We start from the raw sequence: 54,762 nt of genomic DNA, 5'->3' as shown, positions 1-54,762 counted from the left end.
TGAGAGTAGGGAACTGCCAGGCATCAATTAAGAAGAACCCCGTACCGTAAGGTGCGGGGTTTTTTGCTTTGCACGTTCTGAAAAGTCGGGTGGTGGCCCAGCCTTACCCGCCCTACATGCTTTTCCTCCTTGAAACTTTCTCACCTTTCGTTTGCAGACTCGACATTAACCCTGTTTCTGGGTATCGTTAGCTGTCTGGATGTCTAAACGTTTATACGTATGCTTTGAGGATTTAAGGTTATGCCGATTCGGGTGCAGGACGAGCTACCAGCCGTCAATTTCTTGCGTGAAGAGAATGTCTTCGTAATGACAACTTCGCGTGCTTCTGGTCAGGAAATTCGCCCGCTGAAGGTGCTGATCCTTAATCTGATGCCAAAGAAGATCGAAACGGAGAACCAGTTCCTGCGCTTGCTCTCCAACTCTCCGCTTCAGGTTGATATCCAGCTGCTGCGCATTGACGCGCGTGAGTCACGCAACACGCCTGCTGAGCATCTGAATAACTTCTACTGTAATTTTGAAGATATTCGCAATGAGAATTTCGATGGACTGATCGTCACCGGCGCACCGCTGGGTCTGGTGGAATTTAATGACGTTGCCTACTGGCCACAGATCAGGCAGGTGCTGGAGTGGGCAAAAGATCACGTCACGTCCACCTTGTTTGTCTGTTGGGCGGTACAGGCCGCGCTGAATATCCTCTATGGCATTCCCAAGCAAACCCGCAGCGACAAACTTTCTGGCGTATACGAACACCACATTCTTCACCCGCATGCGCTGCTGACGCGTGGTTTCGATGACACTTTCCTGGCCCCGCATTCTCGCTACGCCGATTTTCCGGCACAGCTGATCCGCGATTACACCGACCTGGAAATCCTGGCCGAAACGGAAGACGGCGATGCCTACCTGTTCGCCAGTAAAGACAAACGCATCGCGTTCGTTACCGGCCATCCTGAGTACGATCCGCATACCCTCGCCTCAGAGTATTTTCGTGACGTTGAAGCGGGTCTGAATCCGGATGTCCCGTATAACTATTTCCCGAAAAATGATCCGCAAAACACGCCTCGGGCAACCTGGCGTAGCCACGGAAATTTGCTGTTTACCAACTGGCTCAACTATTACGTCTACCAGATTACGCCGTACGATCTGCGCCACATGAATCCGACGCTGGAGTAATCGTCTGCATTAAACGATCCTAAAGCGTTTCAGCTATTCAGATCAGGCACCTTCGGGTGCCTTTTTTATTTCCGAAATCCAACTCAACATCGAAGAAAACTTTAATTCCATATTAATCATGCAGTTGCGATTAGATATAAATTAAAATGGAAATTGTTTTTGATTTTGGAAAAATTATAGATAGTCTTAATTCTGCTGAGCGAAAACTACACAACGATCTTTCGCTCGCGTCGGGGGCGTGATTTTGGATCTTTGATGAGGAGCAGAACGATGACTCAACAGGCAACAACGGTCGATGAACTGACCTTTACCCAGCCGAATGGTGAACAAGAACAGCAAGTTTTGACGGCAGAAGCGGTAGAGTTTCTGACTGAACTGGTGACTCGCTTTACGCCACAGCGTAATAAACTGCTGGCGGCGCGCATTCATCAACAGCAGGAGATCGATAACGGCAAGTTGCCAGGGTTTATTTCGGAAACCGCTTCCATTCGTCATGGTGAATGGAAAATTCGCGGAATCCCTGAAGATTTACAGGATCGTCGCGTAGAGATCACCGGTCCGGTAGAGCGCAAAATGGTGATCAACGCCATGAATGCCAACGTCAAAGTATTTATGGCGGACTTCGAAGATTCCCTCGCGCCGGACTGGCAGAAAGTTATCGACGGGCAGATCAACCTGCGCGACGCCGTCAACGGCACCATCAGCTATACCAACGAAGCCGGTAAAATTTACCAGCTCAAACCGAATCCGGCGGTGCTGATCTGCCGCGTACGCGGTCTGCATTTGCCAGAAAAACACGTCACCTGGCGCGGAGAAGCGATTCCGGGCAGCCTGTTCGACTTTGCGCTGTACTTCTTTCACAACTATAAAAACCTGCTGGCGAAAGGCAGCGGCCCCTATTTCTATCTGCCGAAAACCCAGTCCTGGCAGGAAGCGGCGTGGTGGAGTGAAGTCTTCAGCTACGCAGAAGACCGCTTTGGCCTGCCGCGCGGCACCATTAAGGCCACGCTGCTGATTGAAACCCTGCCTGCCGTATTCCAGATGCATGAGATCCTCCATGCGCTGCGTGACCATATTGTGGGCCTGAACTGCGGCCGTTGGGATTACATCTTCAGCTACATCAAAACCCTGAAAAACCATGCCGACCGGGTATTGCCGGATCGTCAGGTTGTCACCATGGATAAACCGTTCCTCAGCGCCTACTCGCGCCTGCTGATTAAGACCTGCCACAAACGCGGCGCCTTTGCGATGGGCGGTATGGCGGCGTTTATCCCGAGCAAAGATGCAGAGCGTAACAATCAGGTGCTCAACAAGGTGAAAGCCGATAAAGAGCTGGAAGCCCGTAATGGCCACGACGGGACGTGGATTGCCCATCCTGGTCTGGCCGATACGGCGATGGAAGTCTTTAACCGCGTACTCGGCGACAACAAAAACCAGCTGTTTGTCACCCGTGAAGACGATGCGCCAATCGCAGAAGAACAGTTGCTGGCGCCGTGTGCGGGCGAACGCACGGAAGAGGGGATGCGCGCCAACATTCGCGTCGCCGTGCAGTACATCGAGGCATGGATCTCAGGCAACGGCTGCGTGCCTATCTACGGCCTGATGGAAGATGCCGCCACGGCGGAAATTTCACGTACCTCCATCTGGCAGTGGATCCATCATCAAAAAACGCTCAGCAACGGCAAACCGGTAACCAAAGCCCTGTTCCGTCAGATGCTGGCCGAAGAGATGCGGGTCATCCAGGACGAACTGGGCGAGCACCGCTTCAGCAGCGGGCGTTTTGACGATGCCGCACGCCTGATGGAGCAAATCACCACCTCTGATGACTTAATCGACTTCCTGACCCTGCCGGGCTACCGCTTCCTGGCGTAATTCACCACATAACAATATGGAGCATCTGCACATGAAAACCCGTACCCAACAGATCGAAGAGTTACAAAAAGAGTGGACCCAACCGCGCTGGGAAGGCATTCGCCGTCCGTACAGCGCAGAGGAAGTGGTGAAGTTACGCGGCTCGGTTAACCCGGAATGTACGCTGGCGCAGAACGGCGCGGCGAAAATGTGGGATCTGCTGCATGGGGGGTCTAAAAAAGGCTATATCAACAGCCTCGGCGCGCTGACCGGCGGTCAGGCATTGCAGCAGGCGAAGGCCGGCATTGAGGCTATCTATCTTTCCGGCTGGCAGGTCGCGGCGGATGCTAACCTTGCCTCCAGCATGTATCCGGATCAATCTCTTTATCCGGCGAACTCGGTGCCGTCAGTGGTGGATCGGATCAACAATACCTTCCGCCGTGCGGATCAGATCCAGTGGGCCGCGGGTATCGAACCCCACGATCCGCGTTTTATCGACTATTTCCTGCCGATCGTCGCCGATGCGGAAGCCGGTTTCGGCGGCGTGCTGAACGCCTTTGAGCTGATGAAATCCATGATTGAGGCCGGTGCAGCGGCCGTTCACTTTGAAGATCAACTGGCGTCGGTGAAGAAGTGCGGGCATATGGGCGGGAAAGTGCTGGTGCCAACCCAGGAAGCGATCCAGAAGCTGGTTGCCGCGCGTCTGGCTGCTGACGTGCTCGGCGTGCCGACGCTGGTGATTGCCCGTACCGATGCGGACGCGGCGGACCTGATCACCTCTGACTGCGACCCGTATGACAGCGAATTCATTACCGGCGAACGTACCAGCGAAGGGTTCTATCGCACACATGCCGGTATTGAACAGGCGATCAGCCGCGGCCTGGCGTATGCCCCTTACGCCGACCTGGTCTGGTGTGAAACCTCCACGCCGGATCTGGCGCTGGCGAAGCGCTTTGCCGATGCGATTCATGCGAAGTATCCGGGCAAGCTGCTGGCCTATAACTGTTCGCCGTCCTTCAACTGGCAAAAGAATCTGGACGATACGACCATCGCCAGCTTCCAGCAGCAATTGTCAGATATGGGCTACAAGTACCAGTTCATCACCCTGGCGGGTATCCACAGCATGTGGTTCAACATGTTCGACCTGGCGCACGCCTACGCGCAGGGCGAAGGCATGAAACACTATGTTGAGAAGGTGCAGCAGCCAGAATTTGCGGCGGGCAAAGAAGGATATACCTTCGTTTCGCACCAGCAGGAAGTGGGAACCGGCTACTTCGATAATGTGACCACGATTATTCAGGGCGGGGCCTCCTCCGTCACGGCATTAACGGGCTCGACGGAAGAAGCACAGTTCTAATCTTTTCCCCCTCTCCCCCCTCGGGGAGAGGGTTGGGGTGAGGGGGAATATATGTCGCGTGGTCTGGAATTACTGATTGCCCAAACTATTTTGCAGGGCTTCGATGCCCAGTATGGCCGCTTTCTGGAAGTCACCTCCGGCGCGCAACAGCGTTTTGAGCACGCCGACTGGCATGCGGTTCAGCAGGCCATGAAGCAGCGTATCCATCTTTATGATCACCACGTAGGTCTGGTGGTGGAGCAACTGCGCTGTATCACCGACGGTAAAAGCCCGGATGCGGAATTTTTACTGCGCGTGAAAGAGCATTACACCCATCTGTTACCCGACTACCCGCGCTTCGAGATTGCGGAGAGCTTTTTCAACTCCGTCTATTGCCGGTTATTTGACCACCGCTCATTATCTCCTGAGCGGTTATTTATCTTCAGCTCCCAGCCGGAGCGCCGCTTCCGTACCATTCCGCGTCCGCTGGCGAAAGATTTCTTTCCCGATCGCGGCTGGGAAAAGCTCCTGCACCGCGTCTTAACGGATTTGCCGCTGCGCCTGCCGTGGGAGAATAAACCCCGGGATATCGGCTATATCCACGCATATCTCAGTGAAACCTTCGGCGAGGCGGTGCTCAGCCGCAGCCATTTGCAGGTTGCCAACGAGCTTTTCTACCGGAATAAGGCCGCCTGGCTGGTGGGCAAACTGGTTACGCCGACAGCCATCGTGCCGTTTCTGCTACCCATTCACCGTACCGACGACGGCGAACTGTTTGTCGATACCTGCCTGACCACCAGCGCTGAGGCCAGTATCGTATTTGGCTTCGCCCGCTCCTATTTCATGGTCTATGCCCCACTGCCTGCCGCCCTGGTGGAGTGGCTGCGCGAGATCCTGCCGGGCAAAACCACCGCCGAGTTGTATATGGCGATTGGCTGTCAGAAGCATGCCAAAACGGAAAGTTATCGGGAATACCTGCGTTATGTCACCACGGCTGATGAGCAGTTTATCGAAGCGCCGGGGATCCGCGGCATGGTGATGCTGGTTTTCACACTGCCGGGCTTCGACCGCGTGTTTAAGGTGATTAAGGATAAATTTGCCCCGCAGAAAGAGATGACCGCCGCTCACGTCCGCGCCTGCTATCAGCTGGTTAAAGAGCACGATCGCGTCGGGCGAATGGCGGATACCCAGGAGTTTGAAAACTTTGTGCTGGATAAGCAGCAGATCGATCCGTCGCTGATGTCGCTGCTAATGCAGGAAGCGCCGACGAAAATTACCGATCTTGGCGATAAGATTGCGATTAGCCATCTCTATATCGAACGCCGGATGGTGCCGCTAAATATCTGGCTGGAGCAGTCCGAAGGTCAGGCTTTACGAGACGCCATTGAAGAGTACGGCAATGCGATTCGCCAGCTCGCCGCCGCCAATATTTTCCCCGGCGACATGCTGTTTAAAAACTTCGGCGTCACCCGTCACGGGCGGGTGGTGTTCTACGATTACGATGAAATTTGCTACATGACCGAGGTGAACTTCCGCGATATCCCGCCGCCGCGCTACCCGGAAGATGAACTGTCCAGCGAGCCGTGGTACAGCGTATCGCCGGGCGATGTGTTTCCGGAGGAGTTTCGCCACTGGCTTTGTGCCGACCCGCGCATCGGGCCGCTATTCGAAGAGATGCATGCCGATCTGTTCCGCGCCAGCTACTGGCGCGGGCTGCAAACGCGGATCAAAAATGGGCACGTGGAAGATGTCTATGCTTACCGCCGCAAGCAGCGGTTTTGCATCCGCTTTTCTCCCTCTCCCTGTGGGAGAGGGCCGGGGTGAGGGCATCAGGCGGCAATGCACGTTTAACGAATCCCACCATACGCCAGCGTCACCTCTTTCGCGGCCTTAATCACCATCGCGCCCAGCTCGGTGACGCGGTCGTCGGTCATGCGTGAAATCGGCCCGGAGATGGAGATGGCGGCAAACGGCTCGCGGTGCTCGTCAAAAATGCAGGACGCGAGGCAGCGCAGCCCGAGGGCATGTTCTTCGTCATCAAACGAATAGCCGCGCTTGCGGGTCAGAGCCAGATCTTCTTTCAGATGCACGGGCGACACCAGCGTGGCGTGGGTATAGGCGTGCAGTCCTTTACGGTGCAGCAGCCCCGTCACCTGCTCTTCGCTCAGCTGCGAGAGAAACGCTTTCCCTGCGCCAGAGGCGTGCATCGGCAGCTTGCCGCCAATCGGCGCGGACATACGCATCAGCTGCGTACACTGCACCTGGTCGATAATAATCGCCTGGTGGTCGCTCTGATCCAGCACGGCCAGGTTTACCGTCTCGCCGGACTCCTCCATCAGCTTGCGCAGAATCGGGTGGACAATTGCCAGCAGGTTGCGGCTTTGCAGGAAGCTGCTGCCGACAATAAACGCATGCGCCCCCACCGCCCAGTGTCCCAGCTCGCCCACCTGACGCACGAAGCCCAGCTGCTGCATGGTGGTCAGCAGACGGTGCGTGGTGGAGTTCGGCAGGCCAGCCTGCTGCGCCAGCTCCGTCAGGGCCACGCTACCATGCGATTCGGCTATCCATTCCAGCAGCTTCAGGCCGCGCGTCAGGGATTGAACCTGTCCGCCTGGTTGTGCAGCGGTGGTTGCAGCAGGTTTTCTGCCGCGTTTAGCGGGAACGGTCGTAACCATAACGAACTCCTTTTTCTGTATCGTGGAAATCATTTTCGTTTTATTTGGTGGTTTTGCAACCGCTTTCCTGACTGATCGGAGGAGTGATAGTGAACATGTCTCATGTTACCGCTGTGTGACTTTTCGACCCTGCGAGATTATGCCAGTATGGAACGCAGCCTTTTGGCCATGTTGAGCGTTGTCGGGAGCAAGTGTGAGCAGCAAAGTAGAGCAACTGCGTGCGCAGTTAAATGAACGAATTCTGGTGCTGGACGGCGGCATGGGCACCATGATCCAGGGCTATCGTCTGAGTGAAGACGATTTCCGAGGCGAGCGCTTTGCCGACTGGCCTTGTGACCTGAAAGGGAACAATGACCTGCTGGTGTTAAGCAAACCGTCTGTTATCAGGGATATCCACAACGCTTACTTCGAAGCGGGTGCGGATATTGTTGAAACCAACACCTTCAACTCGACAACCATCGCCATGGCGGATTACCAGATGGAATCCCTGTCGGCGGAGATCAACTTTGAAGCGGCGAAGCTGGCGCGCGCCTGCGCCGACGAATGGACGGCCCGTACGCCGGACAAGCCGCGCTACGTAGCCGGGGTGCTGGGCCCAACCAACCGCACCGCGTCGATTTCTCCGGACGTCAACGACCCGGCGTTTCGGAACATCACCTTTGACCAGCTGGTTACCGCCTACCGCGAGTCGACCAAAGCGCTGGTGGAAGGCGGTTCCGATCTGATCCTGATTGAAACCGTATTCGACACCCTCAACGCTAAAGCCGCGATTTACGCGGTGAAAGAGGAGTTCGAGGCGCTGGGCGTCGACCTGCCGATCATGATTTCCGGCACCATCACCGACGCCTCGGGGCGCACGCTTTCCGGCCAGACAACCGAAGCGTTTTATAACTCCCTGCGCCACGCCGAAGCGCTCTCCTTCGGCCTGAACTGCGCGCTGGGGCCGGACGAGCTGCGCCAGTACGTGCAGGAGCTTTCGCGCATCGCAGAGTGCTACGTCACCGCCCACCCGAACGCCGGTCTGCCGAACGCGTTTGGTGAGTACGATCTCGATGCCGACACCATGGCGGCGCAAATCCGCGAATGGGCCGAATCTGGCTTCCTCAACGTCGTCGGCGGCTGCTGCGGCACCACGCCGGAGCATATCGCCGCCATGAGCCGCGCCGTCGCCGGGCTTGCACCGCGCAAGCTACCCGAGCTTCCGGTAGCCTGTCGTCTGTCCGGCCTGGAGCCGTTGACCATCGGCGACGACAGCCTGTTTGTGAACGTGGGTGAACGTACTAACGTTACCGGTTCTGCGAAGTTCAAGCGCCTGATCAAAGAAGAGAAGTACAGCGAAGCGCTGGACGTTGCCCGCCAGCAGGTAGAAAGCGGCGCGCAGATCATCGATATCAACATGGACGAGGGGATGCTTGATGCCGAAGCGGCGATGGTGCGTTTCCTCAACCTGATTGCCGGTGAGCCGGATATCGCCCGCGTGCCGATCATGATTGACTCTTCCAAATGGGAAGTCATCGAAAAAGGGCTGAAGTGCATTCAGGGCAAAGGCATCGTTAACTCCATCTCGATGAAAGAGGGCGTCGATACCTTTATCCACCACGCGAAGCTGGTCCGTCGCTACGGAGCCGCCGTGGTGGTGATGGCCTTCGATGAAGTGGGCCAGGCCGATACCCGCGAGCGCAAGATTGAGATTTGCCGCCGCGCGTACAAAATTTTGACCGAAGAGGTGGGCTTCCCGCCGGAAGACATCATCTTCGACCCGAACATCTTCGCCGTCGCGACCGGCATCGAAGAGCACAACAACTACGCCCAGGACTTTATCGGCGCGTGTGAAGACATTAAACGCGAGCTACCGCATGCGCTGATCTCCGGCGGCGTGTCAAACGTGTCGTTCTCGTTCCGCGGCAACGACCCGGTGCGTGAGGCGATCCACGCCGTATTCCTCTACTACGCCATCCGCAACGGGATGGACATGGGGATCGTCAACGCCGGCCAGCTGGCAATTTACGACGATCTGCCAGCCGAGCTGCGCGACGCCGTAGAAGACGTGATCCTCAATCGTCGTGACGACGCCACCGAACGCATGCTGGATCTGGCGGAAAAATACCGCGGCAGTAAATCTGACGAATCAGCCAACGTTCAACAGGCCGAATGGCGCTCCTGGGATGTGAATAAGCGTCTGGAATACTCGCTGGTAAAAGGCATTACCGAGTTTATCGAGCAGGATACCGAGGAAGCGCGTCAGCAGGCCGCCCGTCCGATTGAAGTGATCGAAGGGCCGCTGATGGACGGTATGAACGTGGTCGGCGATCTGTTCGGCGAGGGCAAAATGTTCCTGCCGCAGGTGGTGAAATCCGCCCGCGTCATGAAGCAGGCGGTGGCGTATCTGGAACCCTTTATCGAAGCCAGCAAAGAGAAGGGCTCCAGTAACGGTAAAATGGTCATCGCCACCGTGAAGGGCGACGTACACGACATCGGCAAAAACATCGTTGGCGTGGTGTTGCAGTGTAATAACTACGAAATTATCGATCTTGGCGTAATGGTCCCGGCGGATAAAATCCTCAGGACCGCGCGCGAAGTGAATGCGGATCTGATTGGTCTTTCCGGGCTGATTACGCCTTCGCTTGACGAAATGGTCAACGTGGCAAAAGAGATGGAGCGCCAGGGCTTTACCATTCCGCTGCTGATTGGCGGGGCAACCACCTCGAAAGCCCACACGGCGGTGAAAATCGAGCAGAACTACAGTGGGCCGACGGTGTATGTCCAAAACGCCTCGCGCACCGTGGGCGTGGTCTCCGCGCTGCTGTCCGACACCCAGCGCGATGACTTTGTCGCCCGCACCCGCAAAGAGTATGAAACCGTCCGCATTCAGCATGGACGTAAGAAACCGCGCACGCCGCCGGTTTCGCTTCAGGCGGCGCGCGATAACGATCTGGCGTTCGACTGGTCCAGCTATACGCCGCCGGTCGCACACCGTCTGGGCGTGCAGGACGTGACGGCCAGCATCGAAACGCTGCGTAACTACATCGACTGGACGCCGTTCTTCATGACCTGGTCGCTGGCGGGCAAATATCCGCGCATTCTTGAAGATGAGGTGGTGGGCGAAGAGGCGAAGCGCCTGTTTAAAGATGCTAACGACATGCTCGACAGGCTGAGCGCAGAGAAAGCCCTCAACCCGCGCGGCGTGGTGGGGCTGTTCCCGGCGAACCGCGTGGGCGACGATGTGGAAATCTACCGCGATGAAACCCGCACCCACGTGCTGGCCGTGAGCCACCACCTGCGCCAGCAAACCGAGAAAGTGGGCTTTGCCAACTACTGCCTGGCGGATTTCGTCGCACCGAAACTCTCCGGTAAAGCCGACTATATCGGCGCCTTTGCCGTAACCGGTGGTCTGGAAGAAGACGCGCTGGCGGATGCGTACGACGCGCAGCACGATGATTACAACAAAATCATGGTGAAAGCGATCGCCGACCGTCTGGCGGAAGCCTTCGCTGAATATCTGCATGAACGCGTACGTAAGGTGCACTGGGGCTACGCGGCGAATGAGAATCTCAGCAACGAGGAGCTAATCCGCGAAAATTACCGGGGCATTCGTCCGGCGCCGGGGTATCCGGCCTGCCCGGAACACACCGAGAAGGGCACTATCTGGAAGTTGCTGGACGTCGAAGCGCATACCGGCATGAAGCTCACCGAGTCGTTCGCCATGTGGCCGGGCGCGTCCGTTTCCGGCTGGTACTTCAGCCATCCGGACAGCAAGTACTTCGCCGTGGCACAGCTTCAGCGCGATCAGATTGAGGATTACGCCCTGCGTAAAGGCATGAGCGTGTCAGAGGTGGAACGCTGGCTGGCGCCGAATTTGGGCTACGACGCAGACTAACGTCACTTTTCCTTACAACAAACAGGGCACCGCTATGGTGCCTTGTCTCTTTCTTACGTTTAAACCCTTATACTGAACCTCAGGAAAACGAATAACGATAAGGAGGAATGCCTACCGTGTTGACGTTGTTACACCTGCTCTCCGCAGTCGCACTGCTGGTATGGGGCACCCATATCGTTCGTACCGGCGTGATGCGTGTGTTTGGCGCACGTTTACGTACCGTTCTCAGCGGCAGCGTTGAGAAGAAGCCGCTCGCCTTCTGCGCGGGTATTGGCGTCACGGCGCTGGTGCAAAGCAGCAACGCCACCACCATGCTCGTCACCTCGTTCGTGGCGCAGGATCTGGTGGCGCTCGCCCCGGCGCTGGTGATTGTCCTTGGCGCCGACGTCGGTACCGCGCTGATGGCGCGTATCCTGACATTCGATCTCTCCTGGCTGTCGCCACTACTGATTTTTATCGGCGTCATTTTTTTCCTCGGCCGTAAGCAAAGCCGTGCCGGGCAGCTTGGCCGCGTCGGTATTGGCCTCGGGCTGATCCTGCTGGCACTGGAGCTGATTGTGCAGGCTGTCACGCCGATCACCCAGGCCAACGGTGTGCAGGTCATCTTCGCCTCGTTAACCGGCGATATTATGCTGGATGCGCTGATCGGCGCGGTATTCGCCATCGTCAGCTACTCCAGCCTGGCAGCGGTCCTGCTGACGGCGACCTTAACCGCCGCAGGGGTAATTTCCTTCCCGGTGGCGCTGTGCCTGGTGATCGGTGCCAACCTCGGCTCTGGCCTGCTGGCGATGCTCAACAACAGCGCCGCCAACGCTGCCGCCCGCCGGGTGGCGCTGGGGAGTTTACTGTTTAAGCTGGTGGGTAGCCTGATCATTCTGCCGTTTGTGCACCCGCTGGCGAACCTGATGGATAATCTCTCTCTGCCGAAAGCGGAGCTGGTGATCTACTTCCACGTCTTCTACAACCTGGTGCGCTGTCTGGCAATGGTGCCGTTTGCCGCGCCGATGGCCCGCTTCTGCGAGCGGCTTATTCGTGATGAACCGGAGCTGGACGCGCGCCTTAAACCGAAGCATCTGGACACCTCGGTGCTGGATACTCCTGCGCTGGCAATCGCCAATGCCGCCCGCGAAACGCTGCGCATGGGCGACGCGATGGAAACCATGCTGGAAGGGCTGCAAAAGGTGATGCACGGCGAGCCGCGCGAAGAAAAAGAGCTGCGCAGGCTGGCGGACGATATCAACGTGCTGTATACCGCCATCAAGCTCTATCTGGCGCGGATCCCCCAGGACGAGCTGGCGGAAGAGGAGTCGCGCCGCTGGGCGGAAATCATCGAGATGTCGCTTAACCTGGAGCAGGCTTCGGATATTGTCGAGCGTATGGGCAGTGAAATCGCAGACAAATCCCTGGCCGCACGCCGGGCGTTTTCTGTTGAAGGGCTGAAAGAGCTGGAAGCGCTGCACGAACAGCTGGTCAGCAACCTGAAGCTGGCGATGTCGGTCTTCTTCTCCAGCGACGTGCCGAGCGCGCGCCGCCTGCGCCGCAATAAGCATCGTTTCCGCATCCTTAATCGCCGCTACTCACACGCCCACGTTGAGCGTCTGCACCAGCAGAACGTGCAGAGTATCGAGACCAGCTCACTCCACCTGGGACTGCTGGGCGATATGAAGCGCCTGAACTCGTTGTTCTGTGCGGTGGCGTACAGCGTGATGGAGCAGCCGGATGAAGACGATGAGCGGGATGAGTATTAATCCCCAGAGGGTTTGATTGTTAACCCAAGGCCCAATGCTTTCATGACCGCCAGCGTGGTTTTGAGCGTTGGGTTCCCCTTATCACTGAATGATCGATACAGTTGTTCTCGTGACAGGCCCGTTTGCTGGGAAATGGTCGACATCCCTTTCGCTCGGGCGATGACGCCCAGCGCTTCAGCAATGTACGCTGAGTCACCCGTCTCTAATGCATCAGCCATAAACACAGCGATTTCCTCGTCATCCACCAGTGCGTTGGCTGGATCGTAGGGTGTTAATTTATGCATGCTCATTCACTCCTGCCATTGGGATACATTGCTCAGCATTTTTGCCATAAGTATGTCTCTGGCCTGGCTGCTTTTGTCACCACCACATAACAGCACGATGATGCAATTGCCCTGGTCCTTAAAATAGACTCTGTAGCCCGGGCCAAAGTGGATCCTCAGTTCACTGATTCCTTCCCCCACGGGTCTAATGTCGCCCGCTAAGCCATTTGCCAGCCTAAAGAGGCGGGAAGCGATAATCGTCTTTGCCCGCCTGTCCTTTAAATTTTGCTCCCAGCGTCGGAAGGATTCTGTCTGAACGATCTCCTTCATATTACTCCCTGTGATTTATAAACTACAAGCAATTGTCTCTGGAGAGTAAAGCTAAAAGGAGTTAGCTCAAGGATAAATAGCCTGACGCTAAATCCTGAAAGCGTCTCGCAAACTAAAAAACCCGTCTCAGTAACCGTCGGCTAATCTTTTTTTCCAGCCCAAACCTAAGGTATATTTCGCCCTTCACAGGAGAAACTATGCTGCCAACTCAATCAACCCGATTAAACAAATACATTAGCGAGAGCGGGATCTGCTCACGTCGCGAGGCTGACCGTTACATTGAACAGGGTAACGTGTTTCTTAACGGCAAACGCGCCACCATTGGCGATCAGGTAGTGCCTGGCGATGTGGTGAAAGTGAATGGTCAGGTCATCGAACCGCGTGATGCCGAAGACCTGGTGTTTATCGCGTTGAACAAGCCGGTTGGGATTGTCAGCACTACGGAAGATGGCGAGCGGGACAACATCGTTGATTTCGTGAACCACAGCAGCCGTATTTTCCCGATTGGCCGTCTGGATAAAGACTCTCAGGGGCTGATTTTCCTTACCAACCACGGTGACCTGGTCAACAAAATTCTGCGTGCCGGTAACGACCACGAGAAAGAGTACATTGTTACGGTGAACAAGCCGGTCACGGACGAGTTCATCCGGGGAATGGGCGCAGGTGTGCCGATTCTGGGCACCGTGACGAAGAAGTGTAAAGTCAGAAAAGAGGCGCCGTTTGCGTTTCGTATCACGCTGGTGCAGGGCCTGAACCGCCAGATCCGCCGCATGTGCGAGTACTTCGGTTATGAAGTGACGAAGCTGGAACGCACGCGCATCATGAACGTCAGCCTGTCCGGGATCCCGCTGGGCGAGTGGCGTGATTTAACGGATGACGAGCTGATCGAGCTGTTCAAACTTATCGAGAACTCCTCGTCCGAAGCGAAGCCGAAAGCTAAAGCCAAACCGAAAACGCAGGCGATTAAGCGTCCGGTGGTGAAGGCACCGCAGGCGGAAGAGAAAGGGCGGGGCAAGCCGGGCAACGGAAAACGCTTTACCCAGCCGGGGCGCAAAAAGAAAGGGCGCTGATTAGCGCCTTCCACGGGTTGATGTGCTGGCGGACCAGGAAAAAGTCGCCTCTGCATCAGGTTTATAAGCCTGCTCTTTTTTCAGCTTGCGGGCTTTTTTCGCCGCAGCATCACGTTGCGCCATCAGTTTATCGATGTACTCTTTTTTAACCTGATTGGTTTCGGCGTTCGTCAGCGTGCGGCCATGCGTGATGCGGGCGCGGTCGAGAAGCGTTTTCAGTTCGCGCTGCTCGGCTTCGGTCATGTCTTTCTGGGTCAAACGTGGTGTAGCCATTGCTGAAGCCTCCTGATGGGGAGGCTTCAGTGTAAAGCAAGCCGGGTCAATTAACCCTGTTTCACCGCATCTTTTTTCGGTTGGTCATCAATCGGCTTACCGGACCAGTATCCTGCTAACAGCGAACCGGACAGGTTGTGCCAGACAGAGAACAGCGCCCCCGGCAGCGCTGCCAGCGGTGAGAAGTAAATTTTACCCAGCGCCGCCGCCAGGCCGGAGTTCTGCATCCCCACTTCGATCGCCAGCGTGCGGCAGGTGGATTCGTCAAAGCCAAACAGCTTTCCGCCCCAGTAACCGCCCAGCAGACCAATAGTGTTATGCAGCACAACCGCGACGATCACCACAAAGCCCACCGAAGCAATGTGCGATGCGGAACCGGCTACCACGGCGCTGATAATGGCCAGAATGCAGACCATCGAAAACGCGGGCAGATACGGCTCAACCGCTTTCACCACCCGCGGGAAGAGATGGTGGATCACCAGCCCCAGCGCAATCGGGATCACCACGATTTGCAGGATGCTGAGCAGCATGCCCATCACGTCCACCTGGATATGCGCGTCGACGTACAGGCGGGTTAACAGAGGCGTGGCAATCACGCCCACCAGCGTGGAAACGGACGAGATGGTGACGGAGAGCGCCACGTCGCCTTTCGCCAGATAGATCATGACGTTAGATGCCGTACCGCTGGCGACGCTCCCCACCAGCACCATCCCGGCGGAAAGGTCGGGCGGCATCTTAAAGGCCATCGCCAGCAGCCATGCCGCGAGCGGCATCACCAGGTAGTGCAGGAAAATCCCTGCGGCAACCGGTGCCGGGCGAGACAGCACGCGTTTGAAATCGTCAATTTTCAGATGCACGCCCATGCCGAACATAATCAGCATCAGCAGCGTGGTGACCCACGGACCAATGCCCGTGAACGTGGCAGGAGTGTAATACGCGAGTACAGAGAGCAGCAGCGCCCATAACGGGAACAGCCGGGTGATAGCGGAGAGCATAGTGAATTCCTTGCAGTATTGTCGTGTTGTTTTGTTATAAAAAAGCCGGGTCTGTGCCCGGCTTATTGATATTGTTTATCGTGCTAACGAATTTTATTCAAACAAATTCTGATGAAGTTTCTGCACGACCTGCTCGGCCTGATCGGCAGGGACCAGGAAGCAGAGGTTGTAGCTGGACGCGCCGTAGCAAATCATGCGGATATTGAACGGGTCGAGCACGCCGAACACCTCTTTGCCCACGCCGCACGCGCGCGACAGCTTATTACCGATGATGGCAACCAGCGCCAGATCTTCTTCCACCTCCACGCGGCACAACTCGGAAAGCTCAATCAGCAGCGACTGCGTCAGCAGGGTGTCGCCGGTAGAGGTGGAGCCGGTGGTGTCGAGCGTCAGCGCGATGCTGACTTCTGACGTGGTGATCAGGTCCACGGAGATATTGTGGCGCGCCAGGATGCCAAACACTTCCGCCAGAAATCCACGGGAGTGCAGCATATTATGGCTGTGCAGGGTAACCAGCGTCTGCTTACGACGCAGGGCCAGCGCGCGGAACAGCGGTGGGTTCTCGGTTTTCTTGCAGACCAGCGTCCCGCCCGCCTTTGGATCTTTACTGGAGCCAACGAAGACCGGAATGTCGCTGCGCACGGCGGGCAGCAGCGTGGCCGGGTGCAGCACTTTCGCGCCGAAAGTCGCCATTTCAGCCGCTTCTTCAAAGGCGATCACGTCAATACGTTTTGCCGCAGAGACCACGCGTGGGTCGGTGGTGTAGATACCCGGCACGTCCGTCCAGATATCCACGCGGGTGGCGTGCAGGGCTTCACCCAGCAGGGCGGCGGTGTAGTCGCTGCCGCCACGGCCCAGCGTGGTTGTGCGCCCTTTGGCTTCGCTGCCGATAAAGCCCTGGGTGATCACTATGCCTTCATCCAGGCGCGGGGCAAGCTGCTGGTTAGTCAGCTCAGCCAGGGCTTCCACGTCCGGCTCGGCGCGGCCAAAGCGGTCGCTGGTGCGCATCACTTTACGCACGTCGAACCACTGCGCCTGAATATTGCGCTCGCGCATGATCTCAACGAACAGCAGTGTGGACATCAGTTCGCCGTGGCTGACCAGTTCATCGGTCAGTGCGCTGGAGGTGGCCAGCGACGCGGCTTCTGCCAGGGTGGTGATATTTTCCAGCAGGCGTTCCACTTCCTCACGAATGACGTTCGGGTTTTGCAGACGCTCGAGAATGTCGAACTGAATTTTGCGCAGTGCATCCAGCTTCACGAAACGCTCGGTCGCTTCCAGTCCTTCAGACAGGGAAACCAGCAGGTTCGTCACGCCGGCTGAGGCGGAAAGCACCACCAGGCGGGTATTCGGATCGGCCAGCACCACATCGGCGCTGCGGTTCATGGCATCGTAGTCTGCCACACTGGTGCCGCCAAACTTGGCGACCACAAAACTCGTCATAACAACCTCGTGTCAGGGAATGAATAGAGCGACCTTGGCACAAGAATGAAGCGAGAACAGGTGCAGGCGCAAAATACGGCCCTATAAATAAAATGCGGGGGAGGTCCTGTCAATGCTGGGATTATGCGGATTTTTCATGGGGGGGTACCCCTCAGAAACAGGACTTATAACAGGCCCATATTTTATGCTCCTTTTTCCCCCTTTTTGACCAACATTTCGCCACGCCGGAAGGGCGCGACAGCAGCTATACTTTTCGGGTCTTTTCACCTGCGTTTGATGCAGACCAGGGCAATGGCATAAAAACCATCACAATTTTTATTTGCAGGCGCTACAATCGACCGCAGTCACAATTCTCAAATCAGAAGAGTATTGCTATGAAAAACATCAACCCAACGCAGACCGCTGCATGGCAGGCACTACAGAAACATTTTGATGAAATGAAAGACGTCACTATCGCGGATCTGTTCGCGAAAGATGCCGATCGTTTCAGCAAGTTTTCCGCCACCTTCGATGACCTGATGCTGGTGGATTTCTCCAAGAACCGTATCACCGAAGAGACGCTGGCGAAGCTGCAAGATCTGGCGAAAGAGACTGAGCTGGCAGATGCCATCAAATCCATGTTCTCCGGTGAGAAAATCAACCGCACCGAAGACCGTGCCGTCCTGCACGTGGCCCTGCGTAACCGTAGCAATACGCCAATTATCGTAGACGGCAAAGATGTGATGCCGGAAGTGAACGCGGTGCTGGAAAAGATGAAAACCTTCTCTGAAGCGATCATCTCAGGTAGCTGGAAAGGCTACACCGGCAAAGCGATCACCGACGTCGTAAACATCGGTATCGGCGGCTCTGACCTCGGCCCGTTCATGGTGACCGAGGCGCTGCGCCCGTACAAAAACCACCTCAACATGCACTTCGTGTCCAACGTCGATGGGACTCACATCGCTGAAGTGCTGAAAAAGGTGAACCCGGAAACCACGCTGTTCCTGGTGGCGTCTAAAACCTTCACCACTCAGGAAACCATGACCAACGCCCACAGCGCGCGCGACTGGTTCCTGAAAACCGCGGGCGACGAAAAGCACGTGGCGAAACACTTTGCGGCGCTGTCCACCAACGGTAAAGCGGTGGGTGAGTTCGGTATTGATACCGCGAACATGTTTGAGTTCTGGGACTGGGTGGGCGGCCGCTACTCACTGTGGTCTGCGATCGGTCTGTCCATCATCCTGTCCGTGGGCTTCGACAACTTCGTTGAACTGCTCTCCGGCGCGCACGCGATGGACAAACACTTCTCCACCACCGCGCCTGAGAAAAACCTGCCGGTACTGCTGGCGCTGATCGGGATCTGGTACAACAACTTCTTCGGCGCTGAAACCGAAGCGATTCTGCCGTACGACCAGTACATGCACCGCTTTGCGGCCTACTTCCAGCAGGGCAACATGGAATCCAACGGCAAGTACGTTGACCGTAACGGCAACGCGGTGGATTACCAGACTGGCCCAATCATCTGGGGCGAGCCGGGCACCAACGGCCAGCACGCGTTCTACCAGCTGATCCACCAGGGCACCAAAATGGTACCGTGCGATTTCATCGCCCCGGCGATTACGCACAACCCACTGTCCGACCACCATCCGAAGCTGCTGTCTAACTTCTTCGCCCAGACCGAAGCGCTGGCGTTCGGTAAATCCCGCGAGGTGGTTGAGCAGGAATACCGTGACCAGGGTAAAGATCCGGCTACGCTGGAGCACGTTGTGCCGTTTAAAGTGTTCGAAGGCAACCGTCCAACTAACTCCATTCTGCTGCGCGAAATCACGCCGTTCAGCCTGGGTGCGCTGATTGCCCTCTACGAGCACAAAATCTTCACTCAGGGCGCTATTCTGAACATCTTTACCTTTGACCAGTGGGGCGTTGAGCTGGGCAAACAGCTGGCAAACCGCATTCTGCCAGAGCTGGGTGACGATAAAGCGATCGACAGCCACGACAGCTCCACCAATGGTCTGATTAACCGTTATAAAGCCTGGCGTGCGTAATAAATATGTCATGAACAATGCCGGCGATATGCCGGCATTTTTTTATCGGATAATTCCTGATGTCTGTTAGTTATCTCAAATTCTGAATCTGAGTTTAATCCGAAAAAGACGGTAACCCCGTTAATTGCTGAGGTTTATTTTAAGAAAATACGGAGTGATATTTTAATGTTCTTATATTATAAATTGTTGATTTATAGTGATTATATATTTCCTTGATTCTTTTTTCCTTCCATTTTTAACCATTAGTCTGAAAACCTCATCCCTATTTACCCCCACGGTAAACCCACTGCTTTAGTTGTGTATACTCGAATCCGCCTGAATTTCTTTTCGGGCAAATCTCCATTCATTCATTGAAGGGAAATTGTTATGAAGAAAGTACTGTATGGCATTTTTGCCATATCTGCGCTTGCGGCGACGTCTGTCTATGCAGCTCCGGTCCAGGTCGGGGAAGCAGCAGGGTCGGCAGCGACGTCTGCGTCTGCGGGGAGTTCTACCGCAGCCAGCACCAGCGCCGTAAGTTCAGCCGTGGGTGTCGCGCTGGCGGCAACCGGTGGCGGTGATGGCTCCAATACCGGAACCACGACCACTACGACGACCAGCACCCAGTAATAACGGGTGTTTTAATCATAACCACACTTCGGTGTGGTTATTTCGCCCCTTCGGAGAAGAGTCGTGAAGCGACCTGCAATCATCCTGATTTGCCTGCTGTTGCAGGCGTGCTCAGCTACCACCAAAGGGCTGGGCCACTCACTGTGGGACAGCATGTTCGGCACGCCGGGCGTGCATCTGACCGATGACGAACTTCAGAACATGCCGTATGCCAGCCAGTACATGCAGCTAAACGATGGTCCGCAACTGTTTGTGGTGCTCGCTTTCGATGAAAACGGGCAGCAGAAATGGGTGACGCAGGATCAGGCCACCATCGTGACGCAGCATTCCCGCATCGTGAAAACGTTGCTCGGCGGCGACAACCTGCTTGAGGTGAACAACCTGGCTGAAGATCCGCTCATCAAGCCGAATCAGATCGTCGATGGCGCAAGCTGGACGCGCACGATGGGCTGGACCGAGCATAAACAGGTGCGCTACGCCACGGCCCGCTCCACCTTCCGCTGGGACGGTACGGACAGTGTCAAAGTGGGCAGCGACGAAACGCAGGTGCGCGTGCTGGATGAAGAAGTGACAACCGATCAGGCCACCTGGCATAACCGCTTCTGGGTGGACGAAGAGGGGCAAATCCGCCAGTCCTTACAGTATCTCGGTGCCGGTTTCTTCCCGGTGAAGGCCACCCTGATCAAGGCGGCGAAATCATGAAAATGTTCATCCACATTGCGCTTCTCGCCAGCCTGACCTCGCCGCTGGCGTGGTCTGCGGGAACGGTACAGGTCTACACCCCGGACAGCGAAAAACCTAAAACCTTAACCAATGCCGGGCATCTGCTCGATCTGGTGGGGCAGCCGAGGCTGGCGAAAAGCTGGTGGACCGGGGCGGTGATCAGCGAGCGTCAGGCGACGATCGTAGCGGAACAAAAACATCAGGCGCTGCTCGCCCGACTGAGCGGGCTGGCACAACAGGAAGATACCGACGATGCCGCGGCCATTACTAGCCTGCGTCAACAGCTTCAGGCGGTTAAGGTGACGGGGCGCCAGAAGGTGAATCTGGATCCGGATGAGGTGCGCGTTGCGGAAAACGGCAATCCGTCGCTGGAAGGGGACTATACCCTGTGGCTTCCGGCTCAACCTTCCACCGTCACCGTGATGGGGCTTCTCAGCAGCCCTGGCAAAAAGCCGTTTACGCCGGGCCGGGACGTGGCGAGCTATCTCGACGAGCAAAGTCTGCTCAGCGGAGCGGATAACAGCTATGCCTGGGTGGTCTATCCGGACGGGCATACGCAGAAAGCGCCGGTGGCTTACTGGAATAAACGCCATATCGAACCTATGCCAGGCAGCATCATTTTTGTCGGTTTTGCCGACCATTTCTGGACGAAAGCGTATGACGGGCTTAATGCCGATATCCTTCGCTCCCTGATACAGCGGATACCGGAATAATGAAAAAAACCTATCTCTACAGCATGCTTGCACTGTGCGTGAGTGCCGCCTGTCATGCAGAAACGTATCCGGCACCCATCGGCCCATCGCAGTCCGATTTTGGCGGCGTGGGCTTACTGCAAACCCCAACCGCGCGTATGGCCCGCGAGGGGGAAATCAGCCTTAACTATCGCGATAACGATCAGTACCGTTACTACTCTGCGTCCGTGCAGCTGTTCCCCTGGCTGGAGACCACGCTGCGCTACACCGACGTGCGTACAAAACAGTACAGCAGCGTGGATGCCTTCTCCGGCGACCAGACTTATAAAGACAAAGCTTTCGACGTGAAGCTGCGCCTGTGGGAAGAGAGCTACTGGATGCCGCAGGTCTCCGTTGGTGCGAAGGATATCGGCGGGACCGGCCTGTTTGACGCGGAATACATCGTGGCCAGCAAAGCCTGGGGACCGTTTGATTTCTCACTCGGTCTGGGATGGGGCTATCTCGGCACCAGCGGCAACGTCAAAAATCCGTTCTGTACCTACAGCGATAAATACTGCTACCGCGATAACAGCTACCAGAAAGCGGGCTCCATCAACGGGGACCAGATGTTCCACGGCCCGGCCTCGCTGTTTGGCGGCGTGGAGTATCAAACACCGTGGCAGCCGTTACGTCTGAAGCTGGAGTACGAAGGAAACGACTACTCGCAGGACTTCTCCGGGAAAATTGAGCAAAAGAGCAAGTTTAACGTCGGCGCCATTTACCGCGTCACCGACTGGGCCGACGTTAACCTCAGCTATGAGCGCGGTAATACCCTGATGTTTGGCTTTACCCTGCGCACTAACTTTAACGACATGCGGCCGCACTACAATGACAACCCGCGGCCAAAATATCAGCCGGAGCCGCAGGATGCGATCATTCAGCACTCCGTGGTAGCGAATCAGCTGACGCTGCTGAAATATAACGCGGGCCTGGCGGATCCAAAGATCCAGACCAAAGGCGATACGCTGTACGTCACCGGCGAGCAGGTAAAATACCGCGACTCCCGCGAAGGGATCGAGCGCGCCAACCGGATCGTCATGAACGATCTGCCGGAGGGGATCCGCACGATCCGCGTGACGGAGAACCGCCTCAACCTGCCGCAGGTCACAACCGAAACCGATGTTGCCAGCCTTAAGCGTCATCTTGAAGGCGAACCGCTGGGACATGAAACCGAGCTGGTACAAAAACGCGTTGAGCCGGTGGTGCCAGAGAGCACCGAGCAGGGCTGGTATATCGATAAATCCCGCTTCGATTTCCATATCGATCCGGTGCTGAACCAGTCCGTGGGTGGGCCGGAAAACTTCTACATGTATCAGCTGGGGGCGATGGCGACGGCGGATCTGTGGGTGACCGACCACCTGTTGACCACCGGTAGTCTGTTCGGCAACATTGCTAACAACTACGACAAATTTAACTACACCAACCCGCCGAACGATTCAAAACTGCCGCGCGTGCGTACCCGCGTTCGCGAATATGTGCAGAACGATATCTACGTGAATAACCTCCAGGCCAACTACTTCCAGTACTTCGGCAATGGCTTCTACGGCCAGGTTTACGGTGGCTATCTGGAAACCATGTTCGGCGGCGCCGGGGCAGAAGTGCTTTATCGTCCTGTCGACAGCAACTGGGCGTTTGGGGTTGATGCCAACTACGTGAAACAGCGTGACTGGCGCAGCGCGCAGGACATGATGAAGTTCACCGACTACAGCGTCAAAACCGGCCACCTGACCGCCTACTGGACGCCGTCGTTCGCGCAGGACGTGCTGGTGAAAGCCAGCGTCGGCCAGTATCTGGCGGGTGATAAGGGCGGTACGCTGGATATCTCCAAACACTTCGACAGCGGCGTGGTGGTGGGCGGCTATGCCACCATCACCAACGTTTCGCCAGACGAGTACGGGGAAGGGGACTTCACCAAAGGGGTGTACGTGTCGATTCCGCTGGATCTGTTCTCATCAGGCCCAACCCGCAGCCGTGCGGCAGTGGGCTGGACGCCGCTGACGCGCGACGGCGGTCAGCAGCTTGGACGTAAATTCCAGCTGTATGATATGACCAGCGATAAGAACATTAACTTCCGCTGATGCTTATTTGCCCGGTGGCGCTGCGCTTACCGGGCCTACGAGAGTGTTTTTGTAGGCCGGGCAAACGCAGTGCCGCCCGGCAAGAATGTTCATCTGGACAAAACATAAACAAAAAATATAGATCCCCGTCACATTTTTGCGTTATACAGGAACCTCGCCCTGGAGAATGAGGTGCTGTATGACATCCCTGACTCGTCCGCGCGTTGAGTTTATCTCAACGATACTCCAGACCGTGCTGAACCTCGGTCTGCTGAGCCTTGGCCTGATCCTGGTCGTTTTTCTGGGTAAAGAGACGGTGCATCTGGCGGATGTGCTGTTCGCCCCTGAGCAAACCAGCAAATACGCGCTGGTGGAAGGCCTGGTGGTCTACTTTCTCTACTTTGAATTTATCGCCCTGATTGTGAAGTACTTTCAGTCCGGCTTTCACTTCCCGCTGCGCTATTTTGTCTACATTGGCATCACCGCCATTGTGCGGCTGATCATCGTCGATCATAAATCCCCGCTCGACGTGCTGATCTACTCGGCGGCGATCCTGCTGCTGGTGATCACCCTCTGGCTGTGCAACTCGAAGCGGCTGAAACGCGAATAAAAAAAATGGCGGCCCGGAGGCCGCCGAATAACAGTCACAAGTTGGTTCAATACAATACGTCTAAAGTTGAGGGTTGCAGTGGCATAACAAATGAAACTTAACCTTTCACACCGCCCGCCGTCAGGCCGTTGACCAGCCAGCGCTGGGCCAGCAGGAACACCACGGTAATCGGGATGGCAGAGAGGACGGCCGCCGCGGCAAAGTCGCCCCACAGGTAGTTTTGCGGGTTGAGGTACTGCTGCATACCGACGGCAAGGGTGTAGCTGTTCACATCGCGCAGTAGCAGTGAGGCGACCGGGACTTCGGTGATGGCCGCGATAAACGACAGGATAAACACCACCGCCAGAATCGGCACCGACAGCGGCAGCAGCACCAGACGGAACGCCTGCCACGGTGTCGCCCCATCCAGCGCCGCCGCTTCTTCCAGCGAACCGTCGATGGTTTCGAAATAGCCTTTGATGGTCCACACGTGCAGGGCGATGCCGCCAAGATAGGCGAAGATCACGCCGCCGTGAGTGTTCAGGCCGATGAACGGCACATACTGCCCAAGACGGTCAAACAGGGCATACAACGCCACCAGCGACAGCACGGCCGGGAACATCTGGAAAATCAGCATCCCTTTCAGCAGCGTCGCTTTGCCCGGGAAACGCATACGGGCGAAGGCGTAAGCGCAGGTGGTGGAGAGCGTCACGATGCCGATCGCAGTGATGGTCGCCACCTTCACCGAGTTCCATAGCCACAGCAGCACCGGGAACGGCGGCGGCGTGACGCGGCCATCCGCATGTTCCACGCTGAAGCCCAGCGCGAGCTTCCAGTGCTCCCAGGAGATTTCGTCCGGGATCAGGCTCCCGGTGGCGAAGTTCCCCGAGCGCAGGGAGATGGCGATAACCATCAGCAGCGGGAACATGATCGCCGCGATGAAAATCAGCAGGCCTAAGTGCGTCGCGAGGAGGCGCAGTTTCTGAGATTTGGGTTGTACCATTGCCATGTTCAGTGCCCTCCTTAGTCAAATTTCATACGTGTGGCTTTCAGGTTCACAATCGCCAGGGCGCCCACCAGCAGGAAGATCAGGGTGGCAATCGCCGCCGCCAGGCCGAAGTCCTGACCGCCGCCGCCCTCGAAGGCGATGCGGTAGGTGTAGCTCACGAGCAGGTCGGTATAGCCTGCCGGCGTGGTGGTGCCGAGACGGTCCGGGCCACCGTTGGTCAACAGCTGAATCAGCACAAAGTTGTTAAAGTTAAAGGCGAAGCTGGCGATCATCAGCGGCGTCAGAGGCTTAATGAGCAGCGGCAGGGTAATTTTGAAGAAGTTCTGGAACGGACCCGCGCCGTCCATCGCCGAGGCTTCGTACAGATCGTCCGGGATAGCCTTCAGCAGCCCCATGCACAGGATCATCATGTACGGATAACCGAGCCAGGTGTTCACGATGATAATCATCGAGCGGGCGGTGGTTGGGTCGCTGAACCAGGCCGGTTTGATACCGAACAGCGCGCTCAGCATCATGTTGATTTCACCGAAGCTCTGGTTAAACAGCCCTTTGAAAATCAGAATCGAGATAAACGACGGCACGGCGTAGGGCAGAATCAGCAGCACGCGGTAAATCGCTTTGCCTTTCAGGGACTCCCACTGCACGAGGCAGGCCAGCACCATGCCCACGGCCACGGTCAGGATCACGGTCAGCACCGAGAATACCACCGTCCAGACGAAGATGGCGAAGAAGGGTTTCTGGATGCCTTCGTCGGTAAATACGCGGGTGAAGTTGTCCCAGCCGATGGTGACGGTATAGCCCGGGCTGAGTTTGTCGTCGCCCCAGCTGCCGTCGGCATTCACCGACTGATAGAAACCGATATCGTTGTTCGGACGGTACTTCACGCCGCTCTGGTTGTTGGTCAGCGTGCCGTCATCCGCCAGAGTATAAAGCGGCTGCGTGCCGGAGAACTGACGCAGCGAGCTCATGGTCACTTTGCTTTCGTCTGGCAGCACGGCGGTGAGCTGGGTCAGCGCCTGACGATTCTGGGTAATGATACGCAGGTTCGCACGTTCACCTTCCGGCAGGGCCGCAGCCTCTTTTAAGGCCAGCTTCTGCTCGCCGCCAAATTTGAACGCGTCGGAAAGATAGGTTTTGCCGCTCTCACCGTCAGTGAGCGCTAACTTCCACTCGTCACCCGTGGGATACAGGCCGAAGTTAAAGGTTTTACCCGCCTGGTAAGAACGATCCAGAAGCACCTGGGTGGCACGCTCCTGCGCGAGCTGGTTGGTGCTGCTGTAGTTGGTAAAGGCAATCGCGATGGTGCAGATCAGCGGAAAGAGGACAAACAGCCCCATCCCGGCAACGCCCGGGTAGACATAGCGCCAGGCGTACGCTTTACGGTTGGCGAAAATATACAGGCCAACCGAGCTTAAAATCAGCGTCATGATGGCAAACAGGTATTCCCCTTGCACGTACATTAAAACAACAAGGTAACCCACCAGCAGACACAGCAGACCTATCACTGACCACTTCAGTGCGTCGCTTTGCCACCAGTGTTTCTTTTTAATGACATCCATGGGGTTCTTCCTCTACAACGGTGGAAACTTATCGTCAGGTGGCGCTGCGCTTACCTGACCTACGGATCGTGCCGTAGTCGTAGGGCGGGTAAGCGCACGCGCCACCCGCCGTTTTTCAGACTTACTTAGTAATACGGCCCTGAGCATCTTTCAGTGCGGCATCGACAGTCTGGCGACCGCTTGCAGCGTTGATGACCGCGGTACGGGTGGCGTACCAAAACGCAGCCATCTGTGGGATGTTCGGCATGATTTCGCCTTTCTGGGCGTTATCCATGGTGGCCGCAATACGCGGATCTTTCGCCAGCTGATCCTGGAAGGATTTCAGCGCAACGGCGCCCAGCGGCTTGTCCTTGTTCACTTCATCCAGACCCTGATCGGTCAGCAGGTAGTTTTCGAGGAACTCTTTCGCCAGCTCTTTGTTCGGGCTGGCGGCGTTGATGCCTGCGCTCAGCACGCCCACGAACGGTTTAGACGGCTTGCCGTTGAAGGTTGGCAGCAGGGTCACGCCGTAGTTGATTTTGCTCTTGTCGATGTTGGTCCAGGCCCACGGACCATTGATGGTCATCGCGGTTTCGCCTTTGTTGAACGCCGCTTCCGCGATGGAGTAGTCGGTATCCGCATTCATGTGTTTGTTCTTAATCAGGTCAACCAGGAAGGTCAGGCCTTTTTTCGCGCCCGCATTGTCCACGCCCACGTCTTTCACGTCATATTTGCCGTTTTCAAACTTGAACGCGTAACCGCCGTCGGCAGCAATCAGCGGCCAGGTGAAGTACGGCTCTTGCAGGTTGAACATCAGGGCGGATTTACCTTTCGCCTTCAGCTCTTTATCCAGAGCAGGGATCTCTTCCCAGGTTTTCGGTGGGTTTGGCACCAGGTCTTTGTTGTAAATCAGTGACAGGGCTTCAACCGCGATTGGGTAAGCGATCAGCTTGCCGTTATAGCGAACGGCGTCCCAGGTGAACGGGAACAGTTTGTCCTGGAAGGCTTTGTCTGGCGTAACTTCTGCCAGCAGGCCAGACTGCGCGTAGCCCCCGAAACGGTCATGCGCCCAGAAGATAATGTCCGGACCATCGCCAGTTGCCGCAACCTGCGGGAACTTCTCTTCCAGTTTGTCCGGGTGTTCTACGGTGACTTTGATACCGGTGTCTTTCTCGAATTTTTTGCCCACTTCGGCCAGACCGTTATAGCCCTTGTCGCCGTTAATCCAGATAACCAGCTTACCTTCTTCAATTTTGGCGAGAGCCGGTGCGGAAATCATCATTGCTGCGAGGGCGGACAATGCGAAAACGCGTGCGCCAGTCTTGATCTTCATATCTGCCATCCTTTATTGGTGATGTGCTCGTGGATACATAAGGTGGTTCAACGTGACTCAGTCTCCTTATTTGACATCCTCTTTCCATCCTCCCAGTCCCTACGCCCCACCCCCTGTTTGTGTGATCCCTGTAACATAAATTTAAGTTATGAGTGCTGGCGCACATAAAAACCCACTGAATTTTGCAGGCCGCTTCACGATTTTCGCCTCAGCCCCTCCGCTGCGGTCGCAGAGCCTGCTCTCTCATCCTCCCGCCTCCTCCCCCATAAAAAAGCCGGGGGGTGGAGGATTCACGAAAGTAATGGAACACGCATAGTGAACTTATCTTGAATGTTTCTGTCGGTGACAGGTTGTAACGAAGGGAGAAGGGCATGGCGAGCGTACAGCTGCGTAATGTAACGAAAGCCTGGGGCGACGTAGTGGTGTCAAAAGACATCAATCTGGACATCCACGAAGGTGAGTTTGTGGTGTTCGTGGGTCCATCAGGCTGTGGTAAATCGACTCTGCTGCGTATGATTGCCGGTCTTGAAACCATCACCAGTGGCGATTTATTTATTGGTGATACCCGAATGAACGACATCCCGCCAGCTGAACGCGGCGTGGGCATGGTGTTCCAGTCTTATGCCCTTTATCCGCATCTTTCCGTTGCCGAGAACATGTCCTTTGGCCTGAAGCTGGCCGGCGCGAAAAAAGAGACCATTAACCAGCGCGTCACCCAGGTGGCGGAAGTGCTCCAGCTGGCACATCTGCTGGAGCGTAAACCGAAGGCGCTCTCCGGTGGTCAGCGTCAGCGTGTGGCCATTGGCCGTACGCTGGTGGCCGAGCCGCGCGTGTTCCTGCTCGATGAACCGCTTTCTAACCTGGATGCCGCCCTGCGCGTCCAGATGCGTATCGAAATCTCCCGTCTGCACAAACGCCTTGGACGCACGATGATTTACGTCACCCACGATCAGGTCGAAGCGATGACGCTGGCCGACAAAATCGTGGTGCTGGACGCCGGTCGCGTGGCGCAGGTGGGCAAACCGCTGGAGCTGTATCACTACCCGGCAGACCGCTTTGTTGCGGGCTTCATTGGCTCGCCAAAGATGAACTTCCTGCCCGTAAAAGTGACCGCGACGGCAATCGAACAGGTACAGGTGGAGCTGCCAAACCGTCAGCAAGTCTGGCTGCCGGTCGACAGCGCCAACGTACAGGTGGGGGCCAATATGTCCCTCGGTATCCGCCCTGAGCATTTACTACCGAGCCACATCGCTGATGTGACGCTGGAAGGTGAAGTTCAGGTCGTCGAACAGCTTGGTCACGAAACACAGATTCATATCCAGATCCCCGCCATCCGTCAGAACCTGGTCTACCGCCAGAATGACGTGGTGTTGGTAGAAGAGGGTGCCACATTCGCTATCGGTTTGCCGCCAGAGCGCTGCCATCTGTTCCGTGAGGATGGCACTGCATGTCGTCGGTTGCACAAAGAGCCAGGCGTTTAAGCATTCCAATTACAAAGAAAAGCAATGATCTCAGGAGATAGAATAATGATTACTCTGCGCAAAGTCCCTCTGGCTGTCGCCATTGCGGCAGGCATCCTGTCTGCCCAGGCGGGCGCCGTAGACTTTAAAGGTTATGCTCGTTCCGGCATTGGCTGGACCGGAAGTGGCGGTGAACAACAATGTTTCCAGGCAACAGGCGCACAAAGTAAATACCGTCTCGGTAACGAATGTGAAACCTACGCCGAACTGAAACTGGGCCAGGAAGTGTGGAAAGAAGGCGACAAGAGCTTCTATTTCGACACCAACGTAGCGTACTCCGTTTCTCAACAGAATGACTGGGAATCCACCAGCCCGGCCTTCCGTGAAGCTAACGTGCAGGGTAAAAACCTGATTGAATGGCTGCCAGGCTCTACCATCTGGGCCGGTAAACGCTTCTATCAGCGTCATGACGTACACATGATCGACTTCTACTACTGGGATATCTCTGGTCCTGGTGCCGGTATTGAAAACATCGATCTGGGCTTTGGTAAACTCTCTCTGGCAGCGACCCGTTCTTCTGAGTCCGGCGGTTCTGCAACCTTCGCCGATCGTGATGCGAACGGCGACCGTATTTATGACAACGTGGTACCAAACGATGTCTTCGACGTCCGTTTAGCCGGTCTGGAAACCAACCCGGGCGGTACGCTGGAGCTGGGCGTTGACTACGGTCATACCAACATTCCTGACGACTACTACCTGCAACCTGGCGCCTCTAAAGATGGCTGGCTGTTCACCGCTGAACACACCCAGAGCATGATGAAAGGCTTCAACAAGTTCGTACTGCAATACGGTACGGATTCCATGACCTCTAACGGTAAAGGTATTCCACAGGGCGGCAGCATCGATAACGACGGCTCTATGTGGCGCGTGCTGGACCACGGTGCAATCACCCTGGCAGACCGTTGGGACCTGATGTACGTCGGTATGTACCAGAACATCGATCGTGACAACAACAACGGTACCGAGTGGTGGACCGTGGGTGTTCGTCCAATGTTCAAATGGACGCCGATCATGAGCACCTTGCTGGAAGTGGGCTACGACAACGTCAAATCTCAGAAAACTGACGACAAAAACAGCCAGTACAAAATCACCCTGGCACAGCAATGGCAGGCAGGCGACAGCATCTGGTCCCGTCCGGCTATCCGCGTCTTCGCAACCTACGCGAAGTGGGATGAGAAATGGGGCTATGCAAACAACGACTCAGGTGCAGGTTACACCTCTGGCGTAGCGTATAGCGACACCTCCGCGAAAACCTTCAGCCGTGGCGACAACGATGAGTGGACCTTCGGCGCCCAGATGGAAATCTGGTGGTAATTCGTCAAGCCTGACGTAATGACCTGAAAAGAGGGGCGCAAGCCCCTCTCTCCTTAGGGTGCTGCGCGCTATTGCCTGGCCACCGCAGTGCTCACGCTATCAGAGGTAATAACAATGAAAATGAAGAAAAGTCTCGTCGCGCTGTGCCTCTCTGCGGGGCTGTTGGCCTGTGCGCCTGCGGTCACCTTTGCAGATGTGAATTTTGTTCCTCAAAATACTAGCGCTGCGCCAGCTATTCCGGCTGCGGCACTACAGCAACTGGTGTGGACGCCAGTTGATCAATCGAAAACACAAACTACCCAGCTTTCAGCGGAGGGCCAGTCACTGAACGTGCCGGGTATCAGCGGTCCGGTCGCGGCTTTCAGCGTGCCGGCGAATATCGGCGAGCTGACCCTGACATTGACCAGTGAAGTCAATAAACAGACCAGCGTCTTCGCGCCGAACGTGCTGATCCTCGATCAGAACATGACGCCATCCGCGTTCTTCCCAAGCGACTATTTCAGCTATCAGGAGCCTGGCGTCATGAGTGCCGATCGGCTGGAAGGCGTTATGCGCCTGACGCCAGCCCTGGGTCAGCAGAAGATTTATGTCCTGGTGTTCACGACTGAAAAAGATCTGCAACAGACAACGAAGCTTGTTGACCCGGCAAAAGCCTATGCGAAAGGCACGGGGAACTCTGTCCCGGATATTCCGGACCCGCTTGCCCGTCATACCACCGATGGTCTGATCAAGCTGAAAGTCTCCACCAACAGCGCCTCCAGCGTACTCGTAGGCCCGCTGTTTGGCTCATCTGGCCCGGGTCCGGTAACGGTGGGTAATACTGCCGCGCCTGTGTACGCCGCGCCAGCCGCAGCACCGGCCGCAGCCCCGGCCCCGGCGAAAAAAGCCGAGCCCGTGCTTAACGATACTGAAACTTACTTTAACAACGCCATCAAGCAGGCGGTTAAAAACGGCGATGTCGATAAAGCGCTGAAACTGCTTGATGAAGCCGAGCGTTTAGGTTCAACCACTGCCCGTTCCACCTTTATCAGCAGTGTAAAAGGCAAGGGGTAACCGTCTCCCCACAGTGCTGATTTTGTTAGTCGTTTAGTGCGCCTTCACGGGCGCACTTTTTTTGGCTAAGTTGCGCCATTGTTGCGATAGTGATCGCTAAATTTGGTTTGTCCGTCCTCATTTTGCCAATCTGCGATACAATGCCTTTACGTTATGTATCGGAGAGTCTGGCATGTCACACCCCGCGCTAACGCAGCTGCGTGCGCTACGCTATTTCGACCAAATACCCGCGCTTGACCCGGAGCAACTGGACTGGCTGCTGCTGGAAGATTCCATGACAAAACGTTTTGAGCAACAGGGTAAAACGGTCACGGTGACGATGATTCAGGAAGGGTTTGTCTCGCCTGCGGAGATTGCCAGCGAGCTGCCGCTGCTGCCGCAAGAAGAACGCTACTGGCTGCGTGAAATTTTACTGTGTGCAGATGGCGAGCCGTGGCTTGCCGGGCGGACGGTGGTTCCTGAGTCTACACTTTCCGGGCCGGAGCTGGCATTGCAACGCCTCGGCAAAACGCCCCTGGGGCGCTATCTGTTCACCTCGTCTGAACTGACCCGTGATTTTATTGAAATTGGTTGCGATGCCGATTTGTGGGGGCGCCGTTCCCGCCTTCGTTTGAGTGGCAAGCCGTTAATACTGACGGAACTTTTTTTGCCTGCATCGCCGTTGTACTAAGAGGGAGAAAAAATGGAGTGGAGTCTGACGCAGAATAAGCTGCTGGCCTATCACCGCCTGATGCGTACTGATAAACCCATTGGCGCGCTGCTGCTGCTGTGGCCGACCTTATGGGCGCTGTGGGTTGCCACGCCGGGCGTGCCGCCGCTGTGGATCCTGGCGGTGTTTGTGGCGGGCGTCTGGCTGATGCGCGCTGCGGGCTGTGTGGTTAACGACTATGCTGACCGGAAATTTGATGGACATGTTAAGCGCACCGCGAATCGTCCTCTGCCGAGCGGTCAGGTGACCGGGAAAGAGGCGCGCATTCTGTTCGTGGTGCTGGTGCTGCTCTCATTCATGCTGGTGTTAACCCTTAACACCATGACCATTCTGCTGTCAGTTGCTGCTCTGGCGCTGGCCTGGGTTTACCCGTTCATGAAGCGATACACCCATCTGCCGCAGGTGGTATTGGGTGCGGCATTTGGCTGGTCGATTCCCATGGCGTTTGCCGCGGTCAGCGAGTCCGTTCCGCTCAGTTGCTGGCTGATGTTCCTGGCGAATATTCTCTGGGCCGTTGCGTACGATACCCAATACGCGATGGTCGATCGCGATGACGATCTCAAGATTGGCATCAAATCGACGGCGATCCTGTTTGGTCGTCACGACAAACTTATCATCGGCATATTGCAGGTGGCGGTGCTGGCGCTGATGGTGGCGATTGGTCGCCTGAACGGCCTGAACTGGGAGTTTTACTGGTCCGTACTGGTGGCGGGGCTGCTGTTTGCGTATCAGCAGAAGCTGATCGCGAAACGCGAGCGTGAAGCCTGCTTTAAAGCGTTTCTGAATAATAACTACGTCGGGCTGGTGCTGTTTCTGGGCCTGGCGATGAGTTACTGGTGATAAAAAAGCCGGGTGGCGGCTTCGCCTTACCCGGCCTACGATTTAGCGGAACATGTAGGCCGGGTAAGCGTTAGCGCCACCCGGCTTTAGCATCACTCGCCCTGCGTCGAACTCTCAATCGTCAAACGCACATCCGCGGTAATCAGCTCTGCCAGCATCTGGTAAACCTTCATCGTCTCTTCCGGCTCGGCATCGCCCGTATCGCTAATGTACCCTTCGTCGCGCAGCGTCAGCACCAGGGAGCTGAATACCGCTTTGTCGAAGAATTCCGGGGCGTTAATGCCATGCAGAACGGAAAGGCGCTGGGCCAGCGTCCGGCTCTCTTTTTCCAGCGTACCGCGGTTGATGGACGGATTTGCACTCAGCAACCAGAAGGTAATGGCGTAGCGCTGCAACGTCTCACGCGCACCGGAAGCCAGAAGCTGCAAGGTACGAGAACGTGACGGATTGATATGCAGTTCGTCATCACTGATGGTAATCAGCCCCTGCCGATGCATCTCTGCCGTCATTTTATCGAGCTCTGCCGCCAGTTCATCCTTACTCCAGCGCAGGAACAGCTCCGCTTTCAGCATTGGGTAGATGGCCTGAATATGGCGCAGCAGCTCCTGACGCGAAATACGGCGGTGCTGGGTAATAATGGCCGCCATCAGCGACGGCAGCATCAGCATGTGCGTGATGTTATTGCGGTAGTAGGTCATCAGCACGGCCTGCTCGCGCGGCAGAATGATGATGTCACCAATCGTATCTTTCTCGACTTCGAATTTGTTCATCTGCAACGCGTGATCGATCAGCTCGCTGGCGGTGGCAGACGGCACGGTCGAATCAACGGAATACGGCACGTTGCGCATGATATCCAGGTAGCAGTCAATCTGCTCGGTCAGCTGTTCGCGGGTCAGTGAACGCTGGCGGGAGGCCAGAAGCGCAGTACAACACAGGTTCATGGCGTTTGCCGCACCAGCATTGTTGATGCGTACCATCAGCTCGGATGCAATGCCGTTGACCGTTGGCGTCAGCCAGGCCGGACGTACCGCTTCGATAGGATCGATAGACTCGCGCCACTCCGGAACATGATGGTTCAGATATGTCATCAGCGGCAGGGGCTCGCCAAAGTTCACGTAGCCCTGGCCGAGGTTGCGCAGTTTACTCAGCCCACGCAGCATCTGCGGCAGACTCTCTTTCTCTTTGGTTGCACCGCGCAGCTCTTTCGCGTAGGTGCCCACTTCCATCACGTGTTCATAACCGATGTAAATAGGCACCAGCGTGATAGGACGCGTACCGCCACGCAGCATGGCCTGAATGGTCATCGACAGCGTGCCGGTCTTCGGATCGAGCAGACGACCGGTACGCGAGCGACCGCCTTCAACAAAGTACTCCACGGAATAACCGCGGCTGAACAGCTCGCCCAGATACTCCCTGAAGACGGTGGAGTAAAGCTTGTTACCCTTAAAGGTACGACGAATAAAGAACGCACCCAGACGGCGGAAAATCGGGCCTGCTGGCCAGAAGTTCAGGTTGATACCGGCAGCAATATGCGGCGGCACCAGCCCCTGGTGATAGAGCACGTAAGAGAGCAACAGGTAGTCCATGTGGCTGCGGTGGCAGGGCACATAGACAATCTCGTGGCCGTCGTGCGCTAACTGACGTACGCGCTCGGCGTTGTGGACGTTAATCCCCTGATAGAGGCGGTTCCACGTGAAGCCAAGGATACGGTCAGAGAGGCGAATCATCTCGTAGGAGAAATTCGCGGCGATCTCTTCCATCAGCGCTATCGCGTTCTGCTGCGCTTTCTCGTGCGAAATTTTCTTGCTGCGCGCTTCGTCTTCTACGGCACGGGCAATCGCTTTGGAAGCCAGCAGCTTGTTGAACAGATCCTGACGTGCCGGGAGACGTGGTCCAACGGCCGCCAGACGCTGACGTGCAAAGTGCATACGCGCAACGCGCGCCAGCTTTTGCGCAATGATTTTGTCAGTGCCGTGTTCATCCGCCATGCGGCGCAGTGAAACGGAAGGTGAGAAGCGGACAAAGCTGTCGCGTCCCAGCCAGGAGACGGCGAAGAACTTCTGAATGCCGTTGAGCATACGCAGCGGCGGGTTCTCTTCCCCTTTTTCGCGCCCCGGACGACGGCCAAACATCACCGACACCGGCACCATCTGCACGTCCAGATCGGGGTTGCTGCGGTGCAGATCGAGGTAATCATGGAACAGCTTAATGGACTCTTCTTTCGGCGTGTAATAGGTGAACACGCGCGGCCCGCCATGGATGAACACGTAGCGCGGCAGCAGCGTACCGTCGACTTCCAGCGGTTCAAGCGGGTCAGGTAAATCGTGCGCCAGACATTGAGCGCGAAGCGTCAGCAGGTCTGCCTTCGAGTTATAAGGCAAAACGTACATAATAGGGCGCGACGTATCGAGCCCTAATTCCAGCGCAGGTTCTGCTGGGATAGACTTACTTTTTACCAGGACGCTTAATGGTAAATTAAGTAATTTGTAGTAAATTCGTGGCCAGCCGGACATAAACGATGTAAAGCCTCTGGTTAATAATGCAATTGCGGCGCAAGGATAACAGAAAGCGCGCAAAATTTCTGTTGTTACCCGTCATACTTCAGGTTGCAGCAAAACGCGCTGCGGCTTTAGTTACAGACGCTATTTATCATAAAAGGTTCTTTTAATGGCCAATAATACCACTGGGTTAACTCGAATCATTAAAGCTGCCGGTTATTCATGGAAAGGTTTCCGCGCGGCATGGGTTAATGAAGCCGCTTTCCGCCAGGAAGCGGTTGCCGCAATCGTTGCCGTTGTCATCGCCTGCTTCCTTGATGTTGATGCTATCACCCGCGTACTGCTCATCGGATCTGTCCTTCTGGTGATGATAGTGGAAATTCTGAATAGCGCTATTGAGGCCGTTGTTGACCGAATCGGGTCGGAATTCCATGAACTGTCTGGCCGGGCGAAAGACATGGGTTCCGCTGCCGTACTGCTGGCGATTATCACTGCGGCGATCACCTGGGTCACGCTGCTTTGGTCGCATTTCCGATGAGCCTCGAGGAATAATTAAGTCCCTGGTTTTTTGTGCAGTTTTTGGTTCCAAAATCGCCTTTGACTGTATATACTCACAGCATAACTGTATATACACCCAGGGGGCGGTATGAAAGCGTTAACGACCAGGCAGCAAGAGGTGTTTGATCTCATTCGGGATCATATCGGCCAGACGGGTATGCCACCCACGCGTGCAGAAATTGCGCAGCGTCTGGGCTTCCGTTCTCCTAATGCTGCCGAAGAGCACCTTAAAGCGCTGGCGCGTAAGGGCGTGATTGAGATTGTTTCCGGCGCCTCACGCGGCATTCGTCTGCTTGTGGAAGAAGAGAGCGGTATTCCGCTGGTGGGCCGCGTTGCCGCAGGTGAACCTCTGCTGGCGCAGCAGCACATCGAAGGGCACTATCAGGTTGACCCAGGCATGTTCAAGCCGAGCGCCGATTTCCTGCTGCGCGTTAGCGGAATGTCCATGAAAGATATCGGTATTCTGGATGGCGATCTGCTGGCGGTACACAAAACGCAGGACGTGCGTAACGGGCAAGTCGTGGTGGCGCGCATTGATGATGAAGTGACGGTTAAGCGCCTGAAAAAACAAGGCAATACCGTGCAGCTTCTGCCTGAAAATAATGAATTCTCCCCGATTGTGGTGGATCTCCGCGAGCAGAGCTTCTCTATTGAAGGGCTGGCGGTCGGCGTTATCCGCAACGGTGAATGGCTGTAATCTCTTCCTGACAGGCTGTAGTTCCTCTACAGCCTGGCCTGTTTTCTGATTCCGGTAATTTCCATGGCATTGCTAACTTCTGCCGATAAGGCGTTGTGGCGTCTTGCGCTACCGATGATTTTTTCCAATATTACCGTTCCTCTGCTGGGGCTGGTGGATACGGCGGTTATCGGGCATCTCGATTCGCCGATTTATCTCGGCGGCGTCGCGATCGGCGCAACGGCGACCAGCTTCCTCTTTATGCTGCTGCTTTTTCTGCGCATGAGTACGACAGGCCTGACGGCCCAGGCGTATGGTGCAAAAGATCCTCTGCGTCTGGCGCGTGCGCTGGTTCAGCCGCTCATTCTGGCATTCGGTGCCGGCGCGTTAATCGTTCTGTTGCGTACGCCGCTGATTGATCTTGCGCTCCATATTGTAGGTGGCAGCGATGCCGTACTGGAACAGGCCCGGCGGTTCCTCGAAATTCGCTGGCTCAGCGCGCCCGCTTCACTGGCAAACCTGGTCCTGCTGGGCTGGCTGCTGGGCGTGCAGTACGCCCGCGCGCCGGTGATCCTGCTGGTGGTGGGCAACCTGCTTAACATTGTGCTCGATCTCTGGCTGGTGATGGGGCTGCACATGAACGTCCGGGGCGCGGCGCTGGCCACGGCGATTGCCGAGTACGGTACGCTGCTGATCGGTTTGGGGATGGTCTGGCGCGTGCTGGCGATGCGCGGTATCACCCTGGATCTGCTGAAATCGGCCTGGCGCGGCAACATTCGTAAGCTGCTGGCGCTTAATCGCGACATCATGCTCCGTTCGCTTCTGCTGCAACTCTGCTTTGGTGCATTAACCGTTTTTGGTGCGCGTCTTGGGCCTGAGATCGTTGCCGTCAACGCAGTGCTTATGACATTACTGACCTTTACCGCTTACGCGCTGGATGGTTTTGCTTACGCCGTGGAGGCGCATTCAGGGCAGGCCTATGGCGCGCGTGAAAGCGGCCAGTTACGCGAAGTCTGGCGTGCTGCCTGTCGTCAGGCGGGCCTGGTGGCGCTGGTCTTTGCTCTGGTATACGCCTGTTTTGGTGGGCATATTGTCGCGTTACTCACCTCGTTGCCCGCGCTACGTGAGCTGGCCGATCGCTACATCCTCTGGCAGGTAGTATTACCGGTGGTGGGCGTGTGGTGCTATTTGCTGGACGGCATGTTTATTGGTGCGACGCGAGGGGCGGAGATGCGCAACAGCATGGCCGTCGCGGCGGCGGGGTTCGGCCTGACGCTGCTAACCCTGCCGTATCTCGGCAATCATGGTCTGTGGCTGGCGCTGGCGGTGTTTCTCTCACTGCGTGGCCTTTCGCTGGCCGTTATCTGGCATCGTCACTGGCGAAACAATACCTGGTTTCCAGCCCCGCACGATATATCGTAACGGTTAAAGATTCCGAATATAAAAACAACTGCCGAATCCTTAACTACAATAATAATCACGTCCAGCAGAAAAGAACGAAGCGGACGATACTCATAGACGCTTAACACGAGGACACGATTATGAATAAAGACGAAATCGGCGGCAACTGGAAGCAATTCAAAGGTAAAGCGAAAGAACAGTGGGGTAAGCTGACAGATGACGATATGACCGTCATTGAAGGTAAGCGCGATCAGCTGGTAGGTAAAATCCAGGAGCGCTACGGTTACGAAAAAGATCAGGCGGAAAATGAAGTCAAAGACTGGGAAACCCGTAACGACTACCGCTGGTAACCGGCACTATCCCCAAGGGCGGCCCTGAGCCGCCTTTTTCTTTGGCTTTAACGCGGCTTTTTCTTCACCAGGATAGAGTGATCGTGCTGACAGGCATCCTGATGGCGGCATGACTCCACCTCCACGCAGGCAGAACATAAGCCGTGGGCTTCAATCACGTTATGGCGCAGCGCAAAGCCCATTCTGGCTGCCAGCGTATGCATAATATCTTCCACACCTTCCGCACACTCTTCCTTCACCACACCACAGCGATCGCAGATAAACATGGCGGACGTGTGAGTTGGCTGGTCAAAAAGATGGCACAGCACATAGCTGTTTGTTGATTCCACTTTATGCACAAACCCTTGCTCCAGCAGAAAATCCAGCGCCCGATAAACGGTCGGCGGTTTTGCCTGCGGCTCGCTTTCACGCAGCAGATCGAGCAGATCGTAGGCGCTGATGGCGCCCTGTTGAAGGCTCATCAGACGCAGTACCTCAAGGCGCTGCGGGGTCAGGCGCACATTGCGTTGCGCGCACAGCTTTTCAGCTTGCGCTAACAGCTCTTTTGTGGACTTGTCCATCGGGCACCTCGGATATGGTAAGGGGTGAAAACATTCACTTTATCATGTTCTGCTAAAAACACCGAGATCCGCCAGGCTGTGCTATACCTGACGCATCGCAAATCAGGAGATCGCAAAATGAAAAGACCTGACTGTATTCGGCACTGGCGGGACGTGGAAGGCGCTGATGACGCAACGTATCCTGACAGTAACGAACGTTTTTCTGTTGGCGCGCCGCTGGCCCGCAGGCTGGGTCTCGGCCGCATTGGTATTCACCATGAACGGCTGCCACCCGGACGCCGTACGTCTTATCCGCATGCGGAAAGCGACGAAGAGGAGTTTGTTTACGTTCTGGAGGGTTACCCTGAGGCCTGGATCAATGGCTATTTATGGAAGCTCGAACCCGGAGACAGCGTGGGATTTCCAGCCGGGACGGGCGTGTGTCACACCTTTATCAACAATACCGATGAAGAGGTGCGCTTACTGGTGGTGGGTGAGGCCAATAAAAAACATAACCGCATCTACTATCCGCTCAATCCGGTGTATGCCGCGACGCGCGAAGACCGCTGGGTCGACCATCCGCCTCAGTTTTTTGGGCCGCACGATGGAAAACCTGGGCGAAAATAATTTCCTCTTCTATAAATATTGATGGTCGTCACATATTACAACAGGCCGGGATGGAATTTAACTTAAGGAAATAGCGGGTCTTTTTGCACTTATTCACAGCAATAGTTCGTTCCTGTTTGGGTGATAACAGACAGGGTTAACTAATAACAAACTATTTACGAGCACACTGTGAAAAAACATTTTAAATTTTCGATGGTTAGCATCGCTGTCTCCTTTTTTATGGCAAATCAGGCGGGAGCAGCCAATACCTGGACGGAAGCGCGTAGCGACGCAATGGGCGGAACGGGTGTCGCGGCAGGGAGCTATGGCAGCGGGGCGTTAATCAACCCCGCGTTACTGGCAAAATCTAAGCCAGAGGATGATGTGACGGTCATTTTGCCGTCCGTTGGCGTGCAGGTGACCGATGAAGACAATCTTCAGGACGAGATTGATACCATTAACGACAAAATCAATCATTACAAGGATGTGGTTGATAGTCTGACCCCCATTGAAGTTATCACCAATCCATTAGGTTCGATCAATCAGTTCCAGGGCGCAGCGAAAGATCTCGCTGATGAACTGGACTACCTGAAAGGCAAGACCGCACACGCCACCGCAGGGGCGGGGATTGCCGTCAGTATCCCTAACGATATTCTTTCCGTGGCCTTTATGGCAAAAGGCTATGCCCATGGCCGGGTCAGCTCTTCAATCGATCAGCAGGACATTGATTATCTGCGCGGTATACAACGAAGCGATGCGGTGGCTGCCGGTGTGGCGCTGGATGCCGCGCTAAACGGTACCGATCAGATCACCAAAAACCTTAACTCTACGGCGTCTGGTCGGGCGGCGATTGTGTCCGACTACGGTATTGCGGTGGCCCGTCAGTTCGATCTTGGCGGCGTTCCGGTTTCCGTTGGCGTCACGCCGAAGCTGCAAAAAACCTGGCTCTATAACTACACCACTTCAATCTACGATTACGACAGTAATAAGTGGAACGACAGCCGCTACCGTACCGACGACACTGGCTTCAACGTCGATGCCGGTATTGCTGCTGATTTCGGTGAAAACTGGACGGTCGGCGTGAGCGGGCAAAACCTGATGTCGCGCGATATCGATACCAAAGATATCCGCATCCGCAACGGGCGTACGGGAGAGGTGGTGAGTTATAAAGACACTTATCAGATCCGTCCGCTGGTCACTGCCGGGGCCGCCTGGCACAACGATCTGGTCACGCTGACCGCAGATGGCGATCTGACCGAAACCAAGGGCTTTAAAAGCGAAGATACCTCCCAGTACGTTGGCGTTGGTGCCGAAGTCACGCCACTGAGCTGGCTGGCAGTACGCGCCGGTTATCGTGCGGATATGAAAGGGAACGACAGCAACGTCTTTACCGGCGGTGTCGGTTTCGCGCCGTTCAACTCCGTCCACGTTGACCTGATGGGGCTTTATGGCGAAGACGAGACCTGGGGCGCAGGGGCACAGTTGAGCATGACGTTCTAAAGTACACCGGAGGCGCTGCGCCTCCGGCTTTTCTTTGTGCTATAGTAGCGCCCCTTTTCCACCAGATGCTTAAAACTTCGCCATGTCGTCAGAACTCCAGACCGCTTTCCCTGCACACCGTTTCTCCATTGCGCCAATGCTTGACTGGACGGACAGACACTGCCGCTATTTCCTGCGCCAGCTCTCCCGCCATACGCTGCTGTACACCGAAATGGTCACTACCGGCGCAATTATTCACGGCAAGGGCGATTATCTGGCGTACAGCGAAGAGGAGCATCCGGTTGCGCTGCAACTGGGTGGCAGCGATCCGGCTGCGCTGGCGCAGTGCGCGAAGCTGGCTGAAGAACGCGGCTATGACGAGATTAACCTCAACGTAGGTTGCCCGTCCGACCGTGTGCAAAACGGTATGTTCGGCGCGTGTCTGATGGGTAATGCACATCTGGTGGCGGACTGTATCAAAGCGATGCGCGACGTCGTCTCTATCCCGGTCACGGTCAAAACCCGTATCGGCATAGACGACCAGGACAGCTACGAGTTCCTGTGTGATTTCATCAACACCGTATCAGGGAAGGGTGAATGCGAGATGTTTATCATCCACGCCCGTAAAGCCTGGCTCTCTGGCCTCAGCCCGAAAGAAAACCGCGAGATCCCGCCGCTGGACTACCCGCGCGTGTACCAGCTAAAACGCGACTTCCCGCACCTGACCATGTCGATCAACGGCGGTATTACGTCGCTGGACGAGGCCAAAGCGCATCTCGAACATATGGATGGCGTGATGGTCGGACGCGAGGCGTATCAGAATCCGGGCATTCTGGCGACGGTTGACCGGGAAATCTTTGGCGTTGACGGTGCTGACACCGATCCCGTGGCAGTAGTGCGCGCCATGTATCCGTACATTGAGCGCGAGCTGAGTAATGGTACCTATCTGGGCCACATTACCCGCCATATGCTTGGCCTGTTCCAGGGCATTCCTGGCGCGCGCCAGTGGCGTCGTTATCTCAGCGAGAACGCGCATAAGGCCGGTGCGGATATTGAGGTCCTGGAACACGCGCTGCGTCTGGTTGCGGATAAACGTTAAATTTCGCTAAAAGATGGTCAAATACGCCACGCCCTGCAAGACATTGCGGGGCGTTTTGCTTTCAGAACAATGACTTATTTTTGGCATGTTTCTTGTAACGATCGCAGCATCATTCGGGAACTCGTGGGAAAGCACCATGCTGGAACTACTTTTTGTGATTGGCTTCTTTATCATGCTGATGGTCACGGGCGTATCGCTGCTCGGTATCCTGGCCGCGCTCGTAGTGGCCACGGTGGTGATGTTTGTTGGCGGTTTATTTGCCCTGACGATTAAACTCTTGCCGTGGTTACTTCTGGCGATTGCGGTGGTATGGGCGATACGGGCGATTAAATCACCAAAACTGCCCACTTATCAGCGTAATAACCGCTTCCGTTACTAAGGTATTGAGGGGTACGTCACATACCTGCAACTTTTCCGGCAGCAATCCTTAGAACAGAATAGGATTTACTTATCGAATCTGTCACTATGGCTGCCGCTAAAGAATTCATCGAGCTGTACCCTACATACAGCCGAACTAAAAAAAGAAAGGGCTTCCCACGGGAAGCCCAATTTCTTTTTATGGCTCAGGGAATTAACAGACTTGATCCCTGCGTTGCCCGGCTCTCCAGCACCTCATGCGCGCGCTGCGCATCGGTCAGCGGATATTTCTGCGCCTCTGCCACATCCACTTTAATTACCCCACTGGCGATCAGCGAGAACAGCTCGTTGCTGGCTTCCTCAAGTTCTTCCCGGTTGGTGATGTAACCTTGCAGGGAAGGGCGAGTGACGTACAGTGACCCTTTCTGATTCAGAATGCCCAGGTTGACGCCGGTGACTGCCCCGGAGGCGTTACCGAAGCTCACCATCAGCCCGCGACGTTGCAGGCAGTCCAGCGAAGATTCCCAGGTGTCTTTCCCCACCGAGTCATACACCACGCGGACCTTTTTGCCGCCAGTGATCTCTTTCAGCCGCTCAACGATGCTCTCTTCCCGGTAGTTGATCACCTGCCATGCGCCCGCGTCCAGCGCGCGCTGCGCTTTTTGCGCGCTGCCTGTGGTGCCGATCAGCTTCGCGCCCAGGGCTTTCGCCCACTGGCAGGCAATCAGCCCCACGCCACCTGCGGCTGCGTGAAACAGGAATTGCTCGTCAGGCTTAATTTCGTAGGTTTTGCGCAGCAGATAATAGACCGTCAGCCCTTTCAGGAATGAGGCGGCAGCCTGCTCGAAGCCGATCGCATTTGGCAGAAGCGCCGCTTTCTCGGCCGGAACGTTATGGATGGAGCTGTAAGCGCCCAGCGCCGACTGCGCGTACACCACGCGATCGCCTTCCTTAATGTGCTTAACCGCGCTGCCCACTTTGCTGACGATACCGGCCGCCTCGGTGCCCAGTCCGCTCGGCATCGACGGAGGCGGGTAGAGGCCGCCGCGAATATAGGTATCGATGTAGTTAATGCCGATCGCTTTGTTTTCCACCTGGATTTCGTTCTCGCCAGGCGCAGCGGGGGTAAATTCCACCGCTTTGAGTACGTCAGGGCCACCATGCTTGTGAAATTCAATACGTGTTGCCATGCTTCCTCCAGAATGTGGTAATCTTTCGACCCACTCTTTATCTCGGTAACTCCATTCACTATGGCAGGAAACAAACCCTTCAACAAACAGACTGAACCTCGTGAGCGTGATTATCAGGTCGCCGGGTTAAAAGTCCCGCCGCACTCGATTGAAGCGGAACAGTCGGTGTTGGGCGGTTTAATGCTGGATAACGAACGCTGGGACGACGTCGCCGAGCGCGTTGTCGCGGAAGACTTCTATACCCGCCCGCACCGCCACATCTTTACGGAAATGGCGCGTTTGCAGGAGTCGGGCAGCCCTATCGACCTGATTACGCTCGCAGAATCGCTGGAGCGTCTGGGACAGCTCGACAGCGTCGGCGGATTTGCCTATCTGGCAGAACTGTCAAAAAACACGCCAAGTGCCGCGAACATCAGCGCTTACGCTGATATCGTTCGTGAACGTGCCGTTGTCCGCGAGATGATCTCGGTGGCGAATGAGATCGCCGAGGCTGGTTTCGATCCCCAGGGGCGTACCAGCGAAGATCTGCTCGACCTGGCGGAATCCCGCGTCTTTAAAATCGCCGAAAGCCGTGCGAACAAAGACGAAGGCCCGAAAAATATCGCCGATGTGCTCGACGCCACGGTTGCGCGTATTGAGCAGCTTTTCCAGCAGCCGCACGATGGCGTGACGGGGGTGAACACCGGTTATGACGATCTCAACAAGAAAACGGCAGGTCTTCAGCCATCGGATTTGATTATCGTCGCGGCGCGTCCGTCGATGGGTAAAACGACATTTGCGATGAACCTCGTCGAAAACGCGGCGATGTTGCAGGATAAGCCGGTGCTTATCTTCAGTCTTGAGATGCCCTCTGAACAGATCATGATGCGTTCTCTGGCGTCCCTGTCGCGTGTGGATCAGACCCGCATCCGTACCGGTCAGCTGGACGATGAGGACTGGGCGCGCATCTCGGGCACCATGGGGATTTTGCTGGAAAAACGGAACATCTATATCGATGACTCCTCCGGCCTGACGCCGACGGAAGTGCGCTCCCGCGCGCGCCGTATCGCCCGTGAACACGGTGGTATCGGCCTCATCATGATCGACTACCTTCAGCTGATGCGCGTTCCGTCGCTTTCCGACAATCGTACGCTGGAGATTGCCGAGATTTCCCGCTCGCTCAAGGCGTTAGCCAAAGAGCTGCACGTGCCGGTGGTGGCGCTATCGCAGCTTAACCGCTCTCTGGAACAACGTGCAGACAAGCGCCCGGTCAACTCCGACCTGCGTGAATCCGGCTCCATCGAGCAGGATGCCGACTTAATCATGTTCATCTACCGTGATGAGGTTTATCACGAGAACAGCGATCTGAAAGGGATCGCCGAAATTATTATTGGTAAGCAACGTAACGGCCCCATCGGTACGGTACGTCTGACCTTTAACGGCCAGTGGTCGCGTTTCGACAACTATGCCGGTCCTCAATATGATGATGAGTAATTTCTAAGGAATTCAAATGCAAGCGGCAACTGTTGTTATTAACCGCCGCGCTCTGCGACACAACCTGCAACGTCTGCGAGAACTGGCGCCCGCCAGTAAGCTCGTTGCAGTCGTGAAAGCGAACGCTTACGGACACGGTCTTCTTGAGACCGCGCGAACGCTCCCCGATGCCGACGCTTTTGGCGTCGCCCGTCTCGAAGAAGCTCTCCGCCTGCGCGCAGGTGGAATTACACAACCGATACTGCTCCTGGAAGGCTTTTTTGAAGCCTCGGACCTGCCGACCATTGCCGATCAGCACCTGCACACGGCGGTGCATAACGAAGAACAGCTGGCCGCGCTGGAAACGGCTGAACTGAGCGAGCCGGTCACCGTCTGGATGAAGCTCGACACGGGCATGCACCGTCTGGGCGTGCGGCCGGAAAGCGCGGAGGCGTTTTATCAGCGTCTGAGTCAGTGCAAAAATGTGCGTCAGCCAGTGAATATCGTCAGCCACTTTGCCCGCGCCGATGAGCCTGAATGCGGCGCAACGGAACAGCAGCTTGATATCTTCAACACCTTCTGCGAAGGCAAACCGGGGATGCGCTCCATTGCGGCGTCCGGCGGGATCCTGCTATGGCCGCAGTCGCACTTCGACTGGGCGCGTCCGGGCATCATTCTTTATGGCGTTTCGCCGCTGGAGAACAAACCCTGGGGGCCGGACTTTGGCTTTAAGCCGGTTATGTCGCTGGTTTCAAAGCTGATTGCCGTGCGTGAGCACAAAGCGGGAGAGCCGGTGGGTTACGGCGGCACCTGGACCAGCGAGCACGACACGCGTCTTGGCGTGGTGGCGATGGGCTACGGCGACGGCTATCCCCGCGCCGCGCCAACGGGGACGCCGGTGCTGGTCAATGGACGCGAAGTCAAGATTGTCGGTCGCGTGGCGATGGACATGATTTGTGTTGATCTTGGGCCCGACGCGCAGGATAAAGCGGGGGACGATGCGGTGATGTGGGGTGAAGGCCTGCCGGTAGAGCGTATTGCTGAAATAACAAAAGTGAGTGCTTACGAACTTATCACGCGCCTTACCTCAAGGGTCGCAATGAAATACGTCGACTAAGCATGAGCGGGATGCGATGCATCCCGCTTCTGTTAACATCCCCTCGATCTTCTTCCGCTTCCGGTTTATTGTTGAATGCCCTGCCTCATAATAATCCGGAGAACATCGCGTGTTTCAGAAAGTAGACGCCTACGCCGGCGACCCTATCCTCTCCTTGATGGAGCGTTTCAAAGAAGATCCTCGCAGCGACAAAGTGAACCTCAGCATTGGTCTTTACTACAACGAAGACGGCATCATTCCTCAGTTGAAAGCCGTTGCCGAAGCTGAAGCGCGTCTGAACGCAACCCCGCACGGTGCTTCGCTTTATCTGCCGATGGAAGGATTAAACACCTACCGCAACACTATCGCGCCGCTGCTGTTTGGTGCGGACCACGCGGTGCTCGCGCAAAAGCGCGTGGCGACTATCCAGACGCTGGGTGGCTCGGGTGCGCTGAAGGTAGGCGCAGATTTCCTGAAAAAGTACTTCCCGGATTCCGGCGTGTGGGTCAGCGACCCGACGTGGGAAAACCACGTTGCGATCTTCGAGGGCGCGGGCTTTAAGGTGGCGACCTATCCGTGGTTCGACAGCGAAACCAACGGCGTGCGCGTTGATGCGCTGCTGGAAAAACTGAACACCCTGCCGGAGCGCAGTATCGTATTGCTGCATCCGTGCTGCCATAACCCGACCGGTGCGGACCTCACCAATGCCCAGTGGGATGCGGTGATCGAGATACTGAAGGCGCGTAACCTGATCCCGTTCCTCGACATCGCCTATCAGGGCTTTGGCGCGGGCATGGAGGAAGACGCCTACGCCATTCGCGCGATTGCCAGCGCGGGGCTTCCCGCTCTGGTCAGCAACTCGTTCTCAAAAATCTTCTCCCTGTACGGCGAGCGCGTTGGCGGCCTGTCCGTGGTGTGTGAAGACGCCGAAGCCGCGGGACGCGTACTCGGTCAGCTGAAAGCGACGGTCCGCCGGATCTACTCCAGCCCGCCGAACTTTGGTGCGCAGGTGGTGGCGACAGTTCTCGGTGACGAAACGCTGAAAGCGTCCTGGCTTGCGGAAGTGGAAGCGATGCGTAAGCGCATCCTGTCGATGCGTCAGGAGCTGGTTAACGTCCTGAAAGAGGCCGTGCCTGGGCATAACTTTGATTATCTTCTCAAGCAACGCGGGATGTTCAGCTACACCGGACTGAGCGCAGCGCAGGTCGATCGCCTGCGCGAAGAGTTCGGTGTCTACCTGATCGCCAGCGGCCGTATGTGCGTGGCGGGTCTGAATGCCAGCAACGTCCAGCGCGTGGCGCAGGCGTTTGCATCCGTAATGTAAGCATTCACTTACTTGCATACTGTATGTAGGCCGGGCAAGGCGTAGCCGCCACCCGGCTTTTTTGTTCGCGCCGGTGCCAGTCATTGCCCGGTGGCGCTTCGCTTCCCGGACCTACACGTTTCTTCTGCGCTTTGTGATCGTCTTCTTTTTATTCAGCTCCATAAGTAAAAACTCCTTTCCTTCCCCTACCGCTGGGGTTATGGTCGGATAGTTTTTTGACCATCCGCTCAAAATAAAAAGATAACAAACTGAATATTCAGGGGAAAATATGCGCAAGATCACACTGGCGCTCAGCGCCGCCTGCTTATTGTTCTCGCTTAATAGCGCCGTTGTTGCACGGGCTTCTGCACCCACGCCGCTTTACACCGGCACTACCGCCGCCATTCTTGCCGAACAGGCCCCCATTCACTGGGTTTCAGTGGCACAAATCGAAAATAGCCTGACGGGTCGCCCGCCGATAGCCGTGGGCTTCGATATTGACGATACCGTTCTCTTCTCCAGCCCCGGTTTCTGGCGCGGCAAAAAAACGTACTCCCCGGACAGCGAAGCCTATCTGAAAAACCCGGAATTCTGGGAAAAGATGAACAACGGCTGGGATGAGTTCAGTATCCCGAAAGAGGTTGCCCGCGCGCTGATCGCCATGCACGTAAAGCGCGGCGACAGCATTTACTTCGTGACCGGACGTAGCCAGACCAAAACCGAAACCGTCTCGAAAACGCTACAGGATGATTTCCTGATCCCGGCGGCCAGCATGAACCCGGTCATTTTTGCCGGGGACCAGGAAGGGCAAAACACCAAAACCCAGTGGCTGGAAAAGAAAAATATCAAAGTGTTCTACGGGGATTCAGATAACGACATCACCGCGGCGCAAGACGTGGGGGCCAGAGGCATCAGGGTGCTACGCGCCTCGAACTCCACCTACCGACCGCTGCCGATGGCCGGAAAATTTGGTGAAGAGGTGATCGTTAACTCTGAATACTGATGTATTAACGGCGGGGTGAATGCTTTTTTAAGCAAATCTCGCTGCGCGGGTTTTACCTTTCGCTTTCTTGCTGCACACTTAGAAATATTCACCTTTCATAATGGAGCAGCACATGTGGTATCAACAGACCCTGACCTTAAGCGCAAAACCACGCGGATTTCACCTTGTGACGGACGAAGTCATCGGGCAAATCCGCGACCTGTCGCGCGTCAAAACGGGTTTGCTGCATCTGCTGCTTCAGCACACGTCTGCTTCTCTCACGCTCAATGAAAATTGCGATCCCACCGTCCGGTCCGACATGGAGCACCATTTTCTGAAGAGCGTCCCGGACAACGCGCCTTATGAGCATGACTATGAGGGGGCGGACGATATGCCTTCGCACATCAAATCCTCTTTGCTGGGCGTCTCGCTGATGCTGCCGGTCCACAACGGACGGCTACAGCTGGGAACGTGGCAGGGGATCTGGCTGGGAGAACATCGCATTCACGGTGGTTCGCGTAAAATTATCGCAACGCTACAAGGGGAATAAAGATGACAATTTCGGAGATACTTCAGTACTGCATGAGCAAGCCGGGTGCGGAACAAAGCGTTCACAGCGACTGGAAAGCCACGCAGATCAAAGTGGGGGATGTGCTGTTCGCGATGGTGAAAGAGGTGGATGCGCGGCCTGCGGCATCACTGAAAACCAGTCCGGAACTGGCGGACTTACTGCGCCAGCAGCACGATGATGTCAGGCCAAGTAAGCATCTGAATAAAGCGCACTGGAGTACGGTGTTTCTCGACGGCTCGCTGCCAGATTCGCAAATTTACTACCTGGTGGATGCGTCGTATCTACAGGCGGTAGAACTGCTGCCGGAAACGATCCGACAGCAGCTCTCCGTGTGACGATTACAGCAACGGTTTGAGGAAGCGCGCGGTGTGCGAGGCTTCGCACTCTGCAACGGTCTCTGGCGTACCGGAGACGAGGATTTCACCGCCGCCGCTGCCGCCTTCCGGGCCGAGATCGACAATCCAGTCAGCGGTTTTAATCACGTCCAGGTTGTGCTCAATCACCACGATGGTGTTGCCCTGATCGCGCAGCTGGTGCAGCACGTCCAGCAGCTGCTGGATATCCGCAAAGTGCAGGCCGGTGGTCGGCTCATCCAGAATATACAGCGTCTGACCGGTACCGCGTTTGGACAGCTCACGCGCCAGCTTCACGCGCTGCGCTTCACCGCCGGACAGCGTTGTCGCTGACTGCCCCAGACGAATATAGGTCAGACCCACATCCATGAGGGTTTGCAGCTTACGCGCCAGCGCAGGGACGGCGTCAAAGAACTCGCGTGCCTCTTCGATGGTCATATCCAGCACTTCGTGGATGGTCTTGCCTTTGTACTTAATCTCCAGCGTTTCACGGTTATAACGCTTACCTTTGCACTGGTCGCACGGCACGTAGATATCCGGCAGGAAGTGCATCTCAACCTTGATTACGCCGTCGCCCTGGCACGCTTCACAGCGGCCGCCGCGCACGTTAAAGCTGAAACGGCCTGGCGTATAGCCGCGTGAACGCGCTTCCGGCACGCCGGCAAAGAGTTCACGTACGGGCGTAAAGACGCCGGTATAGGTCGCCGGGTTGGAACGCGGCGTACGGCCAATCGGGCTCTGATCGATGTCGATAACCTTGTCGAAATGCTCCAGCCCCTGAATGTCGCGGTACGGCGCAGGCTCGGCCAGCGTCGCGCCGTTCAGCGCCGTCTGCGCAATCGGGAACAGCGTATCGTTGATCAGCGTCGATTTACCGGAACCGGACACGCCGGTGATGCAGGTAAACAGCCCGACAGGCAGTGTCAGGGTCACGTCCTTCAGGTTGTTGCCGCGCGCGCCGGTCAGCTTCAGCACTTTTTCCGGGTTCGCCGCCACGCGCTGTTTCGGCACTTCAATTTTGCGCTTGCCGCTCATGTACTGACCGGTCAGCGATTCGGGCACCGCCATAATGTCTTTCAGCGTCCCTTCCGCCACCACCTGTCCGCCGTGCACGCCAGCGCCCGGGCCGATGTCGATCACGTGGTCCGCGGCGCGGATCGCATCTTCGTCGTGCTCGACCACGATTACCGTGTTGCCGAGGTTACGCAGGTGAACCAGCGTGCCGAGCAGGCGTTCGTTGTCGCGCTGGTGCAGGCCGATAGACGGCTCATCCAGCACGTACATCACGCCGACTAAGCCCGCGCCAATCTGGCTCGCCAGACGGATACGCTGGGCTTCACCGCCGGACAGCGTTTCAGCCGAGCGGGAAAGCGTCAGGTAGTTCAGACCGACGTTCACGAGGAACTTGAGGCGATCGCCGATCTCTTTCAGCACTTTTTCAGCGATTTTCGCGCGCTGTCCGGAGAGCTTCAGGTTGTTGAAGAAGTCCATCGCGTGGCCGATGCTCATGTCTGAGATGGTCGGCAGCGCCGTGTTTTCGACAAACACGTGACGCGCTTCGCGACGCAGACGTGTACCCTCGCAGGTGGCGCAGGAGCGGTTGCTGATGAACTTCGCCAGCTCCTCACGCACCGCGCTGGATTCGGTCTCTTTGTAGCGGCGCTCCATGTTGTGCAACACCCCTTCGAACGGGTGGCGACGCACGGAAGTGTCACCGCGATCGTTCATGTACTTGAACTCAATATTCTCTTTGCCGGAACCGAACAGGATCACTTTATGTACGTTCGCGCTCAGGCTGGCCCACGGGGCTTCAACGTCGAACTTATAGTGCTCAGCCAGCGATTTCAGCATCTGGAAGTAGTAAAAATTACGCTTATCCCAGCCGCGAATAGCGCCACCCGCCAGCGACAGTTCCGGGTTTTGGATCACACGGTCCGGGTCGAAATACTGCTGAACGCCCAGGCCGTCACAGGTCGGGCACGCGCCCGCCGGGTTGTTGAACGAGAACAGGCGCGGTTCCAGCTCGCGCATGCTGTAGCCGCAAATCGGACAGGCGAAGTTGGCGGAGAAGAGCAGCTCTTCCGCTTTCGGGTCGTCCATATCGGAGACCACGGCCGTGCCGCCCGACAGTTCCAGCGCCGTTTCAAAGGACTCCGCCAGACGCGTCGCCAGATCTTCACGTACCTTAAAGCGGTCAATCACCACTTCGATGGTGTGTTTCTTTTGCAGCTCCAGCCTTGGCGGATCCGACAGGTCACACACTTCACCGTCGATACGGGCGCGGATATAGCCCTGGCTTGCCAGGTTCTCCAGCGTTTTGGTGTGCTCGCCCTTACGCTCTTTAATGATCGGCGCCAGCAGCATCAGGCGTTTGCCTTCCGGCTGCGACAGCACGTTATCCACCATCTGGCTCACGGTTTGTGCCGCCAGCGGGACATCGTGATCCGGGCAGCGCGGCTCGCCCACGCGCGCATACAGCAGACGCAGGTAGTCATGGATTTCGGTAATGGTACCGACCGTGGAGCGCGGGTTATGCGATGTGGATTTCTGCTCAATGGAGATAGCAGGGGACAACCCTTCAATGTGGTCGACATCCGGTTTTTCCATCAGCGACAGGAACTGACGCGCGTACGCCGAGAGCGATTCAACGTAACGACGCTGTCCTTCGGCATACAAAGTGTCGAAAGCCAGTGAGGATTTGCCAGACCCCGAAAGCCCGGTCACGACGATGAGTTTGTCGCGAGGGATTATGAGGTTGATATTCTTGAGATTATGGGTGCGGGCGCCCCGAACTTCGATCTTATCCATTCACCTTTCCCGGTTGGAACACGGATTGCCTGATTTGTTTGAAGGACAAACGGCTGTCAGAAACGGCTAATTATGACACAAAATGACCTGTTTGAATATACAGTATTGGAATGCATTTTCTGATTCACTGTGTAACAATGTCGAGTTCGCGGGAGAACTCTGGAACGTGCTACGCAACTATCAAAGTGCAGCATGGAAATGGTACACTCGCGCGTTTACACTATTAAGAAACGTATTCAGGAGACACGAACATGGCCAGCAGAGGCGTAAACAAGGTGATTCTCGTCGGTAATCTGGGCCAGGACCCGGAAGTACGCTACATGCCGAGTGGTGGCGCAGTTGCCAACATTACGCTGGCTACTTCCGAATCCTGGCGTGATAAAGCGACCGGAGAAATGAAAGAGCAGACCGAATGGCACCGCGTTGTGCTGTTTGGCAAACTGGCCGAAGTGGCCGGTGAGTATCTGCGTAAAGGTTCTCAGGTCTATATCGAAGGCCAGCTGCGTACCCGCAAATGGACCGACCAATCCGGCGCTGAGAAGTACACCACGGAAGTGGTGGTGAACGTGGGCGGCACCATGCAAATGCTGGGTGGCCGTCAGGGCGGTGGCGCACCGGTAGGTGGCGGTCAGAATCAGCAGCAGGGTGGTTGGGGTCAGCCTCAGCAGCCTCAGGGCGGCAACCAGTTCAGCGGCGGCGCGCAGTCCCGTCCGCAGCAGCAGTCTGCTCCGGCACCGTCTAACGAACCGCCAATGGATTTCGACGACGATATCCCGTTCTGATATCCAGACGCGTGAAAAACAAAAAACCCAGACAGTGTCTGGGTTTTTTATAACAGGCTATCAGGTAATCACCATCGGCCAGTCTGGCGGAGTGTGGCTCATGGCTTCAACCATCACCACTTTAATGTTTTCCCAGACGGCGGCAATGTCTACCAGCGTAATGCCAAGCAAACCTGTCGCGAACCAGCATGCGGCGCCCAACCCTAACAGGGTGCTAATCACAGCAAGACCTGCGTAGTCGGACTTTCGAAACTGAATGTTTAACGTGCTGGCCAGGAACATCAAAACCGCGCTCAACAACGGCCAGCGCAGGAGCACCATGCTGGTGGTAATGGTTGCCATAAAACCCATCCTCGACAAAACAGACGAACTGGAATGAAACAATGTTTCTCGTTACATAAGATGCGTGAACTATATCACATTTGCTGTTTTATTCGCCAGTATCCGCGTGAGGTAAAAGTGGGATTATTGCCGGGGAAAATATATCGTCGTCGCTCAGAGCGACGTCTGGTCGGAATTTTTATTTTTATTTCATCCAGATAGTAAAACCTTTGCAAAACGCCATCGGCTGTATAGCGTTTACAGCAGTATATCTATGGATTATGCTTGTGTGGAACAATAAATGTACCCGCAAAAATAATTCATCGCATTGAATTAATTGACTTTTTTGGATTTTGTATTCTTTGTTTTACACTCAGCATGCTCTTTGATTTCGTGGTCTTATTCTTTTATTCAGATATGAATTATTGCGGTTGCTCTCTCGATTAATGACCTGCGAAAAGATAATGAAAGAAAAAAGACGCGAGATTATTAACGACAGCATGCAGGCGCTGCATGCCCTGGCGAAGCTGATGCCGCAACTCAACGCGCAGTGTTCGCCAGTTGAAATGCTGGAAATTATCAACAGCGCACTGGGGGCAAATCTCTCATGGGTCAGTGTCGAATCCGCAGACGGGCCGCGCGTGGTTTGTGCCGGCGACGTGACGTGTCACGCCTTTAACGTGGCGGATTTTCTTGCCAGCACCCTGTTGCAGCGGCATCAGCGCGCCTGGCGGGTGATCTACTGGAAAGAGCATATTGGCCGGGCGGTATTTTCCCATCAGCACCCAGGCTATGCGCGGCTGCAAAGCGGCGTGCTGTGTAAATTCTCAGCGCATGGCAGACAGTGCAGTGGTTATTTCTTTTTGGCTTTTAATGAAAAACTGACCTCGTTGCCGATATTGAAAAATATCGTGGTGGTATTGGTTGAGAAGCTAAAAGATTATTTTGATGACATCATCGTGCGGGAAAAAACGGCGCAGGAAATGCAGCGCGTCGTCACGCAATATAAAACCTTATTTGAGCGTGCTCCGGTATTAATGAACGCCTTTGACAGGCATAACCGGTGTGTTTTGTGGAATGCCGAATGCGAAAAAGTCTTTGGCTGGAGTATGACTGAAATCGGCGAGCATCCCGATCCGCTGGCCCTGTTTTACCCGGATCCTGAGGAGCGGCAGCGCGTGCAGGAGTCGGTTCGTTTCGCACCACTTAAGGATATGTACGAATGGCACCCGGTGCGTAAAGACGGGACGCAGTTAACCAT

General features: G+C 55.9%; 48 protein-coding genes (1 of these 48 cut by a window edge). 34 read left to right on the top strand and 14 right to left on the bottom strand.

Annotation, left to right across the window (positions count from 1 at the left end):
* The first annotated feature begins 240 nt into the window (after positions 1–240).
* The 4 genes from metA to aceK all read left to right on the top strand — a co-directional run bounded on the left by metA (position 241) and on the right by aceK (position 6,181).
* Positions 241–1,170 carry a homoserine O-acetyltransferase MetA gene (gene metA, locus ACOTYH_RS20275; RefSeq protein ID WP_045349128.1) on the top strand — a complete coding sequence of 310 codons (930 nt, stop codon included), beginning with the start codon at positions 241–243 and terminating at the stop codon, positions 1,168–1,170.
* Between the two features lie 270 nt (positions 1,171–1,440).
* Entirely contained in the window at positions 1,441–3,042 is a 1,602-nt protein-coding gene (gene aceB / locus ACOTYH_RS20270) for a malate synthase A (protein WP_023295752.1), read from the top strand.
* Between the two features lie 31 nt (positions 3,043–3,073).
* Positions 3,074–4,378 carry an isocitrate lyase gene (gene aceA / locus ACOTYH_RS20265; protein ID WP_023295753.1) on the top strand — a complete coding sequence of 435 codons (1,305 nt, stop codon included), beginning with the start codon at positions 3,074–3,076 and terminating at the stop codon, positions 4,376–4,378.
* 51 nt (positions 4,379–4,429) lie between these two features.
* Entirely contained in the window at positions 4,430–6,181 is a 1,752-nt protein-coding gene (aceK, locus tag ACOTYH_RS20260) for a bifunctional isocitrate dehydrogenase kinase/phosphatase (protein ID WP_015570160.1), read from the top strand.
* A 23-nt stretch (positions 6,182–6,204) separates the two neighbouring features.
* Here the strand turns inward: aceK and iclR are convergent, their stop codons facing one another.
* Positions 6,205–7,032, bottom strand: a complete 828-nt coding sequence (gene iclR, locus ACOTYH_RS20255; RefSeq protein ID WP_003860353.1) for a glyoxylate bypass operon transcriptional repressor IclR — start codon at positions 7,030–7,032, stop codon at positions 6,205–6,207.
* Between the two features lie 193 nt (positions 7,033–7,225).
* On the opposite strand from iclR, the gene metH reads away from it, so the two are divergent.
* The gene (metH, locus tag ACOTYH_RS20250; RefSeq protein WP_349404560.1) at positions 7,226–10,909 is read left to right on the top strand and encodes a methionine synthase; all 3,684 of its coding nucleotides are present in this window, start codon (positions 7,226–7,228) and stop codon (positions 10,907–10,909) included.
* A 116-nt stretch (positions 10,910–11,025) separates the two neighbouring features.
* On the top strand, positions 11,026–12,657 hold the full coding sequence (locus ACOTYH_RS20245; protein ID WP_003860350.1) for a Na/Pi cotransporter family protein: 1,632 nt from the start codon (positions 11,026–11,028) through the stop codon (positions 12,655–12,657).
* Here ACOTYH_RS20245 and ACOTYH_RS20240 read toward each other — a convergent pair.
* A complete protein-coding gene (locus ACOTYH_RS20240; protein ID WP_032672198.1) occupies positions 12,654–12,941 on the bottom strand; it encodes an addiction module antidote protein in 288 nt (95 codons plus the stop codon). The two genes, ACOTYH_RS20245 and ACOTYH_RS20240, sit on opposite strands and share 4 nt — an antisense overlap.
* Before the next feature lie 6 nt (positions 12,942–12,947).
* Positions 12,948–13,250 (bottom strand): type II toxin-antitoxin system RelE/ParE family toxin, encoded by a 303-nt coding sequence (locus ACOTYH_RS20235; RefSeq protein WP_023315213.1) that lies wholly within the window; start codon positions 13,248–13,250, stop codon positions 12,948–12,950.
* 197 nt (positions 13,251–13,447) lie between these two features.
* Here ACOTYH_RS20235 and rluF point away from each other — a divergent pair, with 197 nt between their 5' ends.
* A complete protein-coding gene (gene rluF / locus ACOTYH_RS20230) occupies positions 13,448–14,320 on the top strand; it encodes a 23S rRNA pseudouridine(2604) synthase RluF (RefSeq protein ID WP_003860347.1) in 873 nt (290 codons plus the stop codon).
* Here rluF and ACOTYH_RS20225 read toward each other — a convergent pair whose 3' ends face one another.
* From ACOTYH_RS20225 to lysC, 3 genes are all read right to left on the bottom strand, one after another.
* Positions 14,321–14,593, bottom strand: a complete 273-nt coding sequence (locus ACOTYH_RS20225) for a DUF3811 domain-containing protein (RefSeq protein ID WP_032668823.1) — start codon at positions 14,591–14,593, stop codon at positions 14,321–14,323.
* A gap of 50 nt (positions 14,594–14,643) precedes the next feature.
* A complete protein-coding gene (gene panS, locus ACOTYH_RS20220) occupies positions 14,644–15,588 on the bottom strand; it encodes a ketopantoate/pantoate/pantothenate transporter PanS (RefSeq protein WP_015570166.1) in 945 nt (314 codons plus the stop codon).
* Positions 15,589–15,681: 93 nt separating this feature from the next.
* Positions 15,682–17,031, bottom strand: a complete 1,350-nt coding sequence (lysC, locus tag ACOTYH_RS20215) for a lysine-sensitive aspartokinase 3 (RefSeq protein ID WP_006810501.1) — start codon at positions 17,029–17,031, stop codon at positions 15,682–15,684.
* A gap of 374 nt (positions 17,032–17,405) precedes the next feature.
* On the opposite strand from lysC, the gene pgi reads away from it, so the two are divergent.
* The 6 genes from pgi (at position 17,406) to psiE (ending at position 23,785) form a co-directional block, all read left to right on the top strand.
* Complete coding sequence (gene pgi, locus ACOTYH_RS20210) at positions 17,406–19,055, top strand: glucose-6-phosphate isomerase (RefSeq protein WP_003860343.1); 1,650 nt, start codon at positions 17,406–17,408, stop codon at positions 19,053–19,055.
* A gap of 366 nt (positions 19,056–19,421) precedes the next feature.
* A complete protein-coding gene (yjbE, locus tag ACOTYH_RS20205) occupies positions 19,422–19,664 on the top strand; it encodes an exopolysaccharide production protein YjbE (RefSeq protein ID WP_003860341.1) in 243 nt (80 codons plus the stop codon).
* A 63-nt stretch (positions 19,665–19,727) separates the two neighbouring features.
* Complete coding sequence (locus ACOTYH_RS20200; protein WP_017382614.1) at positions 19,728–20,366, top strand: YjbF family lipoprotein; 639 nt, start codon at positions 19,728–19,730, stop codon at positions 20,364–20,366.
* Positions 20,363–21,100, top strand: coding sequence for a capsule biosynthesis GfcC D2 domain-containing protein (locus tag ACOTYH_RS20195; protein WP_015570167.1), 738 nt, complete (start codon positions 20,363–20,365; stop codon positions 21,098–21,100). The genes ACOTYH_RS20200 and ACOTYH_RS20195 overlap by 4 nt, the downstream gene beginning before the upstream one ends.
* On the top strand, positions 21,100–23,196 hold the full coding sequence (locus tag ACOTYH_RS20190) for a YjbH domain-containing protein (RefSeq protein ID WP_421637876.1): 2,097 nt from the start codon (positions 21,100–21,102) through the stop codon (positions 23,194–23,196). Before ACOTYH_RS20195 ends, ACOTYH_RS20190 begins: the two co-directional genes overlap by 1 nt.
* A gap of 178 nt (positions 23,197–23,374) precedes the next feature.
* Positions 23,375–23,785: a phosphate-starvation-inducible protein PsiE gene (psiE, locus tag ACOTYH_RS20185; RefSeq protein ID WP_000202963.1), complete on the top strand. Its 411-nt coding sequence runs from the start codon at positions 23,375–23,377 to the stop codon at positions 23,783–23,785.
* A 97-nt stretch (positions 23,786–23,882) separates the two neighbouring features.
* Here the strand turns inward: psiE and malG are convergent, their stop codons facing one another.
* The 3 genes from malG to malE all read right to left on the bottom strand — a co-directional run bounded on the left by malG (position 23,883) and on the right by malE (position 27,644).
* A complete protein-coding gene (gene malG, locus ACOTYH_RS20180; protein WP_003860332.1) occupies positions 23,883–24,773 on the bottom strand; it encodes a maltose ABC transporter permease MalG in 891 nt (296 codons plus the stop codon).
* Between the two features lie 14 nt (positions 24,774–24,787).
* On the bottom strand, positions 24,788–26,332 hold the full coding sequence (gene malF, locus ACOTYH_RS20175) for a maltose ABC transporter permease MalF (RefSeq protein WP_017694723.1): 1,545 nt from the start codon (positions 26,330–26,332) through the stop codon (positions 24,788–24,790).
* Between the two features lie 121 nt (positions 26,333–26,453).
* Positions 26,454–27,644, bottom strand: coding sequence for a maltose/maltodextrin ABC transporter substrate-binding protein MalE (malE, locus tag ACOTYH_RS20170; protein WP_023295759.1), 1,191 nt, complete (start codon positions 27,642–27,644; stop codon positions 26,454–26,456).
* A gap of 371 nt (positions 27,645–28,015) precedes the next feature.
* Here malE and malK point away from each other — a divergent pair, with 371 nt between their 5' ends.
* The 5 genes from malK to ubiA all read left to right on the top strand — a co-directional run bounded on the left by malK (position 28,016) and on the right by ubiA (position 33,080).
* Positions 28,016–29,125, top strand: coding sequence for a maltose/maltodextrin ABC transporter ATP-binding protein MalK (gene malK, locus ACOTYH_RS20165; RefSeq protein ID WP_003860329.1), 1,110 nt, complete (start codon positions 28,016–28,018; stop codon positions 29,123–29,125).
* Between the two features lie 42 nt (positions 29,126–29,167).
* A complete protein-coding gene (locus tag ACOTYH_RS20160) occupies positions 29,168–30,478 on the top strand; it encodes a maltoporin (protein WP_026080558.1) in 1,311 nt (436 codons plus the stop codon).
* 114 nt (positions 30,479–30,592) lie between these two features.
* Positions 30,593–31,531 (top strand): maltose operon protein MalM, encoded by a 939-nt coding sequence (gene malM, locus ACOTYH_RS20155; protein WP_421637875.1) that lies wholly within the window; start codon positions 30,593–30,595, stop codon positions 31,529–31,531.
* Positions 31,532–31,703: 172 nt separating this feature from the next.
* On the top strand, positions 31,704–32,201 hold the full coding sequence (gene ubiC, locus ACOTYH_RS20150; RefSeq protein ID WP_015570175.1) for a chorismate lyase: 498 nt from the start codon (positions 31,704–31,706) through the stop codon (positions 32,199–32,201).
* 12 nt (positions 32,202–32,213) lie between these two features.
* Positions 32,214–33,080 (top strand): 4-hydroxybenzoate octaprenyltransferase, encoded by an 867-nt coding sequence (gene ubiA, locus ACOTYH_RS20145; RefSeq protein WP_015570176.1) that lies wholly within the window; start codon positions 32,214–32,216, stop codon positions 33,078–33,080.
* 92 nt (positions 33,081–33,172) lie between these two features.
* Here the strand turns inward: ubiA and plsB are convergent, their stop codons facing one another.
* Complete coding sequence (plsB, locus tag ACOTYH_RS20140; protein WP_003860322.1) at positions 33,173–35,593, bottom strand: glycerol-3-phosphate 1-O-acyltransferase PlsB; 2,421 nt, start codon at positions 35,591–35,593, stop codon at positions 33,173–33,175.
* A 154-nt stretch (positions 35,594–35,747) separates the two neighbouring features.
* On the opposite strand from plsB, the gene ACOTYH_RS20135 reads away from it, so the two are divergent.
* From ACOTYH_RS20135 to ACOTYH_RS20120, 4 genes are all read left to right on the top strand, one after another.
* Positions 35,748–36,116 carry a diacylglycerol kinase gene (locus tag ACOTYH_RS20135; RefSeq protein WP_017382619.1) on the top strand — a complete coding sequence of 123 codons (369 nt, stop codon included), beginning with the start codon at positions 35,748–35,750 and terminating at the stop codon, positions 36,114–36,116.
* A 108-nt stretch (positions 36,117–36,224) separates the two neighbouring features.
* Positions 36,225–36,833 carry a transcriptional repressor LexA gene (gene lexA, locus ACOTYH_RS20130; RefSeq protein ID WP_003860318.1) on the top strand — a complete coding sequence of 203 codons (609 nt, stop codon included), beginning with the start codon at positions 36,225–36,227 and terminating at the stop codon, positions 36,831–36,833.
* Positions 36,834–36,896: 63 nt separating this feature from the next.
* Positions 36,897–38,234: an MATE family efflux transporter DinF gene (dinF, locus tag ACOTYH_RS20125; protein ID WP_023302925.1), complete on the top strand. Its 1,338-nt coding sequence runs from the start codon at positions 36,897–36,899 to the stop codon at positions 38,232–38,234.
* A gap of 119 nt (positions 38,235–38,353) precedes the next feature.
* A complete protein-coding gene (locus tag ACOTYH_RS20120; RefSeq protein WP_003860314.1) occupies positions 38,354–38,563 on the top strand; it encodes a CsbD family protein in 210 nt (69 codons plus the stop codon).
* A 47-nt stretch (positions 38,564–38,610) separates the two neighbouring features.
* On the opposite strand, the gene zur is transcribed toward ACOTYH_RS20120, so the two are convergent.
* Positions 38,611–39,123: a zinc uptake transcriptional repressor Zur gene (gene zur / locus ACOTYH_RS20115; protein WP_006810484.1), complete on the bottom strand. Its 513-nt coding sequence runs from the start codon at positions 39,121–39,123 to the stop codon at positions 38,611–38,613.
* A gap of 117 nt (positions 39,124–39,240) precedes the next feature.
* Between zur and ACOTYH_RS20110 the strand changes: the two genes are divergently transcribed.
* The 4 genes from ACOTYH_RS20110 to pspG all read left to right on the top strand — a co-directional run bounded on the left by ACOTYH_RS20110 (position 39,241) and on the right by pspG (position 42,665).
* A complete protein-coding gene (locus ACOTYH_RS20110) occupies positions 39,241–39,729 on the top strand; it encodes a cupin domain-containing protein (protein ID WP_017382621.1) in 489 nt (162 codons plus the stop codon).
* A 192-nt stretch (positions 39,730–39,921) separates the two neighbouring features.
* Positions 39,922–41,208: a conjugal transfer protein TraF gene (gene traF, locus ACOTYH_RS20105; protein ID WP_198920890.1), complete on the top strand. Its 1,287-nt coding sequence runs from the start codon at positions 39,922–39,924 to the stop codon at positions 41,206–41,208.
* A gap of 82 nt (positions 41,209–41,290) precedes the next feature.
* Entirely contained in the window at positions 41,291–42,286 is a 996-nt protein-coding gene (gene dusA, locus ACOTYH_RS20100; RefSeq protein ID WP_045327700.1) for a tRNA dihydrouridine(20/20a) synthase DusA, read from the top strand.
* Positions 42,287–42,422: 136 nt separating this feature from the next.
* A complete protein-coding gene (gene pspG / locus ACOTYH_RS20095; RefSeq protein WP_017382623.1) occupies positions 42,423–42,665 on the top strand; it encodes an envelope stress response protein PspG in 243 nt (80 codons plus the stop codon).
* A 184-nt stretch (positions 42,666–42,849) separates the two neighbouring features.
* Here the strand turns inward: pspG and ACOTYH_RS20090 are convergent, their stop codons facing one another.
* Positions 42,850–43,833, bottom strand: a complete 984-nt coding sequence (locus ACOTYH_RS20090) for a quinone oxidoreductase (RefSeq protein ID WP_003860300.1) — start codon at positions 43,831–43,833, stop codon at positions 42,850–42,852.
* A 60-nt stretch (positions 43,834–43,893) separates the two neighbouring features.
* On the opposite strand from ACOTYH_RS20090, the gene dnaB reads away from it, so the two are divergent.
* From dnaB to ACOTYH_RS20060, 6 genes are all read left to right on the top strand, one after another.
* Complete coding sequence (dnaB, locus tag ACOTYH_RS20085; RefSeq protein ID WP_003860298.1) at positions 43,894–45,306, top strand: replicative DNA helicase; 1,413 nt, start codon at positions 43,894–43,896, stop codon at positions 45,304–45,306.
* Positions 45,307–45,322: 16 nt separating this feature from the next.
* Positions 45,323–46,402, top strand: a complete 1,080-nt coding sequence (alr, locus tag ACOTYH_RS20080) for an alanine racemase (RefSeq protein ID WP_015570183.1) — start codon at positions 45,323–45,325, stop codon at positions 46,400–46,402.
* A gap of 109 nt (positions 46,403–46,511) precedes the next feature.
* Positions 46,512–47,705 (top strand): aromatic amino acid transaminase, encoded by a 1,194-nt coding sequence (tyrB, locus tag ACOTYH_RS20075; RefSeq protein ID WP_017382625.1) that lies wholly within the window; start codon positions 46,512–46,514, stop codon positions 47,703–47,705.
* 268 nt (positions 47,706–47,973) lie between these two features.
* Complete coding sequence (gene aphA, locus ACOTYH_RS20070) at positions 47,974–48,687, top strand: acid phosphatase AphA (RefSeq protein WP_017382626.1); 714 nt, start codon at positions 47,974–47,976, stop codon at positions 48,685–48,687.
* Between the two features lie 112 nt (positions 48,688–48,799).
* Positions 48,800–49,216: a secondary thiamine-phosphate synthase enzyme YjbQ gene (locus tag ACOTYH_RS20065; RefSeq protein WP_017382627.1), complete on the top strand. Its 417-nt coding sequence runs from the start codon at positions 48,800–48,802 to the stop codon at positions 49,214–49,216.
* Between the two features lie 2 nt (positions 49,217–49,218).
* Positions 49,219–49,572: an MmcQ/YjbR family DNA-binding protein gene (locus ACOTYH_RS20060; RefSeq protein WP_017382628.1), complete on the top strand. Its 354-nt coding sequence runs from the start codon at positions 49,219–49,221 to the stop codon at positions 49,570–49,572.
* A 3-nt stretch (positions 49,573–49,575) separates the two neighbouring features.
* Here ACOTYH_RS20060 and uvrA read toward each other — a convergent pair whose 3' ends face one another.
* Positions 49,576–52,398 carry an excinuclease ABC subunit UvrA gene (gene uvrA, locus ACOTYH_RS20055; RefSeq protein ID WP_332945745.1) on the bottom strand — a complete coding sequence of 941 codons (2,823 nt, stop codon included), beginning with the start codon at positions 52,396–52,398 and terminating at the stop codon, positions 49,576–49,578.
* 251 nt (positions 52,399–52,649) lie between these two features.
* Here uvrA and ssb1 point away from each other — a divergent pair, with 251 nt between their 5' ends.
* Positions 52,650–53,180, top strand: coding sequence for a single-stranded DNA-binding protein SSB1 (gene ssb1, locus ACOTYH_RS20050; RefSeq protein ID WP_063135425.1), 531 nt, complete (start codon positions 52,650–52,652; stop codon positions 53,178–53,180).
* A 60-nt stretch (positions 53,181–53,240) separates the two neighbouring features.
* On the opposite strand, the gene ACOTYH_RS20045 is transcribed toward ssb1, so the two are convergent.
* Positions 53,241–53,522 (bottom strand): YjcB family protein, encoded by a 282-nt coding sequence (locus tag ACOTYH_RS20045; protein WP_003860282.1) that lies wholly within the window; start codon positions 53,520–53,522, stop codon positions 53,241–53,243.
* Between the two features lie 443 nt (positions 53,523–53,965).
* Between ACOTYH_RS20045 and ACOTYH_RS20040 the strand changes: the two genes are divergently transcribed.
* Positions 53,966–54,762 carry the 5' portion of a sensor domain-containing diguanylate cyclase gene (locus tag ACOTYH_RS20040; RefSeq protein ID WP_063135426.1) on the top strand. 604 nt of this gene lie beyond the right edge of the window, so only the first 797 of its 1,401 coding nucleotides appear in the window; the start codon lies at positions 53,966–53,968; the stop codon falls past the right edge of the window.

Origin of the sequence: Enterobacter cloacae complex sp. SHL001, from assembly GCF_049236825.1 — a bacterium.
GTDB classification, from domain to species: domain Bacteria; phylum Pseudomonadota; class Gammaproteobacteria; order Enterobacterales; family Enterobacteriaceae; genus Enterobacter; species Enterobacter hormaechei_C.
This window is presented reverse-complemented; position numbering and strand designations above follow the sequence as displayed.

What these genes read in the sequence shown, in the direction of transcription:
- panS (WP_015570166.1), bottom strand. Translation starts at nt 15,588, where the DNA reads ATGCTCTCCGCTATCACCCGGCTGTTCCCGTTATGGGCGCTGCTGCTC.
- ACOTYH_RS20045 (WP_003860282.1), bottom strand. Translation starts at nt 53,522, where the DNA reads ATGGCAACCATTACCACCAGCATGGTGCTCCTGCGCTGGCCGTTGTTG.
- pspG (WP_017382623.1), top strand. Translation starts at nt 42,423, where the DNA reads ATGCTGGAACTACTTTTTGTGATTGGCTTCTTTATCATGCTGATGGTC.
- psiE (WP_000202963.1), top strand. Translation starts at nt 23,375, where the DNA reads ATGACATCCCTGACTCGTCCGCGCGTTGAGTTTATCTCAACGATACTC.
- ubiA (WP_015570176.1), top strand. Translation starts at nt 32,214, where the DNA reads ATGGAGTGGAGTCTGACGCAGAATAAGCTGCTGGCCTATCACCGCCTG.
- malM (WP_421637875.1), top strand. Translation starts at nt 30,593, where the DNA reads ATGAAAATGAAGAAAAGTCTCGTCGCGCTGTGCCTCTCTGCGGGGCTG.
- malE (WP_023295759.1), bottom strand. Translation starts at nt 27,644, where the DNA reads ATGAAGATCAAGACTGGCGCACGCGTTTTCGCATTGTCCGCCCTCGCA.
- alr (WP_015570183.1), top strand. Translation starts at nt 45,323, where the DNA reads ATGCAAGCGGCAACTGTTGTTATTAACCGCCGCGCTCTGCGACACAAC.
- ACOTYH_RS20225 (WP_032668823.1), bottom strand. Translation starts at nt 14,593, where the DNA reads ATGGCTACACCACGTTTGACCCAGAAAGACATGACCGAAGCCGAGCAG.
- metA (WP_045349128.1), top strand. Translation starts at nt 241, where the DNA reads ATGCCGATTCGGGTGCAGGACGAGCTACCAGCCGTCAATTTCTTGCGT.
- uvrA (WP_332945745.1), bottom strand. Translation starts at nt 52,398, where the DNA reads ATGGATAAGATCGAAGTTCGGGGCGCCCGCACCCATAATCTCAAGAAT.
- yjbE (WP_003860341.1), top strand. Translation starts at nt 19,422, where the DNA reads ATGAAGAAAGTACTGTATGGCATTTTTGCCATATCTGCGCTTGCGGCG.
- ssb1 (WP_063135425.1), top strand. Translation starts at nt 52,650, where the DNA reads ATGGCCAGCAGAGGCGTAAACAAGGTGATTCTCGTCGGTAATCTGGGC.
- zur (WP_006810484.1), bottom strand. Translation starts at nt 39,123, where the DNA reads ATGGACAAGTCCACAAAAGAGCTGTTAGCGCAAGCTGAAAAGCTGTGC.
- ACOTYH_RS20190 (WP_421637876.1), top strand. Translation starts at nt 21,100, where the DNA reads ATGAAAAAAACCTATCTCTACAGCATGCTTGCACTGTGCGTGAGTGCC.
- malK (WP_003860329.1), top strand. Translation starts at nt 28,016, where the DNA reads ATGGCGAGCGTACAGCTGCGTAATGTAACGAAAGCCTGGGGCGACGTA.
- malF (WP_017694723.1), bottom strand. Translation starts at nt 26,332, where the DNA reads ATGGATGTCATTAAAAAGAAACACTGGTGGCAAAGCGACGCACTGAAG.
- aphA (WP_017382626.1), top strand. Translation starts at nt 47,974, where the DNA reads ATGCGCAAGATCACACTGGCGCTCAGCGCCGCCTGCTTATTGTTCTCG.
- ACOTYH_RS20235 (WP_023315213.1), bottom strand. Translation starts at nt 13,250, where the DNA reads ATGAAGGAGATCGTTCAGACAGAATCCTTCCGACGCTGGGAGCAAAAT.
- ACOTYH_RS20195 (WP_015570167.1), top strand. Translation starts at nt 20,363, where the DNA reads ATGAAAATGTTCATCCACATTGCGCTTCTCGCCAGCCTGACCTCGCCG.
- dusA (WP_045327700.1), top strand. Translation starts at nt 41,291, where the DNA reads ATGTCGTCAGAACTCCAGACCGCTTTCCCTGCACACCGTTTCTCCATT.
- ACOTYH_RS20065 (WP_017382627.1), top strand. Translation starts at nt 48,800, where the DNA reads ATGTGGTATCAACAGACCCTGACCTTAAGCGCAAAACCACGCGGATTT.
- iclR (WP_003860353.1), bottom strand. Translation starts at nt 7,032, where the DNA reads ATGGTTACGACCGTTCCCGCTAAACGCGGCAGAAAACCTGCTGCAACC.
- ACOTYH_RS20110 (WP_017382621.1), top strand. Translation starts at nt 39,241, where the DNA reads ATGAAAAGACCTGACTGTATTCGGCACTGGCGGGACGTGGAAGGCGCT.
- lysC (WP_006810501.1), bottom strand. Translation starts at nt 17,031, where the DNA reads ATGACGAGTTTTGTGGTCGCCAAGTTTGGCGGCACCAGTGTGGCAGAC.
- malG (WP_003860332.1), bottom strand. Translation starts at nt 24,773, where the DNA reads ATGGCAATGGTACAACCCAAATCTCAGAAACTGCGCCTCCTCGCGACG.
- aceK (WP_015570160.1), top strand. Translation starts at nt 4,430, where the DNA reads ATGTCGCGTGGTCTGGAATTACTGATTGCCCAAACTATTTTGCAGGGC.
- pgi (WP_003860343.1), top strand. Translation starts at nt 17,406, where the DNA reads ATGAAAAACATCAACCCAACGCAGACCGCTGCATGGCAGGCACTACAG.
- aceB (WP_023295752.1), top strand. Translation starts at nt 1,441, where the DNA reads ATGACTCAACAGGCAACAACGGTCGATGAACTGACCTTTACCCAGCCG.
- ACOTYH_RS20060 (WP_017382628.1), top strand. Translation starts at nt 49,219, where the DNA reads ATGACAATTTCGGAGATACTTCAGTACTGCATGAGCAAGCCGGGTGCG.
- ACOTYH_RS20135 (WP_017382619.1), top strand. Translation starts at nt 35,748, where the DNA reads ATGGCCAATAATACCACTGGGTTAACTCGAATCATTAAAGCTGCCGGT.
- traF (WP_198920890.1), top strand. Translation starts at nt 39,922, where the DNA reads ATGGTTAGCATCGCTGTCTCCTTTTTTATGGCAAATCAGGCGGGAGCA.
- dnaB (WP_003860298.1), top strand. Translation starts at nt 43,894, where the DNA reads ATGGCAGGAAACAAACCCTTCAACAAACAGACTGAACCTCGTGAGCGT.
- ubiC (WP_015570175.1), top strand. Translation starts at nt 31,704, where the DNA reads ATGTCACACCCCGCGCTAACGCAGCTGCGTGCGCTACGCTATTTCGAC.
- rluF (WP_003860347.1), top strand. Translation starts at nt 13,448, where the DNA reads ATGCTGCCAACTCAATCAACCCGATTAAACAAATACATTAGCGAGAGC.
- dinF (WP_023302925.1), top strand. Translation starts at nt 36,897, where the DNA reads ATGGCATTGCTAACTTCTGCCGATAAGGCGTTGTGGCGTCTTGCGCTA.
- ACOTYH_RS20120 (WP_003860314.1), top strand. Translation starts at nt 38,354, where the DNA reads ATGAATAAAGACGAAATCGGCGGCAACTGGAAGCAATTCAAAGGTAAA.
- plsB (WP_003860322.1), bottom strand. Translation starts at nt 35,593, where the DNA reads ATGTCCGGCTGGCCACGAATTTACTACAAATTACTTAATTTACCATTA.
- ACOTYH_RS20240 (WP_032672198.1), bottom strand. Translation starts at nt 12,941, where the DNA reads ATGCATAAATTAACACCCTACGATCCAGCCAACGCACTGGTGGATGAC.
- lexA (WP_003860318.1), top strand. Translation starts at nt 36,225, where the DNA reads ATGAAAGCGTTAACGACCAGGCAGCAAGAGGTGTTTGATCTCATTCGG.
- aceA (WP_023295753.1), top strand. Translation starts at nt 3,074, where the DNA reads ATGAAAACCCGTACCCAACAGATCGAAGAGTTACAAAAAGAGTGGACC.
- ACOTYH_RS20090 (WP_003860300.1), bottom strand. Translation starts at nt 43,833, where the DNA reads ATGGCAACACGTATTGAATTTCACAAGCATGGTGGCCCTGACGTACTC.